The sequence below is a fragment of the Nocardia sp. CA-145437 genome (assembly GCF_050956485.1).
GTDB lineage: Bacteria > Actinomycetota > Actinomycetes > Mycobacteriales > Mycobacteriaceae > Nocardia.
On the sequence record NZ_CP191204.1, the window covers coordinates 6987665 to 7043090 of the forward strand.

General features: G+C 69.0%; 54 protein-coding genes, 1 pseudogene and 1 riboswitch (1 of these 56 only partly in view). Of the genes and pseudogenes, 27 read left to right on the forward strand and 28 right to left on the reverse strand.

The window, feature by feature from the left end; all coding sequences use genetic code 11:
* A protein-coding gene (locus tag ACQPYY_RS32365; RefSeq protein WP_433592092.1) for a hypothetical protein crosses the window boundary here: on the forward strand, positions 1-545 show its 3' portion. Its footprint begins 37 nt before the window's first position; the window shows 545 of its 582 coding nt (coding positions 38-582); the start codon falls outside the window, past its left edge; it ends in the stop codon at positions 543-545.
* 408 nt (positions 546-953) lie between these two features.
* Here the strand turns inward: ACQPYY_RS32365 and ACQPYY_RS32370 are convergent, their stop codons facing one another.
* Entirely contained in the window at positions 954-1736 is a 783-nt protein-coding gene (locus ACQPYY_RS32370) for an NAD(P)H-binding protein (protein WP_433592093.1), read from the reverse strand.
* Between the two features lie 51 nt (positions 1737-1787).
* Positions 1788-2474 (reverse strand): TetR/AcrR family transcriptional regulator C-terminal domain-containing protein, encoded by a 687-nt coding sequence (locus tag ACQPYY_RS32375; protein ID WP_433592094.1) that lies wholly within the window; start codon positions 2472-2474, stop codon positions 1788-1790.
* A gap of 139 nt (positions 2475-2613) precedes the next feature.
* Between ACQPYY_RS32375 and ACQPYY_RS32380 the strand changes: the two genes are divergently transcribed.
* From ACQPYY_RS32380 to ACQPYY_RS32390, 3 genes are all read left to right on the forward strand, one after another.
* Positions 2614-3132 carry a hypothetical protein gene (locus ACQPYY_RS32380; RefSeq protein ID WP_433592095.1) on the forward strand — a complete coding sequence of 173 codons (519 nt, stop codon included), beginning with the start codon at positions 2614-2616 and terminating at the stop codon, positions 3130-3132.
* Between the two features lie 251 nt (positions 3133-3383).
* On the forward strand, positions 3384-3938 hold the full coding sequence (locus ACQPYY_RS32385) for a hypothetical protein (RefSeq protein WP_433592096.1): 555 nt from the start codon (positions 3384-3386) through the stop codon (positions 3936-3938).
* A gap of 268 nt (positions 3939-4206) precedes the next feature.
* Positions 4207-4872, forward strand: coding sequence for an L-threonylcarbamoyladenylate synthase (locus ACQPYY_RS32390; RefSeq protein ID WP_433592097.1), 666 nt, complete (start codon positions 4207-4209; stop codon positions 4870-4872).
* A 6-nt stretch (positions 4873-4878) separates the two neighbouring features.
* Here ACQPYY_RS32390 and ACQPYY_RS32395 read toward each other — a convergent pair whose 3' ends face one another.
* The 3 genes and pseudogenes from ACQPYY_RS32395 to ACQPYY_RS32405 all read right to left on the reverse strand — a co-directional run bounded on the left by ACQPYY_RS32395 (position 4879) and on the right by ACQPYY_RS32405 (position 7160).
* On the reverse strand, positions 4879-5502 hold the full coding sequence (locus ACQPYY_RS32395) for a carbonic anhydrase (RefSeq protein ID WP_433594781.1): 624 nt from the start codon (positions 5500-5502) through the stop codon (positions 4879-4881).
* Between the two features lie 111 nt (positions 5503-5613).
* A pseudogene (locus ACQPYY_RS32400) lies at positions 5614-6207 on the reverse strand (TetR/AcrR family transcriptional regulator); the annotation flags it as partial.
* A 272-nt stretch (positions 6208-6479) separates the two neighbouring features.
* Positions 6480-7160 carry a phosphatase PAP2 family protein gene (locus tag ACQPYY_RS32405; protein WP_433592098.1) on the reverse strand — a complete coding sequence of 227 codons (681 nt, stop codon included), beginning with the start codon at positions 7158-7160 and terminating at the stop codon, positions 6480-6482.
* 229 nt (positions 7161-7389) lie between these two features.
* Between ACQPYY_RS32405 and ACQPYY_RS32410 the strand changes: the two genes are divergently transcribed.
* Together ACQPYY_RS32410 and ACQPYY_RS32415 are read left to right on the forward strand one after the other, a co-directional pair.
* Positions 7390-7803 (forward strand): hypothetical protein, encoded by a 414-nt coding sequence (locus ACQPYY_RS32410; RefSeq protein WP_433592099.1) that lies wholly within the window; start codon positions 7390-7392, stop codon positions 7801-7803.
* A 100-nt stretch (positions 7804-7903) separates the two neighbouring features.
* Positions 7904-8212 carry a hypothetical protein gene (locus ACQPYY_RS32415; RefSeq protein ID WP_433592100.1) on the forward strand — a complete coding sequence of 103 codons (309 nt, stop codon included), beginning with the start codon at positions 7904-7906 and terminating at the stop codon, positions 8210-8212.
* On the opposite strand, the gene ACQPYY_RS32420 is transcribed toward ACQPYY_RS32415, so the two are convergent.
* The 4 genes from ACQPYY_RS32420 to ACQPYY_RS32435 form a co-directional block, all read right to left on the reverse strand.
* A complete protein-coding gene (locus ACQPYY_RS32420; protein WP_433592101.1) occupies positions 8177-8623 on the reverse strand; it encodes a hypothetical protein in 447 nt (148 codons plus the stop codon). The genes ACQPYY_RS32415 and ACQPYY_RS32420 overlap by 36 nt on opposite strands.
* A gap of 151 nt (positions 8624-8774) precedes the next feature.
* A complete protein-coding gene (locus ACQPYY_RS32425) occupies positions 8775-9989 on the reverse strand; it encodes an O-succinylhomoserine sulfhydrylase (RefSeq protein WP_433592102.1) in 1215 nt (404 codons plus the stop codon).
* Positions 9986-10408 (reverse strand): rhodanese-like domain-containing protein, encoded by a 423-nt coding sequence (locus ACQPYY_RS32430; protein ID WP_379102400.1) that lies wholly within the window; start codon positions 10406-10408, stop codon positions 9986-9988. The genes ACQPYY_RS32425 and ACQPYY_RS32430 overlap by 4 nt, the downstream gene beginning before the upstream one ends.
* 14 nt (positions 10409-10422) lie before the next feature.
* Positions 10423-10538, reverse strand: a riboswitch (SAM riboswitch).
* 63 nt (positions 10539-10601) lie between these two features.
* Complete coding sequence (locus ACQPYY_RS32435) at positions 10602-11036, reverse strand: Rv0361 family membrane protein (protein ID WP_379102402.1); 435 nt, start codon at positions 11034-11036, stop codon at positions 10602-10604.
* 222 nt (positions 11037-11258) lie between these two features.
* On the opposite strand from ACQPYY_RS32435, the gene ACQPYY_RS32440 reads away from it, so the two are divergent.
* The 3 genes from ACQPYY_RS32440 to ACQPYY_RS32450 all read left to right on the forward strand — a co-directional run bounded on the left by ACQPYY_RS32440 (position 11259) and on the right by ACQPYY_RS32450 (position 14806).
* Complete coding sequence (locus tag ACQPYY_RS32440; RefSeq protein ID WP_379102404.1) at positions 11259-12650, forward strand: FAD-dependent oxidoreductase; 1392 nt, start codon at positions 11259-11261, stop codon at positions 12648-12650.
* A gap of 91 nt (positions 12651-12741) precedes the next feature.
* Positions 12742-13608, forward strand: a complete 867-nt coding sequence (locus tag ACQPYY_RS32445) for an amidohydrolase family protein (RefSeq protein WP_433592103.1) — start codon at positions 12742-12744, stop codon at positions 13606-13608.
* Positions 13609-13708: 100 nt separating this feature from the next.
* Positions 13709-14806: a CaiB/BaiF CoA transferase family protein gene (locus ACQPYY_RS32450; RefSeq protein ID WP_433592104.1), complete on the forward strand. Its 1098-nt coding sequence runs from the start codon at positions 13709-13711 to the stop codon at positions 14804-14806.
* Positions 14807-14888: 82 nt separating this feature from the next.
* Here the strand turns inward: ACQPYY_RS32450 and ACQPYY_RS32455 are convergent, their stop codons facing one another.
* Positions 14889-15425 (reverse strand): YceI family protein, encoded by a 537-nt coding sequence (locus tag ACQPYY_RS32455; protein ID WP_379274717.1) that lies wholly within the window; start codon positions 15423-15425, stop codon positions 14889-14891.
* A 94-nt stretch (positions 15426-15519) separates the two neighbouring features.
* On the opposite strand from ACQPYY_RS32455, the gene ACQPYY_RS32460 reads away from it, so the two are divergent.
* The 3 genes from ACQPYY_RS32460 to ACQPYY_RS32470 all read left to right on the forward strand — a co-directional run bounded on the left by ACQPYY_RS32460 (position 15520) and on the right by ACQPYY_RS32470 (position 20445).
* The gene (locus ACQPYY_RS32460) at positions 15520-16350 is read left to right on the forward strand and encodes a helix-turn-helix domain-containing protein (RefSeq protein ID WP_433592105.1); all 831 of its coding nucleotides are present in this window, start codon (positions 15520-15522) and stop codon (positions 16348-16350) included.
* Positions 16351-16414: 64 nt separating this feature from the next.
* On the forward strand, positions 16415-19027 hold the full coding sequence (locus ACQPYY_RS32465; protein WP_433592106.1) for a LuxR C-terminal-related transcriptional regulator: 2613 nt from the start codon (positions 16415-16417) through the stop codon (positions 19025-19027).
* 341 nt (positions 19028-19368) lie between these two features.
* Positions 19369-20445 carry a hypothetical protein gene (locus ACQPYY_RS32470; protein WP_433592107.1) on the forward strand — a complete coding sequence of 359 codons (1077 nt, stop codon included), beginning with the start codon at positions 19369-19371 and terminating at the stop codon, positions 20443-20445.
* Between the two features lie 63 nt (positions 20446-20508).
* Here ACQPYY_RS32470 and ACQPYY_RS32475 read toward each other — a convergent pair whose 3' ends face one another.
* Both ACQPYY_RS32475 and ACQPYY_RS32480 read right to left on the reverse strand, forming a co-directional pair.
* The gene (locus tag ACQPYY_RS32475) at positions 20509-21069 is read right to left on the reverse strand and encodes a methylated-DNA--[protein]-cysteine S-methyltransferase (RefSeq protein WP_433592108.1); all 561 of its coding nucleotides are present in this window, start codon (positions 21067-21069) and stop codon (positions 20509-20511) included.
* 52 nt (positions 21070-21121) lie between these two features.
* Positions 21122-21424 carry a hypothetical protein gene (locus tag ACQPYY_RS32480; RefSeq protein ID WP_433592109.1) on the reverse strand — a complete coding sequence of 101 codons (303 nt, stop codon included), beginning with the start codon at positions 21422-21424 and terminating at the stop codon, positions 21122-21124.
* 62 nt (positions 21425-21486) lie between these two features.
* Here ACQPYY_RS32480 and ACQPYY_RS32485 point away from each other — a divergent pair, with 62 nt between their 5' ends.
* Positions 21487-22980 carry a PLP-dependent aminotransferase family protein gene (locus ACQPYY_RS32485; protein WP_379102423.1) on the forward strand — a complete coding sequence of 498 codons (1494 nt, stop codon included), beginning with the start codon at positions 21487-21489 and terminating at the stop codon, positions 22978-22980.
* 72 nt (positions 22981-23052) lie between these two features.
* Here ACQPYY_RS32485 and ACQPYY_RS32490 read toward each other — a convergent pair whose 3' ends face one another.
* Positions 23053-24342 (reverse strand): adenylosuccinate synthase, encoded by a 1290-nt coding sequence (locus ACQPYY_RS32490; RefSeq protein ID WP_357094375.1) that lies wholly within the window; start codon positions 24340-24342, stop codon positions 23053-23055.
* A 296-nt stretch (positions 24343-24638) separates the two neighbouring features.
* Between ACQPYY_RS32490 and ACQPYY_RS32495 the strand changes: the two genes are divergently transcribed.
* Together ACQPYY_RS32495 and ACQPYY_RS32500 are read left to right on the forward strand one after the other, a co-directional pair.
* Entirely contained in the window at positions 24639-25298 is a 660-nt protein-coding gene (locus ACQPYY_RS32495; RefSeq protein WP_379102426.1) for a hypothetical protein, read from the forward strand.
* Positions 25299-25376: 78 nt separating this feature from the next.
* On the forward strand, positions 25377-26159 hold the full coding sequence (locus ACQPYY_RS32500) for a site-2 protease family protein (protein WP_379102428.1): 783 nt from the start codon (positions 25377-25379) through the stop codon (positions 26157-26159).
* 1 nt (position 26160) lies between these two features.
* Here ACQPYY_RS32500 and ACQPYY_RS32505 read toward each other — a convergent pair whose 3' ends face one another.
* Together ACQPYY_RS32505 and ACQPYY_RS32510 are read right to left on the reverse strand one after the other, a co-directional pair.
* Positions 26161-27255, reverse strand: coding sequence for an FUSC family protein (locus ACQPYY_RS32505; RefSeq protein ID WP_379103684.1), 1095 nt, complete (start codon positions 27253-27255; stop codon positions 26161-26163).
* Positions 27256-27313: 58 nt separating this feature from the next.
* Positions 27314-27757, reverse strand: coding sequence for a DUF3151 domain-containing protein (locus ACQPYY_RS32510; protein ID WP_379102430.1), 444 nt, complete (start codon positions 27755-27757; stop codon positions 27314-27316).
* Between the two features lie 84 nt (positions 27758-27841).
* Between ACQPYY_RS32510 and ACQPYY_RS32515 the strand changes: the two genes are divergently transcribed.
* Both ACQPYY_RS32515 and ACQPYY_RS32520 read left to right on the forward strand, forming a co-directional pair.
* A complete protein-coding gene (locus tag ACQPYY_RS32515; protein ID WP_433592110.1) occupies positions 27842-30355 on the forward strand; it encodes an Rv0361 family membrane protein in 2514 nt (837 codons plus the stop codon).
* A gap of 207 nt (positions 30356-30562) precedes the next feature.
* The gene (locus ACQPYY_RS32520) at positions 30563-31699 is read left to right on the forward strand and encodes a fused (3R)-hydroxyacyl-ACP dehydratase subunits HadA/HadB (protein ID WP_379102436.1); all 1137 of its coding nucleotides are present in this window, start codon (positions 30563-30565) and stop codon (positions 31697-31699) included.
* A gap of 119 nt (positions 31700-31818) precedes the next feature.
* On the opposite strand, the gene ACQPYY_RS32525 is transcribed toward ACQPYY_RS32520, so the two are convergent.
* The 3 genes from ACQPYY_RS32525 to fbaA all read right to left on the reverse strand — a co-directional run bounded on the left by ACQPYY_RS32525 (position 31819) and on the right by fbaA (position 35597).
* Positions 31819-33285, reverse strand: coding sequence for a DUF4185 domain-containing protein (locus tag ACQPYY_RS32525; RefSeq protein ID WP_433592111.1), 1467 nt, complete (start codon positions 33283-33285; stop codon positions 31819-31821).
* 65 nt (positions 33286-33350) lie between these two features.
* Complete coding sequence (locus ACQPYY_RS32530) at positions 33351-34469, reverse strand: BTAD domain-containing putative transcriptional regulator (RefSeq protein ID WP_433592112.1); 1119 nt, start codon at positions 34467-34469, stop codon at positions 33351-33353.
* 90 nt (positions 34470-34559) lie between these two features.
* Positions 34560-35597, reverse strand: coding sequence for a class II fructose-bisphosphate aldolase (fbaA, locus tag ACQPYY_RS32535; RefSeq protein ID WP_379102442.1), 1038 nt, complete (start codon positions 35595-35597; stop codon positions 34560-34562).
* Between the two features lie 228 nt (positions 35598-35825).
* Between fbaA and ACQPYY_RS32540 the strand changes: the two genes are divergently transcribed.
* Both ACQPYY_RS32540 and ACQPYY_RS32545 read left to right on the forward strand, forming a co-directional pair.
* The gene (locus tag ACQPYY_RS32540) at positions 35826-36479 is read left to right on the forward strand and encodes a DedA family protein (protein WP_379103686.1); all 654 of its coding nucleotides are present in this window, start codon (positions 35826-35828) and stop codon (positions 36477-36479) included.
* Between the two features lie 8 nt (positions 36480-36487).
* Positions 36488-37207 (forward strand): DedA family protein, encoded by a 720-nt coding sequence (locus ACQPYY_RS32545; protein ID WP_379102444.1) that lies wholly within the window; start codon positions 36488-36490, stop codon positions 37205-37207.
* An 18-nt stretch (positions 37208-37225) separates the two neighbouring features.
* On the opposite strand, the gene ACQPYY_RS32550 is transcribed toward ACQPYY_RS32545, so the two are convergent.
* The 3 genes from ACQPYY_RS32550 to ACQPYY_RS32560 all read right to left on the reverse strand — a co-directional run bounded on the left by ACQPYY_RS32550 (position 37226) and on the right by ACQPYY_RS32560 (position 39570).
* Positions 37226-38368 (reverse strand): glycoside hydrolase family 76 protein, encoded by a 1143-nt coding sequence (locus ACQPYY_RS32550; protein WP_433592113.1) that lies wholly within the window; start codon positions 38366-38368, stop codon positions 37226-37228.
* A gap of 64 nt (positions 38369-38432) precedes the next feature.
* Positions 38433-39140 carry a TrmH family RNA methyltransferase gene (locus tag ACQPYY_RS32555; protein WP_433592114.1) on the reverse strand — a complete coding sequence of 236 codons (708 nt, stop codon included), beginning with the start codon at positions 39138-39140 and terminating at the stop codon, positions 38433-38435.
* 25 nt (positions 39141-39165) lie between these two features.
* Complete coding sequence (locus ACQPYY_RS32560; protein ID WP_433592115.1) at positions 39166-39570, reverse strand: DUF4190 domain-containing protein; 405 nt, start codon at positions 39568-39570, stop codon at positions 39166-39168.
* A gap of 104 nt (positions 39571-39674) precedes the next feature.
* Here ACQPYY_RS32560 and ACQPYY_RS32565 point away from each other — a divergent pair, with 104 nt between their 5' ends.
* The 5 genes from ACQPYY_RS32565 (at position 39675) to ACQPYY_RS32585 (ending at position 43707) form a co-directional block, all read left to right on the forward strand.
* Positions 39675-40286 carry a Uma2 family endonuclease gene (locus tag ACQPYY_RS32565; RefSeq protein ID WP_379102453.1) on the forward strand — a complete coding sequence of 204 codons (612 nt, stop codon included), beginning with the start codon at positions 39675-39677 and terminating at the stop codon, positions 40284-40286.
* Positions 40287-40399: 113 nt separating this feature from the next.
* Positions 40400-40846 (forward strand): hypothetical protein, encoded by a 447-nt coding sequence (locus ACQPYY_RS32570; RefSeq protein ID WP_357284876.1) that lies wholly within the window; start codon positions 40400-40402, stop codon positions 40844-40846.
* 131 nt (positions 40847-40977) lie between these two features.
* Positions 40978-42297 carry a purine-cytosine permease family protein gene (locus ACQPYY_RS32575; protein ID WP_433592116.1) on the forward strand — a complete coding sequence of 440 codons (1320 nt, stop codon included), beginning with the start codon at positions 40978-40980 and terminating at the stop codon, positions 42295-42297.
* Positions 42294-43391 carry a phosphotransferase enzyme family protein gene (locus tag ACQPYY_RS32580; protein WP_433592117.1) on the forward strand — a complete coding sequence of 366 codons (1098 nt, stop codon included), beginning with the start codon at positions 42294-42296 and terminating at the stop codon, positions 43389-43391. Before ACQPYY_RS32575 ends, ACQPYY_RS32580 begins: the two co-directional genes overlap by 4 nt.
* 130 nt (positions 43392-43521) lie before the next feature.
* Positions 43522-43707, forward strand: a complete 186-nt coding sequence (locus tag ACQPYY_RS32585; protein WP_433592118.1) for a hypothetical protein — start codon at positions 43522-43524, stop codon at positions 43705-43707.
* A 123-nt stretch (positions 43708-43830) separates the two neighbouring features.
* On the opposite strand, the gene ACQPYY_RS32590 is transcribed toward ACQPYY_RS32585, so the two are convergent.
* The 7 genes from ACQPYY_RS32590 to clpB form a co-directional block, all read right to left on the reverse strand.
* On the reverse strand, positions 43831-44517 hold the full coding sequence (locus ACQPYY_RS32590) for a lysoplasmalogenase (protein WP_433592119.1): 687 nt from the start codon (positions 44515-44517) through the stop codon (positions 43831-43833).
* Positions 44517-45575 carry a beta-ketoacyl-ACP synthase 3 gene (locus tag ACQPYY_RS32595; protein WP_357284890.1) on the reverse strand — a complete coding sequence of 353 codons (1059 nt, stop codon included), beginning with the start codon at positions 45573-45575 and terminating at the stop codon, positions 44517-44519. Before ACQPYY_RS32595 ends, ACQPYY_RS32590 begins: the two co-directional genes overlap by 1 nt.
* 152 nt (positions 45576-45727) lie before the next feature.
* Complete coding sequence (gene pyrE / locus ACQPYY_RS32600) at positions 45728-46273, reverse strand: orotate phosphoribosyltransferase (protein ID WP_357284893.1); 546 nt, start codon at positions 46271-46273, stop codon at positions 45728-45730.
* An 8-nt stretch (positions 46274-46281) separates the two neighbouring features.
* Complete coding sequence (locus tag ACQPYY_RS32605; RefSeq protein ID WP_433592120.1) at positions 46282-47097, reverse strand: SDR family NAD(P)-dependent oxidoreductase; 816 nt, start codon at positions 47095-47097, stop codon at positions 46282-46284.
* Between the two features lie 146 nt (positions 47098-47243).
* Positions 47244-48359 carry a hypothetical protein gene (locus tag ACQPYY_RS32610; protein WP_433592121.1) on the reverse strand — a complete coding sequence of 372 codons (1116 nt, stop codon included), beginning with the start codon at positions 48357-48359 and terminating at the stop codon, positions 47244-47246.
* A gap of 59 nt (positions 48360-48418) precedes the next feature.
* Positions 48419-49291 (reverse strand): DUF5666 domain-containing protein, encoded by an 873-nt coding sequence (locus ACQPYY_RS32615; protein ID WP_433592122.1) that lies wholly within the window; start codon positions 49289-49291, stop codon positions 48419-48421.
* 156 nt (positions 49292-49447) lie between these two features.
* Complete coding sequence (gene clpB, locus ACQPYY_RS32620) at positions 49448-52003, reverse strand: ATP-dependent chaperone ClpB (protein ID WP_433592123.1); 2556 nt, start codon at positions 52001-52003, stop codon at positions 49448-49450.
* 214 nt (positions 52004-52217) lie between these two features.
* Here clpB and ACQPYY_RS32625 point away from each other — a divergent pair, with 214 nt between their 5' ends.
* The 3 genes from ACQPYY_RS32625 (at position 52218) to ACQPYY_RS32635 (ending at position 55393) form a co-directional block, all read left to right on the forward strand.
* Positions 52218-53195, forward strand: a complete 978-nt coding sequence (locus ACQPYY_RS32625; protein WP_433592124.1) for an NADP-dependent oxidoreductase — start codon at positions 52218-52220, stop codon at positions 53193-53195.
* Positions 53196-53329: 134 nt separating this feature from the next.
* Entirely contained in the window at positions 53330-54490 is a 1161-nt protein-coding gene (locus ACQPYY_RS32630; protein ID WP_357094304.1) for a globin domain-containing protein, read from the forward strand.
* A 117-nt stretch (positions 54491-54607) separates the two neighbouring features.
* A complete protein-coding gene (locus tag ACQPYY_RS32635) occupies positions 54608-55393 on the forward strand; it encodes an FAD-binding oxidoreductase (protein WP_433592125.1) in 786 nt (261 codons plus the stop codon).
* Positions 55394-55426 lie beyond the last annotated feature (33 nt).

The window sequence follows — 55426 nt, forward strand, 5'->3', positions numbered from 1 at the left end:
GCGACAAGGTGAAGGTCAGTGGAATCGTCCGGAACAGAGAATCCACCACGGTGACCGTGGAGCTCTACGTCGCCGACGGCGACGGGGGCGGTACCGGCAGAGCCGAGCTCAAGGGGCTGAAGGTCGGCGACACCAGCAGCAACTGGTCATTGGTCGTGCCGTCCAACATCAGTCCCGGCCCCTTCCGCGAGGGCGGCGTGGTGCTCGTGGAGACCACCATGCGCAACGCGGCTGGCGCAACCATGTACAACGAGATCGCTGAGTTCGAAATGGACGGGCCTCAGGCCCAGGCCGAGCGCGATGCTGTGGCCGTATTTAAGGCCCGCCTCGACGCCAGGCTTGCTAAGTGGGACGAATGGCGGCGCGCCGTCAGTGCGGAGTATGAGAAGCAGGCAGGCAAGGGCTTGACGACCGCCGACTTCAGCAAGTGGGACGATTCTGCACGCGACTGGACCTTCGACTGCTACATGGAGTCCGGCCGGTTCCCCGATCCCGCGTGGGTGGCGAAGACCTATCTCTCCACCGGTCAGTGGCCAGCAGGCTGACGATCCGATCGACGTGACCGGCTCGGTCACGTCGATCGGTGACCGGCCAGTGGCACCGTCGGCCCACGCACGCTGCGGGTCACCGAGTTCCCAGCCCGTGAGCGGTAACCGCCGCGCGGGCAACCATTTCGGTCAGGGGCGGCAGCGCGTCCCCGGCCGAATCAAACCTGTGGCCTAACTCGCGAGGTCGCCGAACAGCGGAAGCCCACGAAAGAGGACCCCGCCAACTCGTATCCGGCCGGGGTCCTCTTTCGTCACTGCCGATGCGCTATCCGCGAGCGGGTGCCTTGTCGCGGATGTACTCGGCCAGTTCGCGGGCTCATCCCGAGCTGGTTGTGACTCGCGCCGGCACCACCGTGGTGGCGGTGTTCGGGAGACGGCCGTTTTCCGAACCGCTCGACCACCCCCTCACCGGAAGGCGTCGACGTTCTCCTCAGCCCATTGCGTGAACGTCCTGGCCGCTGATCCGGTCACCCGCGAGACGGTGTCGCGTACGTGCAGCAGAGCGTCGTTGACGTCGCCGCCTGTCACGTCCAAGACGGCGTCGGCGGCGTCTTCGCCGAAGACCGCGGCCATGCTCGGACGGGCCTGCTCCCGGGTGATCTCGGTGAACTCGAGGTCCCGGTTCAGCAGCCCGGCAATGGTTGCGACCTGCTGACGCGCACTGATCGGCGCCGGGCCGGTCAGTGCATACCGTTGTCGCCGGTGACCGGGCTCCGTCAGCGCCACCCGGACCACCGATGCGATGTCGGTGGGGTGAATTGCGAGGAGACCGGTGTCGGCATAGGGCGTCCGAACAGGTTGACCCGCTTGGATGGTCAATGCCCACATCAGGGCATTGGAGGCGAACTGCGTCGGCCGCAGGATTGTCCAGTCCATGCCACTGGCCTCGAGCAGCTTCTCGACCGCTGCGTTGTCGGCGGCAGGGCCGAGGTGAGGATGGGTCTCCACAGTGATCGACGACACCAGCACCACATGTTCGACCCCAGCCCGGCGAGCACGGTCGATGATCTCGGCATCGGGTCCGAGCCGCGGCACCAGGAACATCGACCGCACTCCGTCCAGAGCGGCCGTCAGCGACGAGGTGTCAGCCAGATCGCCTTTGGCTGCCTCTACCCCGGCCGGGATGAAGGCTCCAGCGGTGTCACGGGTGAGTGCCCTGATCGGCCCGGCGCCGAACGCGCAGCTCATTCAGCAACGAGCGTCCGATGTTGCCGGTGGCTCCCGTTCGAGCGGACCGCCTCAGCCGAGAGGGTCGGTGAGCCGATCGCGCAGACCGTCCAGTAGCGCGGTGAGGCCGAAGGTGAAGCTGGCCTCGGGGGCGGCGTTGTAATCGTTCGCGATGGTGGGGTTCTCGAGGCGGCGGCGCAGTCGCGGGTACCGGCCGGCGATCTCGGTGGCCTCGGACATGGCCTGTGCCAGTTGGGCTTCGGCGTCCTCGCCCTTGCGTGCGAGGCGCCTGTTCAGGGACACGTCGGCGGCGTGCCCGACGGCATTGCCGAGGACGAACATGAACAGGGTGGCCGCGGCCCGGTCGGCCCCGGCATCGTCGAAACCGGCCTTCTCGAAGGCGGCCAGAATGTGGTCGTCGTAGCGGGACTTGTTGGGGCCGTAGTGCAGATAGCCGGCCTGGGCCTGCACGATCCAGGGATGCCGGGTGATCATCGCGTACATCCCGTCCGCGAGCGTTTCGGCGGCGACGCGCCAGCCCGGGGCCTCGAGGTCGGGTAGTGCGATCTCACCCCAGATCTCGTCGGTGGCCAGCCGGACCAGGTTGTCCTTGTTCTTGACGTGCCAGTACATGGCCGTGGCGGCGGAGTCGAGGCGTTTGCCGAGGCTGCGCATGTTCAGTCCGTCCAGTCCCTCCTCGTCGAGGAGTTCGATGGCGGTGCGGACGATCAGTTCCCCGGTGAGCGTATCGCGCGGCATGCCGTCACTCTAGGCGCTCACCTGGGACTTTTACAAAGTTCAAGAAAACTCTTGCACTTAGTTCAAGTGCAGCGCTATCTTCCTCTTGTACTTAGTTCAAGTGGCCGCCTGGGCGTGGCCCACCGCGAGGGGAATCACCGTGAACACCGTCATCGCCGCCATCGAACTGACCGCCGCCACCGCGTTCGTGAGCATGCCGATCGTGCGCAACCGCTACGGCACGGCCGCCATGGCCGGCGCCGAGGCCGAACTGGCTCGGCAGGGTGTGCGCACCACCGCGCTGCGGGAGAACGGTATGCGTTTCGACGCCAGCGGCCACGAGTGGTGGGCGCCGGGCGGCATAGCCACCCTGCTGGTCGTCATGGCGGGGCTCAATCTGGCCGGATTCGATTGGCTGCGCCCGGTGAACTGGGCGGTCATGGCACTGCTGTTGCTCGGCAATGCGGTGATCGTCTACAGCAATCTGACCGCCGTGCAATCGGTCCGGGCCGCCTTCGCCCGCAAGGATGATCCGGAATTGGCCCGCATCGACGTCCCGGTCCTCCTCGCGGTAGCCGAGTCCGGCTTTCCGGCGTGGACCTGGACACTGCAAAAGGTGCGTAATACCGTCGTTTTCGCCGGTGCGCTGATCGGGCTCGCCGTCTTGGCTCTCGCGTGAATCGGCGGTGCTCCGGGAACGGTTCGGCGCTAGTGTTCTCCACGCCACCCTGGCGGGTCCTACCAGGACGTATCGCGAACTCCGTCGGATTTCGGTGCTTACTACCTGGGCGGTTATGGGCCACCTTATCGCTGATATATCGCTAGATTTCCGATCTTGCAACCGTTCGATGTCAGGCGCGTCGGTTCAAGCGCATCGTCTTCTACGGTGTCATTCCTGGTGGGAGCCGTTCTCGAAGCGAGGTGATCGGGATGGTTGCACGGAAGTCTGAAGTCTTTCCCGAGCGCGACAACACCGTCGCCCACGACTGCGACAACCCTGGTTATCGGGCATGGTGCGCCGGCCACGCCGCCGCGCTCGATGAGTTCCTCACCATGGACGCCGCCGCCGTGGGCGCCCTCGCCGATCCCTGGACCCTGACCGGGCTGCAGGCCGCGATAGCGATGGCGCGCACCAGATTTCCCGACCGCGCTGCTGTGCTCGCCGAAGAGAACCGCATGTCGATCGACAGATTGGGGCGCTTCGTCGGTGAGGTATTCGTCCGCCGATTCGACGGCTGCTGGTGCAACGTGCTCGACACCGCACCCGCCGAGACCGAGGTCTGGCCGATGATCCGCTGCCGCAGCTACCTCACCGTCATCAGCCCGCGCTGCGAGGTGGAGCTGGCCATCGTGGAAGGCCGCTCCGGCGGCCCGGCCGCCACCCGGCGCGGCATCGTGGCCGAACTGTTCGTCAGCGTGGCGGCCAAACATCTGGCGTGGACTACCGTCGATCGATTCTCGAACCCGACAACAGCGTGCCAGTGAGTACGTGGGCGTACTGGTACCTGATGTCCGCGGCGTGTGGCGATGTCCCGTGCACGGAGACATCGACCACGAGACGTTCGTGAAGGTGCTGAGGTCCTACACCGCAGAGCCCTGGACGAGCTGCTCGACTGCGAGATGCCGCCCCGGCCATGACCGCACCAGCGCCATAGCCACGAGTCCGCTCGATCCTTCGTCGGGGCCTGTTCCGGGAAAGGGCCGCCGGATATAGGTTCGGGGCCGGTGTGACACTGCTGAATGGAGGGCTTGAATGCTTCGGTGGTACGACTGCCGGACATCCGAACGTGCGGCGGGGCTGGCTGCGGCCGGGGCGGCGGTGCGCCGTGGTGAGCTGGTGGTATTGCCGACCGACACCGTGTACGGGCTCGGTGCCGACGCCTCCCATCCCGCGGCGGTGGGCCGTCTGCTGCGGGCCAAAGGACGGGGCCGCACCATGCCCTCACCGGTGCTGATCGGTTCCCCGGACGCTCTGGACGGTGTGACGGCCGAGCTTCCGCGACTGGCGTGGGATCTGGTGGACGCGTTCTGGCCGGGTGGTCTGACCTTGGTGGCCCGGCAGGAGCCGTCGCTGCGGTGGGATCTGGGCGACACCAGTGGGACAGTGGCGGTGCGGATGCCGGCGCACCCGGTCGCCCTCGAGCTGCTCGCCGAGACCGGGCCGTTGGCGGTGTCGAGCGCCAACCTCACCGGCGCACCCTCACCGCAGACCTGCGAGGCCGCCGAGCAGATGCTCGGCGGCAAGGTCGCGGTCTATCTGGACGCAGGACCGACCCCGGCCGCGGTGGCGTCCTCGATCGTGGATGTGACAAGGGCGGTGCCCGTTCTGGTGCGGGCGGGCGCGATCAGCGCCGACCGCCTGCGCACCGTGATCCCGAACCTGCACGACACGACCAGCGCGGACGCGACCGGCCGGTAGCGACGCCTATTCCAGTTCGCCGATGTTGCCGATGACCCGGTTGAGCTTGGCCTTGCCGTCGGCGAGGGTGTAAGTGACACAGGCGATGGCGCATTCGCCGGCGGCGATCCGGTCGGCGATGATCTGCGAGCGCTGCCGCAACAACTCCGCGGTCTCGGCGACGTGGCGGGCTTCGAGGTCGTCGACCGAGCCCAGGCCCTCACGGCGGCCGAGCAGGATCGACGGGGTCACCCGCTCGACCACGCTGCGGATGAACCCGCCGGGCACCGCACCGGTGTCGAGGGCGTCGATCGTGGCGCGTACCGCGCCGCAACTGTCGTGGCCGAGCACCACGATCAGCGGGGTGTTCAGAACCTCGACCCCGTATTCGATCGACCCCAGCACGCTGGCGTCGATGACGTGGCCGGCGGTGCGGACGACGAACATGTCACCCAGGCCCTGGTCGAAGATGATCTCCGCGGCGACCCGGGAATCCCCGCACCCGAACAGGATCGCCGACGGTGCCTGACCCGCGGCGAGCTTCGCCCGGTCCGCCGCCCCCTGGTTGGGGTGCCGCAACCGGCCCTCGACGAAACGGTCGTTGCCCTCACGCAAGGCCTTCCACGCGGTAATCGGATTCAATTCACTCACGCGCCTCATTCTGCACAACTCGTCCGCGGCCGCCGGATCGGCGAGACCGGATCCCGCCGTCACGGGCGCGGCCGGGTGTTCGAGCCGCACACCGGACAGGCCCCGCCAGCACAACCGCGTCGCCGACGCCACCGCCTCGGCTTTCGGTATCGGCCGACCCGCCGCGGCCCACTGCTGCGCGCACGACTGCGCCGCCCCCACCAAGGCGACCGCCAGCAGCCGCGACCTTTGCGGCTCCCACGCCGCCCGCGGGGCGATCGCGGCGAACACTGCCTCGACACACCGCGCCCTGCCGCGCCGCGCCGTCCACTGCACCGACGGCTCCTCGACCACCTGTGCACCGAACAACACCGTCGAGCATTGGGTGTGGGCGTCGACGAAATCGAAGTAGGCATCGACGGTCGCCGAGGCCGTCGACGCCATCCCGCTAGCCCAGCACAGCGCCTCGCTCAGCCCGCGCACCAGCCGGTCCGCCGCGGTCTGCAAGACCGCAAGATACAACTCGAGCTTGCTCGAAAACGACTTGTACAGGATCGGTTTGCTGATCCCGACCCGCCCGGCGATCTCCTCCATGTTCGCGTCGTGATACCCGCGCTCCGCGAACACCGCCGCCGCGGCGTCTACGATCTCCCGGCGCCGAGCCGCGCGCCGCTCGAAGAAAACCCCGTCCACCGGCCCCTTCACCCTCTCGGCACTGTCCTGCATGTTGGTGAGGATTCATGCTGCCACCAGTGCGCTGACGGCCGAGAAGCGACACAGCGTTTCCCGCAAGGAACCATAACGGCCGCTCTCACTTGCTCGGAGGTACATCATGGTCCGCTGGCCCGGACGCCGACTCCCACCGATGCTGCTGTGCGCCTTACTGTTCACCGCGTTCGACTCCCCAACGCTTCCGCGGCGCCTGCACACCTCATCCTGAGCTCGCCCCGCGCACGCTGACCTACCTGCAACGCCGCGGACCCCTCGAACGGCTGGCGCTACCGCACGGCCCGATCCTGCTCTCGCCGTCGGATCCGGTGCGCTGTCATCAGGCAGGCGGTGAGCCAGAGGCCGCCGACGAGCCAGCCCGCGAGGATGTCGGTGGGCCAGTGCACGCCCAGGTACAGCCGCGACCATCCGATCGCGGCGATCAAGCCTGCCGTGAGGGCGACCAGGACCATTCGCAGCGCCCGGACCCGCAGATGGGTGACCGCGATGGCGACGACCGCGCCGAGCACGACGAGCGAGCTCAGGCTGTGGCCCGACGGGAAGGACTGGTTGGTCTCGGTGACCAGGTGATCGACCACCGGTGGACGCGATCGGCCCACCACATGCTTGCCGATGAGGACCAGTGCGCCGGCGCCCGCTGTCGCGACGATCACCGTGGCGACTTCGTTCCACCGCCGCCGCCACGCCAGCACCGCACTGGCGGTGAGCGCGACCGCGAGCATGGACATCGTGTCGCCGGCGTCGCTGAGCAGCCGCGCGATCGCGGTGAGGTCCGGTGCCCGGTGGGCAATAACCCAGCCCAGCCAGCCCGGGTCGATACGGGTCAACCCGTCGCGATCGACGACATTGTCGGTCAGCTCCCCGATCGCGGCGACCCACGCCGCCAGCACGATCATCACAGTGATCGATACCAATCCCGGTCGTGGCCACCAACCCGCACGCGTCGTCATGGTCGTGACCATGCCACATGACCATCCGACCAACCCTGAGAGTTCGCCGGACGGTGTGCGGACTGCTGACCGTCGTTTTCCGAACAGCTGTCGGACGGTGCTGGCTGGCGCTCGGCGCATGGCGCGGGCTCGAATCGCGGCTCGTTCAGCATCCCGGATCGACTGCTGCTCTTAGGCTGTCGGGGGCAGGTATCTCGTTCAGGACCACTGGACTGGGAGGCATCGAACCATGCAGCACCTGAGACAGTCGGTGCGGACTTTCCTCGACGGCAGCGCATGGCCCGAGGGCGTCGACGACGCGAGTCGCCGTGAACAAGCCAAACTCATGTACGACTACATCAAGTTCCATATAGGCCTGTACCTCGCCACGCCCGCCGCGATCGGGCTTCTCGGCAGCACGTTCGCTGTCGCCGACAAGCCCGCGTTCCAGGCCGGCCTTGCAGCGATGATGGTCATCTACCTCGGCGCAGGACTGCACGCGTCGCGATTCATGGGCCGGTTCATCAACGTCGCCTGGGACCAGAACGTGATGGCGACCTTCGCTGATAAGGCTTTCACTTTTCAACGGCGAGTCATGCACCATTGGACCTACTGGCTGGGACTGATCATCGGACTGGCGGGGTTGCTGATCGCGAAGCTCTGACGCGCGCCGGACCGGTGGACGGATCCGCTCATCACGTCTTCCGGACATCTCGCACCGATCAGGCCCGATCGTGTCGGGCACCCGAGTCATACTGCCGCTCATGGGGTATGGAGCGGCACGGCATTCTCCGCGGCGAATAACAGGCAGGGGCTACCGTCGCCGCCCGACCAGGCCGGGGCGCTACACGTCGCTGTACGTCCACGGCTACCGCAGTGCCTCACCCATCCCGATGCTGTGGGCCTTCGCGGTGATCGCCGGCGGTGTGGTCCTGCTCCTGGTCGTGCTGACCCTCACCCACATGGGAACCACCCCCACTCCGACGGATACGACCGTGGTCCCCTCGACCGTCGTACCCGCGCCGCCGACCGTCACGTCACCGCCGTGCTTCCCGTTCCAGATGACCTGCTGAGGCGTGCAGAGGTCGCCGCTGGCGGCCATGCCCTGCTGGTATATCACCGAGCGCGTGGGTTCCGAGGCCGCCGGGATGGGTTCGCGCGCCCGATCCGCCGCGCAGTGGCTGCCTTCTACCAGCAGATACGGCGAGATCCGTAGTCAGCTGGCCGACAACGTGACCGTTGACCGTCAGATCACCGGTCACCACGATCAACGCGACATCGCTGTCGCCGTCGGCGTCCACACCGCGCAGCTCGGCGACGGCGGACAGGAAATCCCCGTCGAGGGTGAGGTCACCGTCGAAGAACAGCACCGTGGGATCGTCGGGCTCGTCTCCCGCTCCCTCGAACTCGGCGGACAGCACGCCGCCCAGGCGGGCGTCCACGTCGGCGTAGGACAAGAGGTCGGGCATGGAAAAGGTCGACATGCGGGAGAGCATATGTTCGTAGCTCGCTCGACGAGCCGCCGTCACGGGGGCGTTTGAGCCGGGCCCGCGCGGCAGCGGCGACGCCCCCGGAGTGGTCATCGAAAAAGGCCGGAACCCAGCGGGTTCCGGCCCTTGTCGGAGAGTCTTCGGATCAGCTCAGTGCGTGATCCAGATCGTTGAGGAGATCCTCCGCGTCCTCCAGGCCGATGGAGATGCGCAGCACGCCATCGGTAATGCCCACGGCCGCACGGCCTTCCGGCCCCATCGCGCGGTGGGTGGTGGTGGCCGGGTGGGTGATCAGCGTCTTCGCGTCACCGAGGTTGTTGGAGATGTCGATGATCCGGAGCCGGTTCAGCACCTCGAACGCGCGCTTCTTGGCCTCGTTGTCGCCGGCCTTCAGCTCGAAGGTGATCACCGTGCCGCCGCCCGACATCTGGCGCTTGGCCAGCTCGTACTGCGGATGCGAGGACAGGAACGGGTACTTCACCCACGCCACCGCCGGATGCGATTCCAGGAACCGGGCGATCTTCAACGCCGAGTCCACCGACTGGCGCAGGCGCAGCGGCATCGTCTCCAGGCCCTTGAGCAGGGTCCAGGCATTGAAGGGGCTCAGCGCCGGACCGGTGTGGCGCATCAGGTTCTTCACCGGGCCGTCGATGTAGTCCTGCGGTCCCAGGATCGCGCCGCCGAGCACCCGGCCCTGGCCGTCGATGTGCTTGGTGCCCGAGTAGACGGTGATATCCGCGCCCAGATCGAAGCCGCGCTGCAGCAGCGGGGTGGCGAAGACGTTGTCCAGCACCACCTTCGCGCCCGCCGCGTGCGCCAGATCCGAGACCGCGCGCACATCGGTGAGGGTCTGCATCGGGTTCGAGGGCGTCTCGAAGAAGACGGCCTGGGTGGGAATGGACAGCGCCTGCTCCCACTGGTTCAGGTCCTCGCCGTCGACGAACACCGTCTCCACGCCCCAGCGCGGCAGGATCTCGTTGGCCACCACGAAGCAGGAACCGAACAGGCTGCGCGCCGCGACCAGCCGGTCACCGGCCGACAGCAGCGCGCCCAGCGCGGTGAACACCGCCGACATGCCCGACGCGGTCGCGAAACAGGCCTCCGCGCCGTCGATCAGGCGCAGCCGCTCCTCGAACATGGCGACCGTCGGGTTGCCGTAGCGCGAGTACACGAAGTGCTCGATATCGCCGGTGAAGGAGGCCTCGGCCGCCTCGGCGCTCTCGTAGACGAAACCCGAATTGAGGAACAGCGCCTCGGAGGTCTCGTCGAAGCCGGAACGCCGGGTGCCGCCGCGCACCGCCTGGGTGGCGGGGCCGACGCCCTCGGGGAGCGGTTTCTCGAAGGAGCCGCCGGTGATCATGACTGCCTCCACGGAAGTCCGTCGGCGCGCCAGCCGGTGCTGCCGCGGTGGCCCTGGCCGTCGAGCGCACCCTCGAAGCCGTCGACCACATTGAACGAGGGGGTGATGCCGAGCGTGGTGGCGGCGGTCGCCGCGCCGATCGAACGCTGGCCGGAGCGGCAGATGAAGATGACAGGCGCGTCCGAGTCCGAGGTCCGGTCGGCCAGCGACTGCTTCAGCAGGTCGGCGAACCGGGCATTGGGGGTACCGGTGACGTCGACCCACTCGATCAGCGCGGTCGGACGGCCGATGCCGCTGGTGTCGGGCACGCCGACGAACCGCCACTCGGCCTCGGTGCGCACGTCCACCAGGACCGCATCGGGGTTGTCGCGCAACAACTCCCACGCCTGCTTCGGCGTGATGTCACCTGCGTAGCTCACTTGTACCTCCTGAGAATCCGCACTTGCCGCACCGCTGTCCGATGCGAGGCCAGGTCGTCACCCGGAGCACCCCACCGCGGAGGAGGGTTGCCGACCAGCCAGCCGGGGCTTGGCGCTGGTACTCATGACCTGGGATTGAGATTGCCGAAGAACCGTCCCCACTGTCAAACCCCGGCGGAGCATTCGGCCGTTGTCACGAATTACAGACCAACCAGCGGGAATTCTCTTTGGCGAAGTGCCACGTCGACGTCGACGGCGCCCCGGCGACGGTGAACGTGACCTGCGCGGTGGCCTGGTCGCCCGTGACGGACGCGTCGGTCAGCTTGTCGAAGGCGATCGAGCCGCCGGTCGCGGTGGCCGCCTTCAGCGGCGAGGCGTTCTCGTCGAATCCCTTGCAGGACAGCACCGGGTCGTACTTCCCGGTGTCGTTGCGGGCCATCACGAACTTGGTCGCCGCCAGCGAGAGCCGATCGGAATCTGTGACATTCTTCTCAACCGGCGACACGACCGACGCGACCACGATTCCCAGGATCACCGCCGCGATGATTCCCGCCGCCACCAGGAACGGCCACATGCTGCGGGTCTCGTTCTGGTCGATCCGGATCGGGGTCTCCTCGGCGTCGCTCATGGGTAGATCATGCCTGGTCCCCTTGTGCGGGCCGCCGCGTGCCATCGATAGAATCAGCAGAATTTCCCGCCCCAGCGCGGGAATAGCAAGACTACGCAGCAACGCTGCAGCGTCGGGGGCCAACGGAGGCCGCCGAGGTCAGAGCGTCAACTTAGCCTAAGCTAAGAACGACGGCTGAGTTTTGACGGCAAGTTAGTTTCGACCCAAAGGGTGCGCGGAAGAATGACCGAACAGAGTGCAGGGACCCGCCCGCTACGCATTGCGATCGTGGGCGCCGGACCGGCCGGCATCTACGCCGCCGACGCGTTGATGAAGTCCGACGCGGACGTGAGCATCGATCTCTACGAGCGCATGCCCGCGCCCTTCGGCCTGATCCGCTACGGCGTCGCGCCGGACCACCCGCGCATCAAGGGCATCATCACCGCGCTGCACAAGGTGCTCGACAAGCCGCAGGTCCGCCTGCTCGGCAATATCGACTACGGCGTCGACATCACCCTCGAGGACCTGCAGCAGTTCTACGACGCGGTCATCTTCTCCACCGGCGCCAACGCCGACCGCGCGCTGGGCGTGCCGGGCATCGACCTGGACGGCTCCTACGGCGCCGCGGACTTCGTGTCCTGGTACGACGGCCACCCCGACGTCGCCCGCACCTGGCCGCTGGAGGCGGAGAAGGTCGCCGTCCTCGGCGTCGGCAACGTCGCCCTCGACGTGGCGCGCGTGCTCGCCAAGACCGGCGACGAGCTGCTGCCGACCGAGATCCCGCCGAACGTCTACGAGGGCCTCAAGGCCAACAAGGCGCTCGAGGTGCACGTGTTCGGCCGCCGCGGTCCCGCGCAGGCCAAGTTCACCCCGCTCGAGCTGCGCGAGCTCGACCACTCGCCGACCATCGAGGTCATCGTCGACCCCGAGGACATCGACTACGACGAGGGCTCCGAGGCCGCGCGCCGCCACTCCAAGCAGGTCGACATGATCTGCAACACCCTCGAGCAGTGGGCCATCCGCGACGTCGGCAACCGCCCGCACAAGCTGTTCCTGCACTTCTTCGAGAACCCCTCGGAGATCCTGGGCGAGGACGGCAAGGTCGTGGGCCTGCGCACCGAGCGCACCCAGCTCGACGGCACCGGAAACTGCAAGGGCACCGGCGAATTCAAGGACTGGGACATCCAGGCCGTGTACCGCGCGGTGGGCTACCTGTCGCAGAACATCCCGGCCCTGCCCTTCGACGACCAGGCCGGCACCGTGCCCAACGAGGCCGGTCGCGTGATCATCGACGAGGACGCCGACGGCGCGGCTCGCTACATGCCCGCTACCTACGTCACCGGCTGGATCAAGCGCGGCCCGGTCGGCCTCATCGGCCACACCAAGGGCGACGCCAACGAGACCATCGCCTGCCTGCTCGACGACGCCGCCAACTTCGCCCCGGCCGCCAAGCCGGAGCTCGAGGCCGTCACCGAGTTCCTCGAGGGCAAGGGCATCCCGTTCACCACCTGGGCCGGCTGGTACCGCCTGGACGCGCACGAGCGCGCCCTCGGCGAGCCGCAGGGCCGCGAGCGGGTCAAGGTCGTCGAGCGCGACGAGATGCTGGCCGCCTCCGAGCCCGACAAGGCCTCCTGAGCGGTACTCGACCCGACGTCCTGACCAGCGTGAATCCGCCTGCCGGACAAGGTTGTCCACACTTGTCACCGTTCTGAGGCATGCTGATCACGTGTTCGATGCCCATCTCCACATCTTCGATCCGCGGTTCCCGCTGGTCGAGAACGAGGGCTACCTGCCCGACCCGTACACCATCGCCGACTATCGCAAGCGCATGTCCCGCTTCGATATCGACGGTGGCGCGGTGGTCAGCGGGTCCTTCCAGGGCACCGATCAGAGCTATCTGCTGGCCGCCCTCGCCGAACTCGGCGAGGGCTGGGTCGGCGTCACCAATCTCCACGTCGACGCTGGCGACGCCGAGATCCTCGCGCTGAGCAAGGCTGGGGTGCGGGCCATCCGGTTCAACCTCAAACGGGCGGGCGGCGACATCGTCGGACTCACCATGCTGGCCCTGCGCGCCTACGAACTCGCCGGTTGGCATGTCGAGCTCTACATCGACGGGTCCATGCTGGGCTCGCTGGAACCGGTCATCACCAAACTGCCCAAGCTGTCCATCGACCACCTGGGCATGTCCGACGACTGCCTGCCGTACCTGCTCAACCTGGTCGACCGGGGAGCCAAGGTGAAGGCCTCCGGCTTCGGGCGGGTGGCCATGAATGTCGGCTCGGCCCTGCGCAAGATCCACACCGTCAACCCCGAAGCCCTCATGTTCGGCACCGATCTGCCGGGCACCCGGGCTGGACGGCCCTTCCGCGACGCCGACATCTCCCTGCTCGCCGACTCGGTGGGCTCGGATCTGCACAAGGTCCTGGAAGACAATGCTCGCGCCTTCTACGGCCTGCCCGCCAAGGTGCGCGACTTCGAGGACCCGGCGGCGAACCGCTCGACCGGGGAACCGCCGACGCTGCGGCTGCCGCGCTCGGAACTGCCCGCTCCCCAGCACCCGGCCACGCTCCCGCTGCCCCGCATCGATCGATAGGCCGCGCCCTCCGCGCTTCCGAACCTTCGCGTTATTGTCATAGCGTCAACACCGGCGGGTGAGCCGGTGCGCAGCATTCGACGACGAACCGAGGTAGGGCGTGAGCACTCCATCCACCGCCAAGCAGGGCCCGCTCGCGGGCATCCGGGTTGTTGAACTGGCCGGCATCGGCCCCGGTCCGCACGCGGCACTGCTGCTCGCCGACCTCGGCGCCGACGTGGTCCGGGTCCAGCGGCCCGGCATGCTGCCCGGCTTCATGGAACGCCCGCAGTGGCGCGGCCGCACCATCGTCGAGGCCAACCTCAAGGATCCGGCCGACATCGAGAAGGTGCTCGGCCTGATCGACAAGGCCGACGTGCTGCTCGAGGGCTTCCGCCCCGGCGTCACCGAGCGCATGGGCCTGGGCCCCGAGGCCGCGCTGGAACGCAACCCGCGCCTGGTCTACGGCCGCATGACCGGCTGGGGCCAGTACGGCCCGATGGCCGACCGCGCGGGCCACGACATCAACTACATCTCCCTCACCGGCGTGCTGAACGCCATCGGCCGCAAGGGCGAGCGGCCGGTCCCGCCGCTGAACATGGTCGGCGACTTCGGCGGCGGCTCCATGTTCCTGGTCTTCGGCATCCTGGCCGCGCTGGTGGAACGTCAGAACTCCGGCAAGGGCCAGGTCATCGACGCCGCCATGATCGACGGCGCGCTCGCGCTGTCGCACATGATCTGGGGCATGAAGGGCGTCGGCCTGTGGTCGGACGAGCGCGGCACCAACCTGCTCGACACCGGCATGGCGTTCTACGACACCTACGAGACCTCCGACGGCAAGTACATGGCCGTCGGCTGCATCGAGCCGCAGTTCTACGCCGAACTGCTGCGGGGCCTGGAGATCTCGCCCGAGGGCCTGCCCAACCAGCTCGACCCGGGCGGCCAGGACCAGCTCCGCAAGCTGTTCACCGAGAAGTTCAAGACCAAGACCCGCGACGAGTGGTGGGCGATCTTCGAGCACACCGACGCCTGCACCACCCCGGTGCTGACCTTCACCGAGGCCGAGCAGAACCCGCACATCCAGGCCCGCACCGGCCTGGTCGAGATCGACGGCGTCGTGCAGCACGCCCCGGCGCCGCGCTTCTCGCGCACTCCGGCCGCGGTTCCGACGCCGCCGCCGAACGAGGGCACCCCGATCGAGAACGTCTGGGCCGACTGACCTCCCTGTAGACGGCCGAACGCCCCCGGTGGAATTCCACCGGGGGCGTTGACTTTTCCGATGCGGCGTTGTGGCTCGGGAACTACGGGGCGACCAGCTGGATGTCCAGCTCGATGGCGATCTTGTCGCTCAGCATGGCGTTCGGCATGCCCGGCGCGACGTCGAAATCGCTGCGCTTGATGGAGCCGGTGGCGTTGAAGCCCGCGTGCTCCTTGTTGTCCTGCGGGAAGACCTGCACGCCGCCCCACTCGACCGCGAGGGTGACCGGCTTGGTGATGCCGCCGATGGTGGCCTCACCGGTGACCTCGAACTCCTCCGAGAGGGCGATCGGCTCGGGGATGCGGAAGGTCAGGTGCGGGCGGTTGGCGACATCCAGGATGTCGGCGCTGCGGACGTGGCCGTCGCGCATCTCGTTGCCGGTGTCGAAGGAGTCGAAGTAGATGGTGGCCTCGATGGCGGCCTCGCCGGCCTCGTTGACCACGAAGCCGGTCTCGAAGCGGTTGAAGCGGCCGCGGACCTTGGAGATGCCCAGGTGCTTCACGGTGAAGTTGACCGAGGAGTGGGCGGCGTCCAGGGTCCAGGAGCCGGGGGCGAGGGTGGTCTGCTCGGAAGTCGTCATGTCACCTACCGTAAGTGGACTCCGGTCCGTTTATCCACACCGTGGTTATCCGGGGACTGGCAGGGCTGGGATAACGGGACACGGACCAGGCAGTATGGAAAGGGTGTCCCGTTCCGAATTCGCCGAGTTCCTGATCGCCCGACGCGCCCAGCTGCAGCCCGAGGACGTGGGCCTGCCCAGCGGCCGTCGCCGGCGCACACCCGGCCTGCGCCGCGAGGAGGTGGCCGCGCTCGCCGGAGTCAGCGCAGACTACCTGGCCCGGCTGGAACAGGGACGCGACACCAACCCCTCCACCGCCGTGCTCGCCGCGCTCGCGGATGCCTTGCGGCTCAACGAAGTCGAGAAACACCACTTCGGCAAGCTGGCCCTGAGCCTGGAACAGAAGGCCTCCTGCCCGGCCGCCGGACAGGCCCGCGAACAGGTCTCCGACACCATCCAGGCCGTCATCGACGCGCTGCAGCCCACGCCCGCCTTCGTGCTCGGCCGCTGGCTGAACCTGCTGACCTGGAACCCGTCCTTCCGCGACTTCACCGAACCGCTCGGCATGTTCGACACCGAGGCGCACCACAACTTCGCGATCTACGTCTTCGACCATCCGGCCGCCCGGAAAACCTTCCTGAACTGGCCCGACGTCGCCGACATGGCCACCTCGGCGCTGCGGGCCGCCGCCACCCGGTTCCCCGACGACCCGTCGGTCGCCGGGACCATCGAGACCCTGAGCCGCAATCCCGAGTTCGAGCGGCGCTGGCGTGAGCACCGGCTCACCGACTTCCGTTCCGTCGTGGTGCGCCTGCAGCACCCGCTGCGCGGCGAGGTGGAGGTCGAAGTGGAGACCCTGGATCCGGCGGCAGACCAGACGGTCATGATCTGGCTGGTCGACCGGCGACACGCCCGAACTCCCGGATTGCGGCTGGTCAACGAATAAAAACCGCAGCTCGCAGGCCCGCGTTCCGACCGCCGGGGCGGGCCCGGCGAACTACAGTTGATCCATGGCTCGGAATTGGCCGATGGTCGAACGGGAGAACGAGCTCGAATCGATCAGGTCGGCGCTCACCGGCGGCGACTTCGTCGGTGTGGTGCTCACGGGTGACGCGGGGGTCGGGAAAACCACGCTGGCGCGGATGGCCACCGCCTCCGCGGGGACTGTCCGCTGGGTGGCCGGCACCGAATCCGCCCGCAGCATTCCGCTCGGGGTCTTCGCGCACATGGTGGGGGTGTACACCGCCCACGACCCGGTGACCTTCATGGCCGCCGCCCGCGAGGCGCTGCTCGCCGACGGGCACACCATCATCGGCGTCGACGACGCCCATCTGCTCGACCAGCTCTCCGCGACCCTGCTGCTGCAGCTGGCCATCGACAAGGCCGCCCACATCGTGGCCACCGTGCGCAGCGGGGTGCAGGTGCCCGACGCCATCACCTCGCTGTGGAAGGACGGACATCTGCTGCGCATCGACCTCAAGCCGTTCACCCAGCGGCAGAGCGTCGAACTCGTGGAATCCATGCTGGGCGGGCAGCTGGAGGGCTTCACCGCCAACCTGATGTGGGAATCCTCCGGCGGCAACGCGCTTTTCCTGCGCCACCTCGTCGACGGCGCGCTCGAGGCGGGCACGCTGCGGCAGGTCAACGGGGTGTGGCAGCTGCGCGGGCGGGCCGCCGTCACCTCGGAACTGGCGGCGCTGCTGGAGGATCGGGTGGAACAGCTGCCCGAATCGGTGCTGCGGGTGCTGGAACTGCTCACCTTCTGCGAGCCCATCGACCTGGACGTGTTAGCCGAGATCGCGGGCGAGGAAGCCGTCGAATCGGCCGAAACCCGCGGGCTCATCAGGATTGTCGAGAACGGACACCAGCTGCTGGTGCGCTACAACCATCCACTGTTCGGTGAGGTGATCCGGCGGCGGCTGGGCATCGCGTCGGCGCGGCGGCTGCGCGGGCGGCTGTACTCCTCGCTCAAGGACCGGCCCGTCAACTCCGCCTCCGAACGCATCCGGCTCGCCGAATTGGCCTTGGACAGCGATAAATCCGCGGACCTGGAGCTGTTCCAGGCCGCAGCCGCCGACGCCATCAGCCTGGCGAATCTGCCGCTGGGAGAACGGTTCGCGCGCGCCGCGGTGGAACGACAGGGCGGCGTCGAAGCCGCCGATCTGCTCGCCCGCGCCCTGCTCTGGCAGGGGCATCGCATCGAGGCCGAACGCACCCTCGCCGGATTCGACCCCGACCAGCTCACCGAGGTCCAGCTGGCCCGCTGGGGCAGCACCCGGGTCGCGAATCTGCTGTGGTCCATGGGCGACGCCGACCGCGCCGACGAGGTGCTGGCCTCGGTGCGCAAGCGGGTCAGCCACCCGAAAATCATTGCGGCACTGGACGGCCTGGCCTCCGCGTGCGCGGTCAACGAGAACCGGATCGAGGAGGCGTTCACCCTCGCCGAATCGGTCATGTCCACGCCCGAGGCGCCGCCGTGGGCGGTGTACTGGGCCGCGTTCGGCGGCGGCCTCGCGCTGGCGCTCATGGGGCGCGGCGAGGCGGCCCGGCAGTACGCGGCCCGCGGGCACGCCGTGGAACCGCACATCGACGGCTTGAACCGGTTCATGTTCACGCACGCGGAAGTCCTGGCGCTCACCTTCACCGGCGAACTCGAAGCCGCACGGGGGTGCGCCAACCGGCCCTACCCGTTCTCCTCCGCCGGGCAATACCTGGCCTGGGGCCTGGCCAAGATCCTGCAGGGCACCGTGGATGTGGCGCAGGGCAAGTTCCCCCAGGGCATCGACAATCTCGAGCAGGCCCTCGCCGCGCTCACCACCGAGGGCGCGGCGGCCTGGATGTTCCCGGCCCAGCTGCGCCTCGCGGAGGCCTATTCGGCGCTCGGGCGGTCCGCCGACGCCGCGGAAGCCATTGCGGCGGCGTCCTTCCGGGGCGGTCGGCACAGCGCGGTGTACGAGGCGCTGCTGGATTTGGCGCGCGCGATGCAGGCCGCCGCCGAAGGCACCGCGACACCCGCGGTCCGGCTCGCGATCGGCGCCGCCGACCTGGCCGCGCGATCGCATCAACACGCGGTCGAAGCGATGGCGCTGCACACCGCCGCCCGCTTCGGCGATGCCACGGTGGCAGGCCGGCTCGCCGATCTGGCGGCGCGCATCGACGGGCGGCTGGTGCAGGTGCAGGCCCGGCACGCGGTCGCGGTCGCCGCCCACGACGGGCACGGATTGGACACCGCCGCAGCGGAATTCGAGTCCATCGGGGCGATGCTGTCGGCCGCCGATGCCGCCGCGCAGGCCGCGTCCGCGCACGAGCGGGCCGGGGATCGCCGCCGCCTGCTGGAATCCGCGGCCACCGCCAACCGGCTCGCCGCCGCCTGCGGCGGAGCCTCCACCCCGGCGCTGCGGCAATCCGCGCAGCCGTTGCCGCTCACCGCGCGGGAACGGGAGATCGCGAATCTGGTCGCGGCCGGGCTGTCGAACCGGCAGATCGCGGATCGGCTGACCGTCTCGGTGCGCACGGTCGAGGGGCATCTGTACCGGGCGTGCATCAAGCTCGATGTCACCGATCGCGAGGCGCTGGCGGATCTCATGCGGGGCGGGACATCTTCCGGCAGCACCGTGAACTGACCCGACGTCGGGTTGTTCGCACCGCTTGCCAGCAAATATGCGATATCTCCCGCCACCCACGGTATGTCACCGGGCCGGCAATTGAGGCTGGAGCCAACAGCTCTCCATCAGTCACCTTTTCCGCGCAGCGTGAACCCGATGCGGGTCACAACCTGAGGGCCAGAAACTTCGCACCCCCGATCCGGTGCTGTGACGTGCGTAAACGCGGTCACACCGGACCGGCGGCAACGCTCCGGCAGCGGCGGTCGCGAATCACCGGTATCGATGGACGGTCCGCCGGACCGGTGAAACGAAATACGTTCGGAAAGTTGGTGTTTCGCGTGCGTGGACGAAATCGTGAAATGAACAGCAGCGTCGCCCGGCGCGCGCTCGTGGTCGGGGCCATTCCGCTGGCACTGGCCGTGGCCTGCTCGAACGCCGGTGAACCGGCCCAGGTGGCCGACGGCACCGCCACCCAGGCTTCCGCGCCCCTGACGGGCAGCACCGGCACACCGGGCGGCAACAGCTCCCCGCACAACACCGCCCGGCCCGGAACCGCCGCCCCGGACCCGCAGGGCATCGACGCCGCCGGCCCCGGCATCCTCCCCTCACCCCGCACCGCCGCCGCCCAGCCGGGCGTAGCGCTCCCCACCGGCGACCAGGACCACCCCATCCGCGTGACGACCGTGCAGCCCGGCGTCACCATCCCCCGCCCCCAGCCCGCGTCGCCGCAGCCACCGTCCCAGCTCGCGGACTACCCGGTCCCCGCCAACTTCCGCCCCGTCCCCAACACCCGGGACGCGGCCCCGGCCCTGGACGTCCAATCCCTGCACGCCCCCACCGTCGTCACGCCGGTCCTCCCCATCGCCCCGCCCCCGCGCACCGTCCGTATCGGCGACTTCACCACCCCCGCCCCGGACGAACTCCCCGACACCGTCGTCAACGGCGTCAACGGCGTCGCCGCCGACGCCGAAGCGAGCCTCGCCACCGGCCTCAATTCCATCGGCGTCAGCCCGACCCGCTCCGACAAGATCGCCGCGGGCACGCTGGCGGGCGCGGCGGCCGGCGCCACGGGTGGAGCTGTCGCGCTCGGCGTCCCCGCAGCGGTCGCGGGCGGCGTTCCCGGTGCCGCCGCCGGTGCGCTGATCGGTCTCGGCGCCGGCGCGGCCGTCGGCACGGTGGTCGCGGGTGGTCTCACCACGGGCGCCTTGGGCCTCGCGGCGGCCACCGGCGGCGCGGGCGCGGTGGTAGCCGCCGTGCAGAGTGCGGCCGCCGCACCCGAGGTGGCCGGTTTCGCGGGCGGTGGCGCGCTCATCGGCGCGGCCGTCGGCGGCGCCGCGGGCGCGGCGGCGGTAGGGATTCCGGCCGCCGTGGTCGGAGGTATCGCCGGTGGCGTCGGCGGCGCTGCCGTCGGCGGCTTCCTGGGTGGTGCGCTCTGACAGCGGATTTCGCGGAGCCGCCCGCACCGACCTGCCCGGTGCAAGCGTTCTCGCTGTCCAGCGTCAGAAAAGGGTGGGTTCGCCGAAGCCGGGGGTGCGCTCTATTTCGAGGAGGCGCTGTTTGGTGGTGAGGCCGCCGGGGGCGGAGAAGCCGTGGAGGGCGTGGTCGGCGGCGAGGACCCGGTGGCAGGGGATGATCAGCGGGATGGGGTTGCGGCCGAGGGATTGGCCTACGGCCTGGGCGCCGCCGGGGGCGCCGATGCGGTTGGCGACCGCGCCGTAGTTGAGGGTGTGGCCGGGGTCGATGGCTCGGGTGACCTCGTAGACGGCCCGGTCGAAGTCGTTGAAGAGGGTGGCGTCCACGGGGATCCAGCGGAGGTCGTCGAGGTCGCCGGTCAGGTGGGCCTGGATGCGGGCGATGGCCTCGGCCATCTCGGGGGTGGGGGCGGCCTCGTGGAGGTCGGCGTGGCGGTGGCGGCGCAGGATGTGGGTGCGGGTGGCCGCCGGGTCGCGGTCGGGGAGGGCGAAACGCAGGACGCCGGTGGCGCTCCAGGCGATGGCGCAGACGCCGATCGCGGTATCGAAGAGCGCCGCCGACGCCTGGGGTCGGACCGGGGCGGACATAAGGCCAGTGTGCACGGTGGCACCGACAGAACGCAGATTCAAGGCCAGTTCGCTAGAACTGGACTGACTCGCTGCGGCACGGAATGGTGGAGAGGGCCGCCGCGGCCGAGGCGCCGCGACCCGACCTCCGGCGCGCGGGCTCCGAGGGCGCGTCGGGACGCAGGGAGGCGATGGCGGCGAGATCCGAATACTGGCGGGCCGCTTCATATTCGCCGACCGACCAGTCCGACATGGGGGCATGCGGGCGATACCGCTCCAGCAGCACACCCCACCGCTCGCCGGGTGCGGGCGCGAACCGGTACACGAGACCGGCGAACGCGGCGACAATCACGAAGGAACCGAGTAGTGCGACCATGACCCCATAGTGGACCCGCCCTGGACTTGAAGAAAATATCCAGTACCTGGATACTGGCCTGTATGGCGACACGAGTGATCGGCGCGGCCAGCCTCACACGCGACCTGGGCCGGTGGCGCAACGACGAACCGGGCGCGGCCGCCGACAACGGCAAACGGTCCGCGCGGCCCGCGTACGTGGCCCTGGCCGAGAGCATCCGCCTGCTCATCCACGACGGCCGCGCCCCGCTGGGCGTGGCCCTGCCCAGCGAACGCGACCTGTCCACCAGCCTCGCGGTCAGCCGCACCACCGTCACCTCCGCGTATTCGCTACTGCGCGAACACGGTTACCTGATCAGCCGTCAGGGTTCGCGCAGCACGGTGGCGCTGCCGCCGACCGTGGTGCACGACGGCGCGAAGCCGGCCCGCAGCATCCTGGCCATGATGGCGCAGCCGGAACTGCCGACCATCGACATGACCTACGCGTCCATGGCCGCCCCGCCGCAGATGACCGAGGCGTACTCCTTTGCCCTGCAAGGTCTTCCGACCTACCTGGGCACGCACGGCATGGACCCGGTGGGCGTGCTCATGCTGCGCGAGGCGCTGGCCCGCCGCTACACCGAACGCGGCCTGCCCACCGAACCGGACCAGATCCTCATCACCCTGGGCGCGCAGCACGGCCTGCGCCTGCTGCTCAATGTGCTCACCACCCCGGCCGAGCGGGTGCTGATCGAGCACCCCACCTACCCGAACGCCATCGAGGCGATTCGCGATGTGGGCGCGCGCCCGGTGCCGGTGCCGATGCGCCCGGACGGCTGGGATCTGGACGGGATCCGCAGTGCCGCACGGCAAACCGCCGCCAGCATGGCGTACCTGATCCCCGACTTCAACAACCCCACCGGGCATCTGCTGGACGCGGAGGGCCGCGCCGAACTGGCCGCCATCGCCCGGGAGACCCGTATGACGGTGATCGTGGACGAGTCGATGGGCGACCTGAACCTGTCCGGTGTCGAATCCCCGCCGCCCGCAGCGGCTTTCGCCCGCGGCTCGGAGATCGTCACCATCGGTTCGGCCTCGAAGTCGTTCTGGGGCGGTCTGCGGGTCGGCTGGGTCCGCGCCAATCAGCCGTTGATCACCAAACTGCTGGGCACCCGCTCCACTGTCGACCTCGGCACCCCGGTGATGGACCAGCTGGCCACCGTCCATCTGCTTCGCAACGAGGACGAGATCCTCACCACCCGCCGGGCGCAACTCCGCTCCCGCCGCGCCGTCCTGCTGGAAACCCTCGCCGAGGAACTCCCCGACTGGCGGGTCACCCCCGGCGCGGGCGGCATGTCCCTGTGGGCTCAGCTCCCCGCTCCGGTCTCGACGGCGCTCGCCGCCACCGCGCCCAATCACGGCGTATTGCTCGCCGCCGGACCACGTTTCGGCGTCCAGGGCGCGTTCGAGCGGTTCATCCGCCTCCCCTTCACTCACGAGGAGGCCGATATCCGCGTCGCGGTGAAGTCGATCGCCGCGGCCTATCAGGGCCTCACCCCGCACGCGGCCGACCCGCTGGCTCCCCTCATCACCTATTGATACCGCCGGAAACACTTCGCCCCCGCCGCATTCGATGCGGCGGGGGCGAAGTCGCTTCACAGCTCGGGCGTGTCAGCCCAGGATGTCGTGGCGGACGATGGTCTGATCGCGGCCCGGGCCGACGCCGATGCACGAGACCCGCGCGCCGGACAGCTCTTCCAGGCGCTTGACGTACGCCTGCGCGTTGGCCGGGAGCTCCTCGAAGGTGCGGCAGCCGGAGATGTCCTCCCACCAGCCGGGCATCTCCTCGTAGATGGGCTTGGCGTGGTGGAAGTCGGTCTGGGTGGTGGGCATCTGCTCGACGCGCTCGCCGTCGATCTCGTAGGCGACGCAGATCGGGACGGTGTCCAGGCTGGAGAGCACGTCCAGCTTGGTGAGGAAGTAGTCGGTGATGCCGTTGACGCGCGTGGCGTAGCGGGCGATCACGGCGTCGAACCAGCCGGTGCGGCGGGCGCGGCCGGTGGTGACGCCGACCTCGCCGCCGGTCTTGGCCAGGTAGGTGCCGGACTCGTCGAAGAGTTCGGTCGGGAACGGGCCGGAGCCGACGCGGGTGGTGTAGGCCTTCAGGATGCCGAGCACCGTGGTGATCTTGTTGGGGCCGACGCCCGCGCCCACGGCCGCGCCGCCCGCGGTCGGGTTGGACGAGGTCACGTACGGGTAGGTGCCGTGGTCGACGTCGAGCAGGGTGCCCTGCGAGCCTTCCAGCAGCACGATCTCGTCGCGCTCCAGCGCCTCGTTGAGCAGCAGGCGCGAGTCGGCGATGCGGTGCTTGAAGCCCTCGGCCTTCTCCAGCACCTCGTCCACCACCTGCTGCGGGTCCAGCGCGCGGCGGTTGTAGATCTTGACCAGCACCTGGTTCTTGAATTCCAGTGCGGCCTCGACCTTCTGGGTGAGGATCTTCTCATCCAGCACGTCGGCCACGCGGACGCCGACGCGGGCGACCTTGTCCTGGTAGCAGGGGCCGATGCCGCGGCCGGTGGTGCCGATCTTCTTGTTGCCGAGGAAGCGTTCGGTGACCTTATCGATGGCCACGTGGTACGGCATGATCAAGTGCGCGTCGGCCGAGAGCAGCAGACGGGAGGTGTCCACGCCGCGCTCTTCCAGACCGGCGAGTTCGGCCAGCAGCACGCCCGGATCCACGACGACGCCGTTGCCGATGACGTTGGTCACATCGGGGGTCAGAATGCCGGACGGGATCAGGTGCAGCGCGAAGCTCTCACCGTTCGGCAGTACCACGGTGTGCCCCGCGTTGTTGCCGCCCTGGTATCGAACTACCCACTGGACTCGGTCACCGAGCAGATCGGTGGCTTTGCCCTTGCCTTCGTCGCCCCACTGGGCGCCGATCAGCACGATTGCCGGCATGCGAGTGTCTCCTACGGGTTCGACGCGCAGCACCCATGTTGCTGCAGCTACCCGCCATCAGAAGGCGGTGGCCGTGGGCACACTTTACTGGATGACCACATACGTCCAGGTGCACGCCCCGGCTCTGTGTGCACCCGACACGACCCTGAGTGAACCAGACATAACGGATGCGCACTGAGGACAGCAGGGCAAATGAGACAGGGCTATGGTGGCACGGGGAGAGGGACCGGCGGGGGTTCCATCGGGACGCAGCGAGGCGGATAGGTGTTGGCAGGCCAGAGGAGGGTGTTCGGCAGTTGAGTACCCATGTTCTCCGCTGCGACGGCGCTCCCGTTCCCATCGCGCTCGCTTCTCTGTCTCTCACGCAGACCGCCGCCATTCCCGACACCGGGACCCTGGACGAGCTGCTGCCGGTGATGGCCGCGGACAGTCTGCCGCGCCTCATCGTGCTCGGTGAGGACGCCGGACTGGCCGCCGTGCTCACCCATCTCATGCGCACCGAACGTCTCGGCGTGGAGATCGGCTATGTGCCCATCGACCGCACCTACGGCTCCCGCGCCTACGAGACCGGCACCGGGTCCGCCGCCGCCAAGCGCGCGCTCGAGGGCCGGGCCGTCGAGACCCCGCTGATTCGCGACGACACCGGCAAGGTGCTCATCGGCCGCGCCACCATCGTCGGCGAGGACGGCGCGAAACTCGAGGGCGAGGCCTACGTCGACGACACCCGGTTGTTCACCGGAAAGGTCGCGGCCCTGCATGTTTCGCCCATGCTGGAGATGCCGGGCCTGCACGCCAGCGTGCACCGCGGACTGCGCAAGAAGCGCTGGGTCGCCGGGCGCGCCATGCAGCTCGGCACGCCGGGCGCGCTGGTCACCCGGGACGGGATCACCGCCGACCGGGTGGTGAAGCGCTCCACGTTCTATCGACACCACGAGCCTTGGCTGCTGGTTCGCTGATTCACCCCCAGAAGCCGATTCACCCCCAGAATGGGTGTCGGCACAGCGACAACGAGCCGGGCCGGTTGGGAGTGACAGGTGGATGACACGCGCGCGGTGAGACGGGCCTCCGGGGCGATCCGGCCCAGCCCCGTGTTCCTGGCGGTGGTGGCGGTCGCGGTACTGGGCGGGGTGCTCGCCTGGAACGCCGACCTCGATTCGCGCCAAGCCCAATTCGGAGTGTTCATCCTGGTGGTGGCCGGGTGGATCGTGACGGTCTGCCTGCACGAGTTCGCGCACGCGTTCGTGGCGTGGCGGGCCGGGGACCGGGAAGTGGAGATGCGCGGGTATCTCACGCTGAACCCGCTCAAGTACAGCCATCCGCTGCTGTCGATCGGGTTGCCGGTGGTGTTCATCGCGCTCGGCGGGTTCGCGCTGCCGGGTGGCGCGGTGTACGTGCATTCGCACAATTTCAGTCCGCGCACGCAGCGGATGATCAGTGGCGCGGGGCCCGCGGTGAACGCGCTGTGCGCGGTGGCGCTGCTGGTTATCGTGTCACTGTGGGGCAGTCTGCATTCGAATACGGCGTTCTGGTTCGGGCTGAGTTTCCTTGCCTTCCTCCAGATTTCGGCGACGGTCCTGAATCTGCTGCCGATTCCCGGCACCGACGGGTACGGGATCCTGGAGCCGTCGCTGAGCTATCAGACCCGGCGGTCGCTGGATCAGATCAAGCCGTACGGCCTGCTGATCCTGTTCGCGCTGCTGTTCACGCCGCAGCTGAACCGGTTGTTCTTCGACGGGGTGAACGCGCTGTTCGAGCTGTCCGGGCTGCCGGGCTGGTGGTGGTCGATGGGCAGCCGGTTGACGCGCTTCTGGCTCTGAGTCAGTCGATCGGCGTGACGTAGGGGTGCGCGACGGTCGGGGGCAGCAGCGCCATGGCCGACAGCCGCCGCACCCCGCACACCTGCATGAGATCCACCACGATGGACCGTAATTGGGCGAACACCACGTGCGCGGACAGGCCCGCACCGTCGACCAGATCCTTGGTCGCGCCCTTGCCGACCGAGCGCAGCACGCGGGTCGCCTCGGCGGGATCGGGCTTCTCGTCCGGGTCGGCGAGCATCATGCGGCGCACCACGTCGATCGCCTGACCGAGCTTCTCGACCTCCATGATGAGACCCGGGTCGAGCACCTCGTCGTCGCGGACCGAGGTGAGGGCCCGGCGCAGCAGCACCCGAGTGTTGCGGACCGCGTTGTCGAGCGGATCCGCGGCGTCGCGCAACCGGCTCAGGCGGGTGCGAGAGTTCCAGTACAGCGGGGAGATTCGAATGATCTCCCGACTGCCCTCGAGCGTGTTGCGCAGGGCGTCGATCGCGCCCTGTGTACCGCGCACCGCCTCCAGCGCCGCCTTGATCTTGGCGGCGTCGTGTTCGAGCAGGCCGTCCGCGCATTCGGTGAGGGCGGCGCCCATCACCTCCAGGATTCCGGCCGCCTGCTCCCGGGCACGGCGGACCGGGTGCAGCGGTATGGCCGCCACCACCACGATGCCGACCAGTCCGCCTACCAGGGCGTCGATCATGCGCAGCGACGCGCCGCCCTGGCCGGGCGGGTAGAGGGTCGCCACCAGCACCGCGGAACTGGCCGCCTGCATGGTGATGACGGGACCGCCGTCGAGGAAGACGGCGGTGCACATGGCCAGCACCACCAGCAGCATGATCTGCCAGCCGCCGGTGCCGACCCGGGACACGAACAGGTCCCCGATGCCGATGCCGACGGCCACGCCCACGATGAGCTCGATCGAGCGGCGCAACCGGGCCCCGAACGAGACGCCGATGGAGATCATGGCCGCCATCGGCGCGAAGAACGGGTGTTCGTGCCCGATCACATTGTGGGCGATGAACCAGGCCACGCCCGCGCCGATGGCGCACTGCACGATCGGCAGCAGTGACGAGCGGACCCGTCCGGCGGCCTTGCGCATGCGGGTGACGCCGCTCTCGCGGGCGGCGTCGATGGTTTCGCCTAGGCCACCGCTCAATTCAGTCGAGGCCGAGCTCGGCGGCGGCGCGCGGGTCGCAGTCCTCGAGCAGGTCCAGGCAGCGCGCGTACTCGTCGGTCTCGCCGATGGCCCGGGCGGCCTTGGCGAGCGCGCCCACGCTGCGCAGGAAGCCCTGGTTGGGCTCGTGGCTCCACGGCACCGGGCCGAAGCCCTTCCAGCCGTTGCGGCGCAACAGGTCCAGGCCGCGGTGGTAGCCGGTGCGCGCGAACGCGTAGGCGGAGATGATGTCGAGGTTGACGTCGCCGTCGGCGGCGGCGCCCCGCTCCAGGGCGGCTTCGGCCAGGTGGGCCCAGGCGATGGAGGCGGTCGGGTGGGCCGCGGCGACCAGCACCGGGTCCTGTTTCTGGAGCAGCGCGTCCTCCGCGTCGATGTTTTCCGGAAGGAGGACCGGCTGCGGTCCGAGCAGATCGCCGAAGGAGGTCATGCCGATCATTCTGCACCGGTACCCGGAATGCTCAGTAGGCTGACCTTCGAATCACAGTTCCGCCGATTACGAGGGGTGCAGCGCGTGTCCGACCCGAAAGACGACCAGCAGCAGCAGGGCCCTGCCAACCAGGCATCGGGTCCCGCCGCAGGCGACACGGACACCAGCGCCACCCCCGACCGCCCGGCGAGCCCGGCCGACCAGTCCGCTCCGGCGGCCGCGAACGGCACGAGCACGCCCGCGACCTCCGACGCCGCACCCCCGACCGCCGCCACCGAAGCCATCCCCTCCCCCAACGCGCGGACCGAGGAAATCCGCACCGGCGCACCTCGACCCGGCACCCCCAAGACCCCGCAGGCCAAGTCCGGCCCCGCCGGTTTCGCCACCATCCACTACGAAACCTCCAAGCCCGCAGGCACTCCGGGCGCGAACCGCGTCCAGCCCCCGGCCGCGAACCGAGGCCAGTCCCCCGCCGACCAGGCGGGCGCGGGCCGAGTGCAACCGCCCGCCGGAGCGCAGGGCACGCCGGCTGGACCGCAGGGTGGACCTGCCGGACCGCAGGGCACGTCAGCTGGAGCTCAGGGCGCAGCCGCCGGACAGCAGGGCGGACCCGGCGGATCGCAAGGCGCACCGGGCGGACTACCGGGCACGCCTGCCGGAGCGCAGGGTGGACCCGGCGGACAGCCGTCGGCCGCGCGCCAGGGCTCGGGTGAGTTCAAGCCGCAGAGCACGCCGAGCGGACAGCCCTCGCCGGGCGGGTCGGGCGTACAGCCGGGTGCGACCGCGCAGTCCGGCGCTGCCGCACCGGGTTCCGGGAACGCCGCGGGTGGACGCCCCTCGGAGGGCGCGCGATCCGGACCGGGCGGGCAGTCCCAGACTCCCGAGCCCCAGGAACGCCAGGGTTCCGCGGCGTCCGACGGACAGCCCGCGACCGGCGGAAAGCCCAGCGGCGCTGGACAATCCGATGCGAGCGCGCAGCCGGCCGGCCGTGTTCAGGGTCCGGGAGCGCCGTCGCCCGCCGATGACGCTCCGACCCAGTTCATTCCGATTCAGCGGCCCGCCGGTGAGAAGGCGGGCGGTGGCGCGCAGAGCGCCGACGCGCAGGCCGATGCCACCACCCAGATGATCAAGATTCAGCGGCCCGGACAGGATGCGAGTGGTCCGGCGGCCGGGAAGCCTGGCGAGCAGGGGCAATCCGGCTCCGCGGATTCCGGGAAGAGCGTCGCGGGCGGCGCGGCCGTCGGCGCGGCTGCTGCGGCCGCGAGCGAAGCGGCCGGTAAGGGCGGGGCTTCGGGGAAGACCGCGCCCGAGGATGTTCCGACGCAGGGGATGCCCGCCGCATCGGCCGATGACGACGAGAAGTCGGGCGATGACGCCGCGGCCGGTGAGAAGTCCGGTGGCACCGGTGATTCCGGGACCCCTGCCGACACGAAGGACGGCGGGTCCGGGGCCGAGGGCTCCGGAGACGCGGCGACCGTGGTGATCAAGCGGGTGCCGAATCCTGCCGATGACGCCACGACGGCGCTGCCGGTGGTGTCGGGTGAGGCCGGGACCGAGAAGATTCGGGTGTCGGGGCCGCAGGGTCGGGCGGTCAGCAAGCCGCCGCAGACGCCTCGGGTGAACGCGGGGCCGCGGAATGTCGGGCCGAAGGGGACCGCTCCGGACGCGCCCGTCGAGGAGACGCGGCCGTCGCCGCCGCGGCCGCCGATGGCTCCTCCGATGGGCCCGCGTCGGCCTGCGACCGCGCCGTCTCCGGCGGACACCCAGTCGACCATGCCGGGTCAGCCGATCGGCGGACCGCGGATCGCGGCGCCGCAGCGGGTCGGGGCCGGTGCACCGCAGGGACCCCGCGGACCGCAGGGACCGAACGCGCCCAAGGGTCCGCAGGGACCGGGTGGACCGCAGGGACCCCAGGCGCTGAACGGACCGAACGCACCGCAGGGCCCGGGTGCGCAGGGACCGAACGCTCCGCACGGGCCGAATGCGCCGCAGGGCCAGCCGGGTTCGGGTGCTCCGCAGGGACCGGGTAGCCAGCCGGGTCTCGGTGCGCCGCAGCCCGGGATCGGCGGATCGCCGGGTGTGCCCGGGATCGGCGGGCTGGCGCAGCCGCAGCGGGTTCCGGCGGCCGAGCCGGTCGACGGCGCCGCGAAGTCCGGTGGCGGGTCGAAGAAGCTGTGGATCGGCGTGGCCGCGGCGGTGGTCGCGGTGGTCGCGATCGTCGGTGTGGTGCTCGGCGTGAAGAAGCACAATGACGACAATTCGCCGGAAGCGCTGGTGCAGCAGACGATCACGTCGTACACCGATGCCCTGGACAGCGGGAACCTGGACACGCTGCGGGCGGTGACCTGCGGTGCGCAGCACGACTTCTATCAGAAGATCTCGGCCGACCAGTTCGCGAGCGTGTACAAGACCTCGCAGGAGCAGAAGAGCATCCCGCAGGTGAAGAGCGTGGACGCCATCCAGATCACCGGTGACGCCGCGCTGGCGCAGGCGACCGTCTTCACCGCGGCGGATCCGGCGAAGCTCTCCTCGCGGACCTTCGACCTGCGCAACGAGGGCGGTTCGTGGAAGGTGTGTGAGCCCAAGAACGCGCACTGACCGGGGCGAAAACCGGTATCGACAGCTTCGGCGAAATGGCCTGACACGTTCTCGCTCGTGCTCGCGATGAACATCACATACACCTGGTCAATAGACCTGCACGTCGGTAGGGTGTCTGGGTTGTCTGGGCTGGCCATTTCGGCATTCCGGCACTTCAGCGGTGTTGTACACCGTCCATAAAGTTACGAATGCAGGAGCTGAGTACGGATGCCGGATACGGCTGAGCACATCGTGCCGGATACGGCAGAGACCCTGGCGGTTCTGGAGGCGGAGACCATCGTGGAGCCGGCCAAGGCCACCGCCGCCGAACTGGTCGGCCGTCACTTCCGGGTGCGCGATCACTACGACGTGGGCCGCGAGAAGATCCGCGAATTCGCCCGCGCCGTGCGCAACGACCACGCCGCCCACCACCGCGAGACCGATGCCGCCGAGCTCGGTTACGGCGGCCTGCTGGCCTCGCCGACCTTCGCCTCGGTGATCGGCGCGGCCACCACCCGCTCTCTGATCGGCTCGGTGCTCACCGAGTACGACGTCTCGCAGATCCTCCAGACCGACCAGGTCTTCGAGTACCACCGCCCGATCCTGGCCGGGGACCGGCTGGGCGTGGACGTGGTGGTGGAGAACATCCGCGGCTTCGGCGACAACGACTTCATCACCGTCAAGGTCACCCTGACCGATGCCGACGTGCGGCCGGTACTGGTCGCCACCACCACCATCGTGGCCCGCAAGGGCGTCGAGATCGACCCGGTCGCGGTCGAGACGGTGTCGGGCGTGGTCATGCACGGCCATGTCGTCGAGCCCGGCCAGTTCGACACCGACCCGAACGGCCTGATCCTGCTGGCCCCGGAGGAGGTGGCCGAGCCCGCCGCCCCCGCCGCGCCGCTGCCGGTCAACACCGTCCCGACCGCCGCGGGCGTGGCCGCGGGCACCGAACTGCCCGCCGCGAAGGTGCCGGTCACCCGGGGCGACCTGGTCAACTACGCCGGCGTCTCCGGCGACCCGAACCCGATCCACTTCAGCGACACCGCCGCCACCCTGGTCGGCCTGCCCACCGTGGTGGCGCACGGCATGCTCACCATGGGCCTGACCGCCGGCTACCTGGTGGACTGGCTGGGCGACCCCTCGGCGCTGGGCAAGTTCAGCGTCCGCTTCTCCGGTTTCGTGCCGGTGGAGCCGACCGCCCCGACCTTCGTCGAGTTCACCGGCAAGGTGAAGTCGGTGGACGCGGCCACCGGTGCGGCGACCGTCGTGCTGGGCGCGACCTCGGAGGGCAAGAAGCTCTTCGGCCGCGCCATCGCCGAGGTTCGGCTGTCCCGCCTCCCCGAGACTTCAGCGCGCGGCTGAGAGCCGTCGACCGTCTCACATGTGGACCGCCGGTCAGGTACCGAACCAATTGTGGACGTCCCCCGGAGTTACCCCAATCGCAGCGAAATCAGTTGTCGCGATCGGGGAACGCCTGAAGGTCAGTTCAGTGTGGCGTGCATCAGGTAGACGTTGTAGTCGTTCCAGGTCGACATGGTGAAGTACAGGTCCTGACCGGTCGACCACGGGTGGATGAAACCGCCGTACAGTTCCGGGAACTGCAGCGCGCTCACCGTGACCGCGCTGTCGGACCACGCGCCCTGCGGTGAATCCGATTCCCGCACAACCAGAGCCGCCTTCGCGGTGTCCAGGTAGCTCATCTGCCACACCTTGCGGTTCTCGTCGTAGCGGACCGACAGTTCTCCCGCGGGCGCGTCGACGACCGGTGTGGCGCTGACGCTTCCGTTCACGGCGGGCGCCCAGGAGCCGTTCTGCCAGTACTGGTAGGCGGTCGGGTTGAGCACCTGCTCCTTCGGCACCCGCGCCAGCCCGACCCCGCCCAACCGGGTGTTCGGGATGCCGAACATGTACACCCAGTCCCCCTGCGGCACCATCGACGCGACCTGGAAGCTGGAGACGCCGAAGATGTTCTCCCACTTGGCGTACGGGTCCTTGGTCCAGTGTTCGCCGTGGTCGTCGGAGTAGGCGAGCCCGCCGTAGTTGGTGAACCAGGTGCCCGGCAGGCTGTTCCAGGTGCGGATCGACATGTAGCTCATGTACTGCCGGTCGCCGAGCGCGAACCCCGAGGTGGGGATGGTGGTGATCTCGATATTGTCCAGCTTGCGGCTGCTCAGCAGTTCCACGGCGTGGCAGCGGTCGTCGGTGACCATGCGGTCGAAGACGACGCCGTTGGCGAGGTCGCGATTCTTGCTGAACGCCAGCAGGTTCGAGCGCCAGTCCTCGCCCATGCCGCCGGGCGGATGGAATTCCCGGCCGACGGTGTCGCCGAAGGCGATGGCGATCTCGTCGGGCGCGCTCTGCCACATGATGCCGAGGTCGGTGCCCTGCACCTGCCAGCGCTTGTCGGTGCGGTTGATCGAGTTGGCGCCGGTCAGTTTGGACACCTCGCGCACGTCGGAGACCTGCGGCGTGGGCCGGGCGGGGGTGCGCTCGGCGGGCTCGCTGGACGGGTGCGCGGGTTCGGGCCCGGGCGGCAGCGCGGGCGGATTCGGGTTGGGCAGTGCGAAATTGAACGGCTGCGGACGCACGATGAGTTTCGGGATGCCGAGTTGTTCGGCGAGTCCCGGTGGCGCGGCGGGTGTGTCGGTGAGGTCCGGGCACGGGTTCACGCACGGGTCCGGCGGCAGTTCCATGTTCACGCGCTTGGTGTTCTCCGGCAGCGGCCCGGTGTCGACCGTGATGACCGGGTAGGCGACCGGCACCTCGAGGGTCTTGGGCACCACCGACTCGTGTTCGGGTCTGGGGTCGGTCTTACAGGCGCCGATGCCCGGAACCGCCGGTGTCGCACCGGTTTCCGAATCAGCGGACGCCACCGGCCGGCCCATACCGACCAGTACTCCCGCCCCGAAGATCACCGCTCCCGCAGCCGCCACGAGCCGCTTGGCCATGCGTTCAACCCTCTCGACATTAGGGTCATCCGGACATCATCCGGGCAAGGACCCTACCCCACAGGTCAGCGCAGGGCCTGGAAGGTGATCACGGTCGTGCCGATCCGGATGGCATCGCCGTCGGCGAGCACCGCGGCCGACTCGATGGTCTGCTCGTTGATGTAGATCCCGTTGGCGGAGTGCAGGTCCTTGATCAGCAGCCCGGCCCGGCTGGGCGTGATCTGCGCGTGGTACCGGCTGGCCTTCGGATCGTCGAGCACCAGATCGTTGTCGGTCATGCGACCGATCTTCACGCCATTGGCGCCGATCGGCACCACGCGTCCGTCCGCCAGGCGCAGCTGCCCGGCACGCACCGCGCGCGGCATCTCGGTGACGGTCTCGGTCATGGCCTTCGCCATCCGCTCGACCTCGTGAATCTGCCCGGTGCTCAACGGTTCCTGGCGCAGCACCTTCTGTTCCAGCGCGATCAGCGCGGGCCCCGGATCGATGCCGAGCTCGTCGGCGAGCACGGTCCGCACCCGGCGGCAGGCGTCGAGCGCGTCGGCCTGACGGCCGGACAGATAGAGCGCGGTGATGAGCTGCGCCCACAACGGTTCCCGCAGCGGATGGGCATTGGTCATCGACACCAGTTCGCCGACCACGGAAGACGCACGGCCCAGGGCGATTTCGGAGTCGATGCGGGCGGAGGCGACCAGCAGCCGCTCCTCGTCCATGGCGGTGGCGAAGCTCTCCGCGAAACCGAGACCCGACAGGTCGTCGAGCGCGCGCCCGCTCCATTCGGCGAGGGCCTCGCCGAAGAGCCGGGACGCGGTGGCCGGGTCGCCGATCGCGGCGGCCTCGGAGCCTTCGCGGCGCAGCGTCTCGAAACGCCCGAGATCGCACTCGTCGTCCTCGATTTCGAGGCGGTAGCCGGAGGATTCGGTGCGCAGCAACGCCACCGGGTCGATCCCGGCGGTGCGCAGCGTCTTGCGGATGTTCGAGACGAACACCTGGAGACTGGCCTGATAGGAGTCCGGCGGATCATCGTTCCAGACGATGTCGGCCAGGGCCTGGGAGGACACGGCACGCCGCCGGTTCACAGCCAGCGCCGCCAGCAGTGCGCGGGGCTTGGGACCGCCGACCGGTATGGACCGGCCGGCGACCAACAGCTGCACGGGGCCCAGGACCCGCACATCGACAGTCATGCCACCTGCCTCGATAGAGACCGCGGCGCGCCCGCCGCTCGAAAATTGCCCGGGATTCCGCTGCGCTGCGCGGAATCCCGAGCGTTGAGCTTACTTGGCGCTGATCGAGCGTCCCGCCGAGTTCAGGTCGTTGCAGGCCTCGACCACGCGCGCGGCCATCGAGGTCTCGGCCTTCTTGAGGTAGCTGCGCGGGTCGTAGACCTTCTTGTTGCCGACCTCGCCGTCGATCTTCAGGACGCCGTCGTAGTTGCCGAACATGTGGCCGGCGACCGGACGGGTGAAGGCGTACTGGGTGTCGGTGTCGACGTTCATCTTCACCACACCGAAGCGCAGCGAGTCCTCGATCTCCGACTTCAGCGAGCCCGAACCGCCGTGGAAGACGAAGTCGAAGGGCTGCGCGTCCGCGCCCAGGCCCAGCTTGGCGGCGGCCACGCGCTGGCCCTCGGCCAGCACCTCGGGCTTGAGCACCACATTGCCCGGCTTGTAGACGCCGTGCACGTTGCCGAAGGTGGCGGCCAGCAGGTACTGGCCGTTCTCGCCGGCGCCGAGCGCGTCGATGGTCTTCTCGAAGTCCTCGGACGAGGTGTAGAGCTTCTCGTTGATCTCGGCCTCGACACCGTCCTCTTCACCGCCGACGACGCCGATCTCGACCTCGAGGATGATGTTGGCGGCGTGCGCCTGCTTCAGCAGTTCCTTGGCGATCTCGAGGTTCTCGTCGATCGGGATCGCGGAACCGTCCCACATGTGCGACTGGAACAGCGGGTTCAGGCCGTTCTTCACGCGCTCGGCCGAGATGGCCAGCAGCGGGCGCACGAAGGTGTCCAGCTTGTCCTTCGGGCAGTGGTCGGTGTGCAGCGCGATGGTGACGTCGTACTTGGCGGCCACCACGTTCGCGAACTCCGCGAGCGCGACCGCGCCGGTGACCATGTCCTTCACGCCCAGGCCGGAACCGAATTCCGCACCACCGGTGGAGAACTGGATGATGCCGTCGGAACCGGCGTCCGCGAAGCCCTTGATGGCCGCGTTGATCGTCTCCGAGGACGTGCAGTTGATGGCGGGGAACGCGAAGGAGTTCTGCTTGGCCCGAGCAATCATCTCGGCGTAGATCTCCGGAGTCGCGATGGGCACGTGGACCTCCGTGGGGTGTGTGCTGCGATACAACAAAATTCTGTCAGCCCACACCATAGGGGAGCGGCTTTTTCCACGGCCCGGGGCCTCGGATACTCGACAACTTTGTGAGGTTGCTTCGACGTTCGGTGTGATGTCCGGGGTACCGGTACTGTGGTGGCCGTGACCTTGCTGGCCGTATCCGATGCCGTGACGACCAACGCCGCGCTGCCCGCGATCTTGGACCCTATGCACCTCCTCACGGAGACGTGGTTGTCCCACGCGGTGCTCCCGGCGATCTTGGCCATCGTCTTCATCGAGACCGGCCTGCTGTTCCCCATCCTCCCCGGCGACTCGCTGCTGTTCACTGGCGGTCTGCTGGCGGCCCAGGCGCACCCGCCGGCCGGCATGAACATCTGGTGGCTGGTACCGGCCACCGCGTTCGTGGCCTGGCTGGGTGACCAGAGCGGCTACTGGATCGGGCGGACCATCGGCCCGGCGCTGTTCAAGAAGGAGGACACTCGCTTCTTCAAGCAGCGCTACATCACCGAGACGCACGCTTTCTTCGAGAAGCACGGCCCCAAGACCATCATCCTGGCCCGCTTCGTGCCCATCGTGCGCACCTTCATGCCGGTGCTGGCCGGTGTCTCGAAGATGGACTACCGCAAGTTCGCGACCGTCGACATCATCGGCGCGGTCCTGTGGGGCGGCGGCGTCACCGTGCTCGGGTACTTCCTGGGCAATGTCGAATTCATTCGCAAGAACGTCGAGGCGATCTTCCTGCTGATCGTGTTCGTGTCCATTCTCCCGGGCATCATCGCGGTCGGTAAGAATCTGCTGCACCGCGGTCAGCACCCGGAGCAGGCCGAGCTCGCCACCTCGTCGAACGAGTCGACCCGCTGAGCCATTCGGTGCCGACGACCACCCCGCTAACGACGACCCTCGCCTCCGGCGGGTTCGGACCGCTCGAGACGGCCGGACCGGTGCTCGTGTGGACCATCGTCCTCACGTTCGTATTCCTGGAGTGCGCACTCATCATCGGGCTGTTCCTGCCCGGCGACTCCATGCTCATCACCGCGGGCGTGGTGCTGGCCTCCCAGGTCAATGGCGAGGGCCACGTGTGGGCGCTGTCGGTGGGCACCATGATCGCCGCGATCGCGGGCAATCAGGTGGGATACGTGTTCGGGCAGCGCACCGGGCATCACCTGGTCGCGCGCAAGAACGGCAAGTACATCAACACCCGCAATCTGGCGCGGGTCTCGGAACTGCTGCACAAGCACGGATTCCTGGCGGTGCTGGTGGCCCGCTGGATTCCGTGGGTGCGCACGCTGTGCCCGCTGGTCGCGGGCGCGGCGGGGATGGATCACCGCAAGTACACCATCGCCTCGTCGATCGGGGCGGTGATCTGGGCGCCGGTGATCCTGCTGGCCAGCTATTACGCGGGCAGCTTCATCGAGGACATCTCCTGGCTGATGCCCGCGGTCATCGGGACCCTGGTCGTCGGGTTGATCCTGGGAACCGTGATCGGCGTACGGCAGTACCGGGCCGAAATGGCGCGGCCCGCCGAGGATTTCGACGTCGACATCGACGATCCGGCGACCGTTCCGCTCCCCCGGCAGCACCACGGCTGATCCTGGCGTGATCCGCCGCTAGAGTCCCGCGGCCGTGACCGTGTGCGCGGCCTCCATCAGTTTCCAGCCCGAGAGCTGTACCGACAGATCGCGTTCCGGGCTCTGGGAGGCGCTCACCGATCCGCCCTCGAAGCCGCCGGCGCCCGCGATGCCGGGCAGCCGGGCGGGCTGGCGCCAGTCCGCGCCGAACAGCGGTTCGCCCTCGACATCGAGTCGGTGCTCCCAGGCCGCGGTCGCGCAGGCGCGCACGATGGCGGCGGCCTTGCGGCGGGCGGTCACCCGGTCGGGTTCGTCGCCGGGCAGCATGAGCGCGCCCAGCGCGAGGTAGCGAATGAGGATGCCGTTGAACAAGCCGCCGTCACCGCCGCCGTCACCGACCACGACGCCGTTCTCGGTCAGGTGCTCGTCGATGGCGTCGATCAGCCGGACCGCGCGGTCGGCGTGCCGGGGTTCGCCGGTGTGCACCGCGAGTTCGGTCTCGAGCCCGAGGACGACACCCTGGCAGTAGCTGTAGACGGGCTTCTCCACCTCGCCGGACGGTAGGTGGATGCCGTCGAAGATGAGACCGGTCTCCTGGTCGCGCAGGTTCGCGTCGAGGAAGTCGGCCAGTTCCTGGGCGCGGGTGTAGCGGCCCAGCCGCGCCATGGCAATCCCGACCGGTCCGTTGGCGGGGGCGTTGTAGAAATCCGAGCCCTTCCGCCACGGCACCGCGCCGAACTCCGGCTCGAACCCGTTGACCAGCGTCTTCTCCAGGATCAGCAGCGCCCCCCGGACCTCTTCGACGCCCTGGGTGCGCTCGGCCCGTTCCAGCGAGATGGTCAGCCAGGCCATGTCGTCGTAGTAGTTGTTGGTCCAGCCGGTGATATTGCGCAGCCGCATGCCGTGCGCGATGGACCACAGCCGACGCTGCCGCGCGGGGGTCGGCGCGCGATTGGCGGCGTCGACCGCACAGTCGATCAGGTGGGCCTGCCACCAGTAGTGCCAGAACGCGAAGGTGCGCTCGCGTTTGGTGGCGGGCCAGCCCACCACCCCGAGCTGCGTGCCCGGGCAGCCCCAGAGTTTGCGCAGGTGACGGGACAGAATCGCGGATTCGGCGAGATCGGCCCGCTGCGACCAGAGGGCAGCCGTCGGCTCGATATTGCGTCCGGTCCGCGATGTCATGGGACTAATAATGCCAATCGGACAACAGGGTTCGTGGCTTATTTGTTACCGAGAGTCGTACGCCTCACCACGCCTGAGCGAGGTCCGCGTGCTGCCGGATCCAGGCGTGCATGGCGATGCCCGCGGCCACCCCGGCATTGATGCTGCGGGTGGAACCGAACTGCGCGATCGAAACGGTCAGCAACGCGCCCGCTTTCGCGGCCTCGGTCACCCCGGGCCCCTCCTGACCGAACAACAGCAGGCAATCCCGCGGCAGCTCCACCGTTTCCAGCGGCACCGCGCCGGGCACATTGTCGACCGCGACCACGGTCAGCCCGGCCGCCGCCGCGAAGGCGAGCAGCTCGGCGGTGTCGTGGTGATGGTGAATGTGCTGGTAGCGGTCGGTGACCATGGCGCCGCGCCGATTCCAGCGCTTACGCCCGACAATGTGCACGGCCGCCGCGGCGAAGGCGTTGGCGGTGCGCACCACGGTGCCGATATTGGCGTCGTGGCCGAAGTTCTCGATGGCCACGTGCAGCGTATGCCTTCGGCTGTCGATGTCGGCGACGATCGCCTCGCGCCGCCAATACCGGTACGCGTCCACCACATTGCGGCGGTCGCCGTGCGCGAGCAGCTCCGGATCCAGTCGCGGATCGGCGGGCGGCTCGGTGCCGAACTCGTCCCGCCACGGTCCGACGCCGTGCGGATGCTCGCCCCACTCGGTCGGACCGGGGGCCGCCGCGTCGGCCTGGCCAGGGGCGCCGGATTCGTCGGCGATCGGGGTGGAACTCACCCGGCGATGGTAGTTGCCGGGCGAATCAGTACTGGGACGCCCCGACCCCACCGACGATGATCGCGAACACGACGAACAGGATCACCATCGCCATCAGCGCGGTGGCGACGATCCCGCAGATCCAGCCCGCCGTCACCATCCCGGCGCCGCCGATGGCGCCGTGGGAGTCTCGGATCTCGCGGCGGGCCTTGCCGCCCATGATCCAGGCCACCGGACCCAGCAGCTGGCAGAACACCAGGCTCATCACGCCGAGGATCAGCACCACCACGGCCTGCGGGTGGTCCGGGGCGGGCGCGCCGTAATAGCCCGGCGGGTAGTAGCCGGGGACGGGCGGCTGATAGCCGGGGTTGTATCCGGGCTGCTGGTAGTAGCCCGGTTGCTGGCCCTGGGACTGCGGATCCCAGCCCGGCGGGGGCGCGTCGTAGGTCATGTGCGCAAGCCTAGGTGGTGCTGCGCCACAACGGGTGCGGGCGCTTCCGTGGTCGAAGGTTTGAAACATCGCTGCGCGGTTGCCGGGCGTGGAAGACTTGAATCATGACTCGGTCGAGTTCCGCGGAATTGCTGAAATCGGTTGAATACTGGCCGAATCACCTGCTGTCCATCGCGGAGTGGTCGCTGCTCCCCGAGAACAACCGGCACTGCCGGGAGCTGGTGGACGGCGTGCTGGTCGTGGCGCCGCAACCGCCACGGCATCAACTCGCGGTGTGGCGCTTGGCAGCTCAGCTCGAGCGGGCGCTGCCGCGGCGCATGGCCGCCATGGCGCGCATCGAACTGCTGATCGACGAGGGCACACCGCCGACGGTGCGGGTGCCGGACGTGCTGATCGTCGGCGGGGCGGCCGGAGCCGAGCATGCCACCCGGGTGCGGCCCCCGGATGTGCTGGCGGCCATCGAGATCGTGGCGCCGGGGTCACGGCGGGTGGACCGGGTGATGAAGTTCGCGGAGTACGCGGCGGCCGGAATCGGGCACTACTGGCTGTTGGAGACCGAGGATGCGTTGCGGCTGTATACCTTTCGCCTGCGGGACGGCCGGTACATACCGACCGGTGAGCATGTCGGGCAGGTGACCCTGGAGCTCGACGATATCGGCCTGCCCTTGGACCTGGACGCGCTCACCGCGCTGCGCCCCTCCGGCGTCTCGGTGTGATCCCGGACAGCTCTCGATTTGCCGCGCATACCCTCTGACCTCGCCTGATCGGTCCACACGGGACAAAATTCGGGACTATCCTGGAATCCCGGAGGCCGTGGTTGGAGGGTGTCATGGACCACGCGCGCATAGCCAGAACGGTGCTCGGAGTGACGGCGGCATATCTCGTCGCACTCGGCCTCTGGCTGGGCTGGCTGGTCCCGCTCACCCCGCCCGGAACCATCCCGGTCCAGGTCGTCACACTGGTCGGCCTGTACGGAACCTTCCTCGGACTCGGCATGCTGCTCGCCCAGCGCCCCACCCGCTCGGACCGGAAGCTGCTGCGGCACGGTCTCGAAGGCTGGGCGAACATCGAGGGCGTGCACCCGCTGCAGCGCACCGACCACTGCACCGAGCTCACCGAACTCGACCTCGAGCTGGTGGTGCCGGGGTCGGAAACCTATTACGGCAGCATCGTGTTCGACGTCGAACCCGTGGTCAAGCCGAGAATCGCTGTGGGCGGCACGATTTCGATCCGCGTCGATCCGCGCAACCGCGACCGCATCATCCTGTGCCTGTGAACCGCGTCCCGCAGGGCCGGTGACCCGGCGCTCATCGGACCGCCCCCACGGGGTGGCACCGCGGCCGAGCCGGGTGCGCCCGCCGGGACGGTCTGCCGGATTCGTCCGATCCGGGCCGTAGCATCCTGACCATGACGATCGCCGACACACCGGACCGCCGGGAAGCGCCGCTGGTACTCGACACCGAGCCGCCGCGCACCCTCGGCTTCACCGATCAGGCGGCGTTCTGGCTGAATCTCGGCGTCAGCCTGATCGGGTTCAGCGGCGCCGCGGTCGTGCTCACCCCCGCCGGCGCGAACCTGCCGCTGACCGGAGCGCTGCTGGCCACCGTGCTCGGCACCGTGGTCGGCGCGGCCATGGTGGCCGGTCCCGCCGCCATCGGCGCCCGCACCGGCGCGCCGGCCATGGCGGTGCTGCGCGGACTGTTCGGCACCCGGCTGTCGTACGTGCCGACGGTCGCCAACATCGTGCAGTGCATCGGCTGGGGCGTGTACGAGCTCACCGTCATCACGCTCGGCGTCTCCGCGCTCACCCATGACCGGGTGCCGCACTGGATCGTCATCGTCGGCGCGGGTGCGCTGTCCACCGTGATGGCCGTGTGGCCGCTGTCCGCGGTGCGCGCGCTGCGCAAATACGTCTCGGTGGCGGTCGCTATCGCCCTGGTCTACTTCACGATTCAGCTGCTGCGGCAACCGGTTCCGATGCCGACCGACACCAGTTGGAGCGGGTTCTGGCCCGCCGTCGACGCCACCCTCGCGGTCTCCATCTCCTTCGTGCCGCTGGCCGCCGACTACACCCGGCACTCGCGGTCGGCCCGCACCGCCGCCGGGGCCACCGTGATCGGCTACTCGGTCGCACAGGTCTGGTGCTATCTGCTCGGCATCCTCGCGATCCTGCAGGCGGGCGGCGCCGACCACATCTTCGACACCTTCCTCGGCGTCACCGCCGGGTGGCTGTTCTTCGCGGTGCTGGTGCTGCGCGAATCGGATCAGTCCTTCGCCAATATCTATTCGACGGCCATGTCCATCCAGAACCTGCTGCCCCGGGTGGATCGGCGGCTGCTGGCGACCCTGGTCGGCGCGCTCGTGACGCTGCTGGCGCTGCCCGTCCGCGACTTCGGCAACTACGCCAACTTCCTGTACCTGATCGGGTCGGTCTTCGTGCCGCTGTGCGCGGTCCTGGTCGTCGACTACTTCTTCGGCCGCGGCCGCACCGGCTGGGACCTCACCGAGCAGGCCCCCACCCGCCCGCTCATGCTGCTGCCGTGGGCGATCGGATTCGTCGTCTACCAGCTCTTCAACCCCGGTTCGATCACCTGGTGGAGCGACTTCTGGTCCAAGGCGCAGAACACCCTCGGCATCCATCCGGGCTGGTGGGCCTCGGCCTCGCTGTACTCGTTCCTGGCGGCCGCCGCCGTGACGGCGATCCTGGTGCGGCTGCGCCGGGGATGACCGACGGCCGGGTCTACGGCATGGGGCTCGACCCGCTGGTCGAACCCGATTGGCCCGCACTCACCGCCGCCGAGGTGGAAGCCGTGCTCGGCGCGGACGCCCGGATCGCCTGGCGCAGTCCGCGCCCACTCTCGGCCACCGCGCGGATCCGGCTGCCGGACCACCGCGAGGTCATCCTCAAACGCCTGCCCCGGGCGCTGCGCGACGCCGCCGCGCTCGGCGAGGAACACTCCTTCATGGATCACCTACGCGCGCACGGAATTCCGGTGCCGAGTGTCCCGCGTACCGCCGAGATCGGCGAATTCGCCTACGAGGTGCAGGAACTCGGCGCCGGCGACGACGCCTACTCGGGCGTCTTCTCCTGGTCCCCGTACCGCTCACTCGCCGACGCCGCCGCGGCCGGTCGCATGCTGGCCCACCTGCACCTGGCCGCCACCGGATACGACGCCGCCGCCCGCCCGGCCCGGCCCCTCCAGGCGGGATTCACCCTGTTCTCCGCCGCCGATCCCCTTGCGGCCGTGGCGCATCGCGCGGCCCGACGCCCCGCGCTCGGCGCGTTTCTGGCCGGTCGCGATTGGCGCGCCGACATGACTCGCGTCCAGCTCCCCGCCTGCGAGCGCCTGTACCCGCTGCTCGCCGACCTGGAACCGCTGTGGACGCACAATGATTGGCACGGCACCAACCTGCTGTGGCGCGACCACGCTGTCACCTCGGTCATCGACTTCGGGCTGTGCGACCGCACCACCGCGGTCCACGACCTGGCCACCGCCATCGAACGCGCTGCGGTGGATTGGATTTCGATCCGTGCGGGCGGCCCCGCGCACGTGCGCTTCGATCAGGTCCGCGACCTGCTCGAAGCCTACGAATCGGTCCGCCCCCTCACGCCCGCCGAACGCCGGGCCCTCCCCGCCCTGCTGCCCCTGGCGCACTGCGAATACGAACTCTCCGAGATCGATTACTTCCTCGGCGTGGTACCGGGCGGTAATCCCGAGAATGCCGAAATCGCCTACACCGATTACTTTCTCGGCCACACCGAATGGTGGGAATCCGTTTCCGGCCGAGAACTGCGGGCCGCCACAGCCGCCGCGAAGTGAACGCGAAGTGAACTTGATTCCGTGACCGCGATCCGCTAGAACTTGTTCTGTTGCTTTTTCTGGCAACGCGAATCGTTCTGCACGCCATCTGAGTTCAGCGTGCATCCCGAACGCCCAGAACCACGATCCGATGGCCAATGCCGCCGCCCTCGGCTTCGTGATCGGGGCCGCGACTGGCGCCGTGATCTGTGGCGTCACCATTATCGGAATTCCGCTGATCCCGCTCTGCGCGGTCGGCCCGGGCCTGCAGCTCGCGCTGGTCGGCCTGCTCGTCGGCGCGATCGCCCCGAATTCCGTTCCGCAGATCCTGCCCTGATCCCCCGGACACCGGAGACACGAAGAACCCCATCCAGAGATTTCCGGATGGGGTTCTTTCGTATCGAATTCCGGGTGACGGATACGGTGACCTATTCGGTTACCGATATACCGGCCCATATGCCTACCGATGCGCGCGCGGATCCGCGAGCAGATATTGCGCGGCGGCATAAGTGCCGAGAATGACACCCTCGGTGATCCGGCGCGACTTCTCACCGCGCGCGAAAATACGGCGCAGCACGATCAATCCGTCCGAGACGGTGAACAGCAGTGCGCCCAGACCCAATCGGCTGCGCGGATCGGCGTTCGGAACGTTCACGCCCGCAATGTTCTTCGCGTCGCGGGCGAGTTCCGGATCCGAGGCCAGGGTGGCCGCGGTGCCCAGGGTCGCGCCGTACACGGTGAGCGGCACCGCCACCGTGGGGGCCTTGAACCGCATGAGCGTCGCCGCGCCCAGCCAGGCGCCCAGCCGCTGGCCCGCGATGGCGGGCCGGGGCCGGGCCCCGCGCCGCCACCACAGCCACGAGTAGCCGGTCTGCATGACCGCGAAAGACGAAGCGCCCGCGATCAATCGGCGGTCGTCGTCGGGTTCGATGAGCAGCACGTCGCCGACCGTGGCCGCGGCCAGTGAGCCGAGCAGCACGGTGCGGTCGGCGGGATCCAGGCGCTTGCCGTTCACGGCCACGTCGGCGGCGAGCAGCGGCATCAGCAACGGCTTCGCGACCCACTGCAGCTTCTCGCGACCGGTGACCGCGCCGTAGACGGTCACCGCCGCCGCGCCGACGAAGGCGGCACGGAACGGGCTCGCCATCAGAAGCTGGGCTCGGCCGGGGCGGGCGGCAGCACCGCGACCTGGCCGGCGTAGGACAGGCCCGCGCCGAAGCCGAGCAGCAGCGCCAGCTGACCACCCTTGGCCTTGCCGGTCACCAGCATCTCCTCGATGGCCAGCGGGATCGAGGCGGCGGAGGTGTTGCCGGTGTTCTCGATGTCATTGGCCATCGGCAGATCGTCGGGAAGGCCGAGGTTCTTCTTCATGAGCTCATTGATGCGGGCGTTGGCCTGGTGCGGGACGAACACCTCGATGTCGTCCTTGGCCACGCCCGACAGCTCGATCGCGCTGGACAGCGCGCGCGGCAGGGTGACGGCGGCCCAGCGGAAGACCTTGGGGCCCTCCATGTGCAGCGACATCCGGCCCACGGACTCCACGGCCGGGTCGGTGCCCTGCAGCCGCTGCGCCTTGTTCATGAACTCCAGGAAGTCCACGTCCTGCGCGATGGCCTCGGCGTTCTCGCCGTCGGAGCCCCACACGGTCGGGGAGATGCCGTTCTCCTCGGCGGGACCGATCACGACCGCGCCCGCGCCGTCACCGAAGATCATGGCGGTGCCGCGGTCGGTCGGGTCGAGACCGACGGTCATCGTCTCGGCGCCGATGAGCAGGATGTACTCGGCCGAGCCGGAACGGATCATGTCGGCGGCCACGCCGAGGCCGTAGCCGAAGCCGCCGCAGCCGGAGACCAGGTCGAAGGCGGGGATGCCGTTCATGCCCAGGTCCGAGGCCACGGTCGGCGCACCGTGCGGGGTCAGCTTGAGCCAGCTGGAGGAGGCCAGGATCAGGGCGCCGATCTTGGATCGGTCGATGCCGGTGTTCTTCAGCGCCCGCTCGCCCGCGGCGACCGCCATGCTGCGCAGCGTCTCGTCGCCGGAGATCCAGCGCCGGTTGTGAATGCCGGTCCGCTCGAAGATCCACTCCGGGGTGGAGTCGAGGACCTCGCACACCTCGGCATTGCTGACGACGCGCTGGGGCCGGTAGGCACCGATGCCGAGCATCGCAATATTCTGCTGACCCTTGTTGATTGCAATGCTCACCACAGGTGACTCACACGACCCTTCGCACAATCATTGTCGACACCGTTGTCGGACGTAAGACCAGGACACAGGCTAACCCAGAGCAAGGTTTCAGCCCAGAGCCAAGTCTTGTTAACCGTCCAGTAAGGACACGCCCTGGCACCAGGGCATAAGTCCTACCCCAACGCGAGGTCTTTCAGGCCCAGAATCGATCGATATTCCAAACCTTCGGCGGCGATGATGCCGTCCGCGCCGGTTTCGCGGTCCACCACGGTGGCCACGCCGACCACGATCGCGCCCGCCTCGCGCAGCGCGCGCACCGCGGTGATCGGGGAGTTACCGGTGGTGGTGGTGTCCTCGACCACCAGCACCCGCTTGCCCACGATGTCGGGGCCCTCGATCTGGCGCTGCATGCCGTGAGTCTTGGCGGCCTTGCGCACCACGAAGGCGTCGATCGGCCGGCCCGGCGCGTGCAGGACCGCGGCCGCCACCGGGTCGGCGCCCATGGTGAGCCCGCCCACCGCGTCGAAGTCCCAATCCGCCACGAGCTCGCGCAGCAGCTTGCCGATGAGCGGGGCCGCCTCATGGTGCAGGGTGGCGCGGCGCAGGTCCACGTAGTAGTCGGCTTCCTTGCCCGAGGACAGGGTCACCCGCCCGTGCACGACGGCGAGTTCGCGTACCAGAGCCGCGAGTCTGTCCCGGTCGGTCGTCGTTACCTGCATTGCTGTGTCTATGTCCTTCCGCGTGCGTTGAACAGGCCCCGGTTCAGGCGGGTCACCAGGGTTCGTGGGATGAGCCCGGCGATCGCGACGATCGCTTTGTACTGCCTTCCGGGCACGCTGATCACCCGGTCTCTCTCCAGATCATGCAGCGAACCGGCCACCACCTCGTCCACGCTCAACCACAGGGGTCGCGGTAGCGAGGCCATCTCGATGCCGGCCCGCTCATGGAATTCGGTGCGGACGAATCCCGGGCACAAGGCCTGCACCCGGACTCCGGTTCCGGCCAGCCCGCCGGCCAGCCCTTGAGAAAAGGATACGACGTACGCCTTGGAGGCCGAATAGGTCGATCCCCGCCCGGAGATCAGACCCGCGACGCTGGCCACATTCACCACGGTGCCCTTGGCCGCGTGCAGCATGGGCGGCAGGGCCGCCCGGGTGAGCTGCACGACAGCGGTGACGTTCACATCGAGTTGGTGCTGCAGGGCGTCGGCGTCCTGCGTCCAGAACTCACCCGCCATGCCGAATCCGGCATTGTTGACCAGGAATTCGACGCCCTCGGCCAGGCGTGCGGCCACCCGGTCGCGATCCGCGGCCCGGCTCAGATCGGCGGGCAGCGTCTCGGCGCGTGCGGCGAACCGCACCCGCAGGTCGTGGGCCAGCGCGGCCAGCCGCTCCTCATCCCGCGCCACCAGCACCAGGTCGTAGCCGAGGGCGGCGAGCCTGGTGGCGTACGCCTTGCCGATGCCGGAGGTCGGCCCGGTGACCAAGGCCACGGGACGGCGGGCGCCCGGCAGGCGCACCTGATCAGGGGAACTTTCGGTCATCGACGGCCCATCACTCGCACGATCGGGGAGTGGTCGGCGATGACCTGAACTGCGCCCTCATTCTGGTCCCTGGCCGACCCACACGCGGCGAATTCGCGCAGACACCCTGTGACTGCGGCGCGCCGCGCGTAGACACGGCCGAGGCGTCACCTCGGCGCGGGTCCCTGGTAGGGGCGGAAGCCCGGATGGAAGGGTCCGCCGGGCGGGGCGCTACGGCCCTGATCCCTGCGCCAGCCCTCCTCGGGCTCGCGGTTCGGATCCGATTCGGCGCGCCGGTCGCCGGATTCCGGCTCGTCCCAACGGTCCTCGTGGTCGGGGCCGTCGGCGTCGTAGCCGTCCTGCTCGCCCTCGGGGGCGGGCGGCCAGTTGCGGCGCGGGCGATTGCGCGGATCCGGCACGACTTTCAGTGCGGGACGCCAGCTTTCGGGCTCGCCGTCCGGTTCCCCGCCCCCGGCGATATCGCTGACCAGCGGGGAGTCGTAGTCGCCGGCGTCGTCACGGGGGCGGTCGTCGCGGGCGGGACGCTGGGCGCGCGGGTCGCGCTCCTGGTCACCGTAGTCGCCGAACTCGTCGTGGCCGTCGTAGTCGTCGTCCCCGGGAACCGCTTGCGAGCGACCGGGTTCGGGCAGTTCGTCGCGGCCCCGCTCGGCATTGATGACCGGCGGCAGCACGTGCAGCAGGCCGGACAGCCGCAACACCGCGTCGATGGCGGTCTCCCAGTCCTTGGCGACCGCGCCGACCGGCAGCATGCCGAGCGTCCAGTTGCCCTCGGACCACAGCTGCTGCACCTCGTCGGGCAGCGACTCGATGAACGCCACCATGCGCTGATCCACCGCGTGCCGCGCGACATCGGGATTGGTCGCGAAGACCACCCGGTCGCCGATGGCGCCGAGCAGCTCCAGATCGTGATCCTTCGGCGGCGCCGCGGTTTTCAGCCGCAGGTCGATATCGATGTCCGAGCCGATCTGACGGCGCACCGCGACCAGGGTGGCGGCGTCCTCCAGATCGAAGAGCACGAACTTCTCGCCCTTGCGGTTACCCGACACCACGTCCACCGCGGACAGGTAGCCCAGTTTGGCGAGCGCGCCGCGCCGCCAGGTGGAGGCGAGCGCGGGCTCCACCGAAACATAGGTATAGCCCTGGGATTTCGCCCAGACCTGTCGCACATGCCCGGTGCGCTGCCGCTGCAGCCGATCGAAATAGAGGAGCACGATCGCACCCACGAGCGCGATCGCCGCCAGCCCGAACCATATAGCCGTCATCGCCGCCTACCCTATCCAGAGTGAGGGCGTCATGCCCGGCACGCCCACAGCATTCTTGCTCATCGAGTCCCGCTCGGCAGGGACGTGCTGAAGATCAACTTCGCCTGAATGGATCCGTCGGAGTTCTTGTCGCCCTGCACCATCACCACTTCGCCGACCGGCAGGTCCGCGACTTTGGTGCTGCCCAGGGAGATTACCTGCGTCTTGTCGTCGGTCTTCACGGTCACCGTGCTGCCGGACAGAGCCGTGATGGTGAGCGTCGAGCCGTCGTTGGAGGCGATGGTGCCCATGTCCGCGCCGAGCTGGTCCAGATCGCCCAGGCCCGGAATCGTGGGCACGCCGCTGGGCAGCGGCAGCGAGGACGTATTGCCCGGGAAGGCGGGCAGGCCGAGACCGGAGGTACTGGGTCCGGCGGCGCTGTCGGACGAGTCGTTGTTGCTCAGCAGCGTGCCCACGATCACCCCGACGATGGCGACCGCGATGATCGCGGCCAGACCCAGCGCGATCCACATGGTGGTCTTGCGCGGCGGCGGGGGCGGTGCCGGATTCTGCGGGAAACCCGCGGGCTGGTAGCCGCCCGGCGGCGGCATGCCCGCACCACCCGGATAGCCGGGTGCGCCGGGCGGATAGCCCGGAGCGCCGTAGGCCCCCGCGGGCGCGTACCCCTGTTGCCCCGGGTAGACAGCCGTCGACTCGTAACCGCCGCCGCTGTCGTACCCACCCCAGCCGGCGTCGGCGGGCGGGAACACCCGGGTCGCCTCGGGCCCGGGCTGCTGCCCGAAATAGTCGGTCGGACCGGCGGGTATGGACTCGGTGGGCCCGTACGCCGCGGCGCTGTCCGAGGTGTGGCCGCCGGGGACGGCCTGCTCGGCGGGCCCCTCCGCGGAGCCCGGTTCCGGCCGCCGCGACCACGGATCGCTCGGATCAGTCATGGCCTCCAGGGTAGGCGGAGTACGGCTACCCAGCCGCGAACTCGAGCTGTGTTTGATTTGCCTTCGCTTCGCTTCGGCTGTTCGCGGCCCTTGTGACCCCGATTCTCGTGCGAATGGCCCCGAGACTCTTGTCTCGGGGCCATTCATCTCGGTACGTCAGCGGCCGACGATGAGCGTGTCACCGTCCGGGGTGACGTTCACCTTCACCGTGTCGCCGTCCTGCACCTCCCCGGCCAGCAGCTCCTTGGCGAGCGAATCGCCGATGGACTGCTGGATCAGCCGGCGCAGCGGGCGGGCGCCGTAGGCCGGGTCGTAGCCGCGCACGGCCAGCCAGAAGCGGGCCGAGTCGGACACGTCCAGGGTGAGGCGGCGCTGGGCGAGCCGCTTCTGCAGCTGGTTCAGCTGGATGTCGACGATCCGCTCCAGCTGTTCCTCGTCGAGGGCGTGGAACATGACCACGTCGTCGAGCCGGTTCAGGAACTCCGGCTTGAAGGCGCGGCGCACCGCGTTCATGACCGTGTCCCGATCACCGCCCGCACCCAGATTCGAGGTCAGGATGAGGATGGTGTTGCGGAAGTCGACGGTGCGGCCCTGGCTGTCGGTGAGTCGGCCTTCGTCGAGCACCTGCAGCAGGATGTCGAAGACGTCCGGGTGGGCCTTCTCGATCTCGTCGAAGAGGACCACCGTGTACGGGCGGCGCCGCACCGCCTCGGTGAGCTGGCCGCCCTGGTCGTAGCCGACGTAGCCGGGAGGCGCGCCCACCAGGCGGGCCACCGAGTGCTTCTCGCCGTACTCGCTCATGTCGATGCGGACCATGGCGCGTTCGTCGTCGAACAGGAAGTCCGCCAACGCCTTCGCCAGCTCGGTCTTACCGGTGCCGGTCGGGCCGACGAACATGAAGGAACCGGTGGGCCGGTTGGGGTCGGCGACCCCGGCCCGCGCCCGGCGCACGGCATCCGACACCGCTTGCACGGCTTCCTTCTGCCCCACGACCCGGCGGCCCAGCTCGTCCTCCATGCGCAGCAGCTTCTGGGTCTCGCCCTCCATCATGCGACCTACGGGGACACCGGTCCACGACGACACCACCTCGGCGATATCGTCCGGCCCGACCTCCTCCTTGAGCATGACGTCACCGTCGGCGGCGGTCTTCGCCTTGGCCTCGGCTTCGGCGAGTTCCTTCTCCAGCTTGGGGATTCGCCCGTACCGGAGTTCGGCGGCCTTGTTGTAGTCGCCGTCGCGCTCGGCCCGTTCGGACTCGCCCTTGAGCGACTCCAGCTCCTCCTTCAGCACCGACACCGCGTCGATGGCCTGCTTCTCGTTCTGCCAGCGGGTCATCAACTGGTTGAGCTTCTCGCGGTCGTCGGCGAGTTCGGAGCGCAGCTTCTCCAGGCGCGCCTTGGACGCGTCGTCGGTCTCCTTGGCCAGGGCCACTTCCTCGATCTCGAGCCGTCGCACCACGCGCTCGATCTCGTCGATTTCCACTGGGCGGGAATCGATTTCCATGCGCAGTCGCGAGGCCGACTCGTCGACCAGATCGATCGCCTTGTCCGGCAGGAACCGGGAGGTGATGTAGCGGTCGGACAGGGTCGCCGCCGCCACCAGCGCGGAGTCGGTGATCCGCACGTGGTGGTGATTCTCGTAGCGCTCCTTGAGCCCGCGCAGGATGCCGACGGTGTCCTCCACCGACGGCTCGCCGACCAGCACCTGCTGGAACCGGCGCTCCAGGGCCGGGTCCTTCTCGATGTGCTGGCGGTACTCGTCGAGGGTGGTGGCGCCGACCAGACGCAGTTCGCCACGGGCCAGCATGGGCTTGATCATGTTGCCGGCGTCCATGGCGGATTCGCCGGTCGCGCCCGCGCCCACGATGGTGTGCAGCTCGTCGATGAACGTGATGATCTGCCCCGCCGAGGATTTGATCTCCTCGAGCACGGCCTTCAGCCGCTCCTCGAACTCACCGCGGTACTTCGCGCCCGCGACCATCGCGCCGAGGTCCAGCGACACCAGTTTCTTGCCGCGCAGCGATTCGGGGACGTCGCCCGCGATGATGCGCTGGGCCAGGCCCTCGACGATGGCGGTCTTGCCGACGCCGGGCTCGCCGATCAGCACCGGGTTGTTCTTGGTGCGGCGGCTCAGCACCTGCACGACGCGGCGAATCTCGGTGTCGCGCCCGATGACCGGGTCCAGCTTGCCCTCGCGGGCGGCGGCGGTCAGGTCGGTGGAGTACTTCTCCAGGGCCTGGTAGGAGCCCTCGGGATCGGGCGAGGTGACGCGGGCGTTGCCGCGCACGGCGGTGAACGCCTCGCGCAGCGCGTCCGCGGTCGCGCCGTACTTCAGCAGCAGCTGCTGGACATCGGAATCGCCTGCGGCCAAACCGTAGACGAGGTGCTCGGTGGAGACGTACTCGTCGCCGAGCTCGGTGGCCAGGTGCTGCGCCGAGGTGAGCGCGGCGATGGCTTCGCGGCCGAAGTTGGGTGTGGTGGTGGCCCCCGTGGCGCGCGGCAGGCGATCCACGATGTCCTGGGCCTCACGCCGGACCGTGGCCGGATCGACCGCGACGGCCTTGAGCAAGGGTGCGGCGATGCCGTCGGTCTGATCCAGCAACGCCACCAGCAAGTGAGCCGGACGGATCTCCGGGTTACCGGCGACCGAGGCCGCCTGTTGCGCGGCGGTCAGGGCCGCCTGGGTCTTGGTGGTGGGATTGAACGAGTCCACTGTCACCTTCCTACTAGTCGTTGCTGTCTACAACGCGGTAGAAGTTGAGTCTGTTCCGCTCAAGTTTGACCAATTTCCGGCGACGGCACCAGGGACCAAGGCCCTTTCTCTCACGACCAGCAGCCCCTCCACACGCTACGCGTACGATGGCCCCATTCGTTGACGCATCACACCAGCTCATCCATCCCGGTTCGCCCGAACGAATGGAGCAGCAATGCGCGCGATCGTCGTCCGAGAATTCGGTGGCACCCCCGAACCCGCCGACATGCCGGTTCCGGAGGCCGGGCCGGGACAGATCCAGATCCACCTGGAGGCGGCCGGGGTGAACCCCGTCGACCAGCGGATCATCGACGGCTTCCTGGACGGCCAACTCCCCCACGACTTTCCGATGATCCCCGGCGTCGACGGCGCGGGCACCGTCAGCGCGGTGGGCGCGGGCGTCGACGACTTCGACATCGGCGACCGGGTGGTCGGCAAGTTCCTGTCACCGCCGCTCGGGCACGGCACCTTCGCCGAATACGTGGTGACCGCCGACGGCGGCACCCTGGTCAAGCTCCCCGACGAGGTCACCGCGGTGCGCGCGGCCGCGCTGCCGACCGCGGGCATCACCGCCCTGGACCTGCTGCACGCGGCCGGGGTCCAGCGCGGGCAGCGGGTGCTGATCGTCGGCGCGTCCGGCGGCGTCGGCTCCTACCTGGTGCAACTGGCGGCCATGGCCGGGGCGCACGTCATCGCGACCGCCCGGCCCGACGACACCGACCGCATGATCCGGCTCGGCGCGACCGAGGTGGTGAACTACGGCCGCACGACCGTCACCGACTCGCCCACCCATGCCGAGGCGGCGCGGCTGTCGGTCGCCGATTCGGTGCGGATCACCGATCCGGGCGGCATCGACGCGGTCTTCGATCTGGTCAGCCCACCGCCGGTGTTCGCCGACAACGCGAGCCTCGTGCAACCGGGCGGCCACGCCTACTCGACCATCGGATCGGCCGACGAGGCGGATCTGAAGGCCCGTGGCATCACCGGCGGCAACCTCGAATCCCGGGGCGGCACGGCCGAATTGAGCGAACTGCTGCGCCTGGTCGCGACCGGCGATCTGATGGTGCCGATCCGCAATCTGCCGCCGCTGGCCGACGCGCCCGCCATGATCGGCGCGTCGGGTGCGCGGGGCAAGACGGTGCTGGTGATCTGAACCCCGGGTTACGGAAATCGATCCACCTCCGGCTATATCCGTGCGACCTCCGCGTTTTAAGGGATACTTGACGCGGAGGGCCGCCTGGCAGCAGGCGGTTCGGGGTAGTTGGACAGGAAGGAAAGCTCGACGTCGTGGATGCGCGTTCGGCAGCGCTGGTCCGCGCAAACTTTCGGACAGTCGTCGAGGCCCCCAACGGGCCGGAACGGCTGATCAGCGCGTTCTACGGTCATCTTTTCGCGGAGATCCCCGCTTTGCGGGAACTTTTCCCCTCCGCCATGGACATGCAGGCGAAACGGTTGGTCACGGCCATCTCGTTCGTCCTCGACAACCTGGAGGACTGGGATCGCGCCCAGCGCTTCCTGGAGCAACTCGCCCGCGACCACCGCAAGTACGGGGTGGAGGCGGCGCACTACGACATCGCCGGGCGCGCCCTGCTGCATGCCTTCCGGAGCTACAACGGGGTTGCGAACTGGTCGCGGCCGCTCGAGGCGGGCTGGCGCGACATCACCATCCTGATCTCGGCGTCCATGGCCATCGGAGCGAATTCCGATAAGTCGCAGCCCTATTGGGAGGCGACCGTGGTCGGGCACCGGCGGGTGGTGGACGATCTGGCCATCGTGCGCCTGCAGACCGACACCCCGATCCCCTACCAGGCCGGGCAGTACGTGCCGGTGGCCATCCCGCAGCGGCCCAAGATGTGGCGCTACCTGTCGCCCGCCATCCCCACCAACCCGTACGGCGAGATCGAATTCCACGTGCGCAAGGTCCGGACCGGCTGGGTCAGCCCCGGCATCGTGAACGAGACCCAGGTCGGCGACCGCTGGATGATCGCCGCCCCGCTCGGCGGCCTGCACGTCGACCTGAGCCGCCGCAAGGACGTGCTCATGATCGGCGCGGGCACCGGCATCGCCCCGCTGCGGGCCCAGCTCATCGAGATGGGACGGCGCGGCATCAACCCGCGCGTGCACCTGTTCATGGGCGGCCGCTACCCGTGTGACCTCTACGACGTGGAGAACATGTGGCAGCTCTCGCAGTCCAATCCGTGGCTCACGGTGATCCCGGTCTGTGAGAACGAGACCAACCCCTGGTGGCACCCCTACCCGCCCGCCGATCCCCCCTTCGGCATGCACCGGCGGCTGATCGGGAACCTCGGTGCGGTGGTGGCCAGCTTCGGCGCCTGGGCGGATCGGCAGATCCAGATCGCCGGTTCGGCCCGCATGATCGCCGACACCAAGCGAGCCCTGCTCGCGGTGGGAGCCCCCGAGTCGGCGATAAGCTCAGACCCGGTGTGATAGTTACGAAATTCGTTGTGCCACTGCGAGCTCGGTTTCAACCACTCACAGCCCACCCGCCCGGCCGCGAACCCGCCGAAGCGAAGCGGAGGCAAATGGCACAGAGCAGGAGTTGTTTTGACGATCGGCCCTGATGAGACCGGCGCCATTCCTGTGGACGCGCAGACCGAGTGGACCGCCACGGTGGTCGGTGCGCACCGGTTGCGTGAGGACACCACGGTGGTGCGGTTGATCGGCGAGTTCGTGCCGTTCGCGGCGGGACAGTCGGTGGAGGTGCGCACGCCGCAGCATCCGAACATGGTGCGCCGCATGTATTCCGCGCTGCCGCCGTCGCTGGACGGCAAGCTCGAGTTCCATGTGCGGACCGTGCCGGGCGGATGGTGCAGCGGTTCCATCGTGGCCGACTCCCATCCCGGTGACGAATGGCGGATCAGCGCGCCCGGCGGCTGGCTGGCGGTCGAGCCGGACGCCACCGAGGTGGTCATGATCGCCGACGGGGTCGGGCTGGCGCCGATGCGCGCGCTGCTGCTGGATCTCGCGCGCCGCGAACAGCCGCCGCGCACCCACCTGTTCGTCGGGGCGCGCTACCCGCGCGACCTGTACGCCTCCGACATGCTCTACCTGTTGACCGGCGAAATGCCCTGGCTCACCGTGGTTCCCGTGGTGCAGGACGAGTACGACCCGGATTTCGTCGACACCTGGTACGAGCAGTGCCGCGTCGACATCGGCTTCCGCCCGGAGGAGATGATGCCGGGCACCATCGCCGACATCCCGGAACGGTTCGGCCCGCTGGACCACCACCAGATCCTGGTGTGCGGCGGCGCGGCCATGGTGCGCAACACCATCGACCAGCTCGTCGCCATCGGCGCGCCGGCCGAATCCATTCGCTACGAGGGCTTTTGACAGTTGCCGGCGCGGATACGGAAAACGGTCACG

What these genes read in the sequence shown, in the direction of transcription:
- ACQPYY_RS32615 (WP_433592122.1), bottom strand. Translation starts at nt 49,291, where the DNA reads ATGACTGATCCGAGCGATCCGTGGTCGCGGCGGCCGGAACCGGGCTCC.
- ACQPYY_RS32570 (WP_357284876.1), top strand. Translation starts at nt 40,400, where the DNA reads ATGGACCACGCGCGCATAGCCAGAACGGTGCTCGGAGTGACGGCGGCA.
- ACQPYY_RS32585 (WP_433592118.1), top strand. Translation starts at nt 43,522, where the DNA reads ATGGCCAATGCCGCCGCCCTCGGCTTCGTGATCGGGGCCGCGACTGGC.
- ACQPYY_RS32590 (WP_433592119.1), bottom strand. Translation starts at nt 44,517, where the DNA reads ATGGCGAGCCCGTTCCGTGCCGCCTTCGTCGGCGCGGCGGCGGTGACC.
- ACQPYY_RS32530 (WP_433592112.1), bottom strand. Translation starts at nt 34,469, where the DNA reads ATGACTGTCGATGTGCGGGTCCTGGGCCCCGTGCAGCTGTTGGTCGCC.
- ACQPYY_RS32505 (WP_379103684.1), bottom strand. Translation starts at nt 27,255, where the DNA reads ATGCGCAAGGCCGCCGGACGGGTCCGCTCGTCACTGCTGCCGATCGTG.
- ACQPYY_RS32625 (WP_433592124.1), top strand. Translation starts at nt 52,218, where the DNA reads ATGCGCGCGATCGTCGTCCGAGAATTCGGTGGCACCCCCGAACCCGCC.
- ACQPYY_RS32375 (WP_433592094.1), bottom strand. Translation starts at nt 2,474, where the DNA reads ATGCCGCGCGATACGCTCACCGGGGAACTGATCGTCCGCACCGCCATC.
- ACQPYY_RS32580 (WP_433592117.1), top strand. Translation starts at nt 42,294, where the DNA reads ATGACCGACGGCCGGGTCTACGGCATGGGGCTCGACCCGCTGGTCGAA.
- ACQPYY_RS32405 (WP_433592098.1), bottom strand. Translation starts at nt 7,160, where the DNA reads ATGACGACGCGTGCGGGTTGGTGGCCACGACCGGGATTGGTATCGATC.
- ACQPYY_RS32425 (WP_433592102.1), bottom strand. Translation starts at nt 9,989, where the DNA reads ATGATCACCGGCGGCTCCTTCGAGAAACCGCTCCCCGAGGGCGTCGGC.
- ACQPYY_RS32435 (WP_379102402.1), bottom strand. Translation starts at nt 11,036, where the DNA reads ATGAGCGACGCCGAGGAGACCCCGATCCGGATCGACCAGAACGAGACC.
- ACQPYY_RS32520 (WP_379102436.1), top strand. Translation starts at nt 30,563, where the DNA reads ATGCCGGATACGGCTGAGCACATCGTGCCGGATACGGCAGAGACCCTG.
- ACQPYY_RS32490 (WP_357094375.1), bottom strand. Translation starts at nt 24,342, where the DNA reads ATGCCGGCAATCGTGCTGATCGGCGCCCAGTGGGGCGACGAAGGCAAG.
- ACQPYY_RS32410 (WP_433592099.1), top strand. Translation starts at nt 7,390, where the DNA reads ATGCAGCACCTGAGACAGTCGGTGCGGACTTTCCTCGACGGCAGCGCA.
- ACQPYY_RS32610 (WP_433592121.1), bottom strand. Translation starts at nt 48,359, where the DNA reads ATGACGGCTATATGGTTCGGGCTGGCGGCGATCGCGCTCGTGGGTGCG.
- pyrE (WP_357284893.1), bottom strand. Translation starts at nt 46,273, where the DNA reads ATGCAGGTAACGACGACCGACCGGGACAGACTCGCGGCTCTGGTACGC.
- ACQPYY_RS32385 (WP_433592096.1), top strand. Translation starts at nt 3,384, where the DNA reads ATGGTTGCACGGAAGTCTGAAGTCTTTCCCGAGCGCGACAACACCGTC.
- ACQPYY_RS32465 (WP_433592106.1), top strand. Translation starts at nt 16,415, where the DNA reads ATGGCTCGGAATTGGCCGATGGTCGAACGGGAGAACGAGCTCGAATCG.
- ACQPYY_RS32510 (WP_379102430.1), bottom strand. Translation starts at nt 27,757, where the DNA reads ATGACCTCCTTCGGCGATCTGCTCGGACCGCAGCCGGTCCTCCTTCCG.
- ACQPYY_RS32420 (WP_433592101.1), bottom strand. Translation starts at nt 8,623, where the DNA reads ATGTCGACCTTTTCCATGCCCGACCTCTTGTCCTACGCCGACGTGGAC.
- ACQPYY_RS32440 (WP_379102404.1), top strand. Translation starts at nt 11,259, where the DNA reads ATGACCGAACAGAGTGCAGGGACCCGCCCGCTACGCATTGCGATCGTG.
- ACQPYY_RS32540 (WP_379103686.1), top strand. Translation starts at nt 35,826, where the DNA reads ATGCACCTCCTCACGGAGACGTGGTTGTCCCACGCGGTGCTCCCGGCG.
- ACQPYY_RS32475 (WP_433592108.1), bottom strand. Translation starts at nt 21,069, where the DNA reads ATGTCCGCCCCGGTCCGACCCCAGGCGTCGGCGGCGCTCTTCGATACC.
- ACQPYY_RS32575 (WP_433592116.1), top strand. Translation starts at nt 40,978, where the DNA reads ATGACGATCGCCGACACACCGGACCGCCGGGAAGCGCCGCTGGTACTC.
- ACQPYY_RS32460 (WP_433592105.1), top strand. Translation starts at nt 15,520, where the DNA reads ATGGAAAGGGTGTCCCGTTCCGAATTCGCCGAGTTCCTGATCGCCCGA.
- ACQPYY_RS32525 (WP_433592111.1), bottom strand. Translation starts at nt 33,285, where the DNA reads ATGGCCAAGCGGCTCGTGGCGGCTGCGGGAGCGGTGATCTTCGGGGCG.
- ACQPYY_RS32565 (WP_379102453.1), top strand. Translation starts at nt 39,675, where the DNA reads ATGACTCGGTCGAGTTCCGCGGAATTGCTGAAATCGGTTGAATACTGG.
- ACQPYY_RS32370 (WP_433592093.1), bottom strand. Translation starts at nt 1,736, where the DNA reads ATGAGCTGCGCGTTCGGCGCCGGGCCGATCAGGGCACTCACCCGTGAC.
- ACQPYY_RS32560 (WP_433592115.1), bottom strand. Translation starts at nt 39,570, where the DNA reads ATGACCTACGACGCGCCCCCGCCGGGCTGGGATCCGCAGTCCCAGGGC.
- ACQPYY_RS32390 (WP_433592097.1), top strand. Translation starts at nt 4,207, where the DNA reads ATGCTTCGGTGGTACGACTGCCGGACATCCGAACGTGCGGCGGGGCTG.
- ACQPYY_RS32415 (WP_433592100.1), top strand. Translation starts at nt 7,904, where the DNA reads ATGGGGTATGGAGCGGCACGGCATTCTCCGCGGCGAATAACAGGCAGG.
- ACQPYY_RS32605 (WP_433592120.1), bottom strand. Translation starts at nt 47,097, where the DNA reads ATGACCGAAAGTTCCCCTGATCAGGTGCGCCTGCCGGGCGCCCGCCGT.
- ACQPYY_RS32470 (WP_433592107.1), top strand. Translation starts at nt 19,369, where the DNA reads ATGAACAGCAGCGTCGCCCGGCGCGCGCTCGTGGTCGGGGCCATTCCG.
- ACQPYY_RS32480 (WP_433592109.1), bottom strand. Translation starts at nt 21,424, where the DNA reads ATGGTCGCACTACTCGGTTCCTTCGTGATTGTCGCCGCGTTCGCCGGT.
- ACQPYY_RS32550 (WP_433592113.1), bottom strand. Translation starts at nt 38,368, where the DNA reads ATGACATCGCGGACCGGACGCAATATCGAGCCGACGGCTGCCCTCTGG.
- ACQPYY_RS32455 (WP_379274717.1), bottom strand. Translation starts at nt 15,425, where the DNA reads ATGACGACTTCCGAGCAGACCACCCTCGCCCCCGGCTCCTGGACCCTG.
- ACQPYY_RS32485 (WP_379102423.1), top strand. Translation starts at nt 21,487, where the DNA reads ATGGCGACACGAGTGATCGGCGCGGCCAGCCTCACACGCGACCTGGGC.